The sequence below is a fragment of the Nonomuraea sp. NPDC049486 genome, assembly GCF_040676925.1.
Taxonomy (GTDB): Bacteria; Actinomycetota; Actinomycetes; order Streptosporangiales; family Streptosporangiaceae; genus Nonomuraea; species Nonomuraea ferruginea.
Genome location: NZ_JBFAPV010000003.1, coordinates 620280 through 677169 on the forward strand (window position 1 = coordinate 620280; position 56890 = coordinate 677169).

The 56890-nt window shown below is 72.5% G+C and carries 49 protein-coding genes (2 of these 49 only partly in view); 23 read left to right on the forward strand and 26 right to left on the reverse strand.

All coding sequences use genetic code 11. The annotated features are described in order from the left end of the window. A protein-coding gene (locus AB0K05_RS11710) for a helix-turn-helix domain-containing protein (protein ID WP_364228645.1) crosses the window boundary here: on the forward strand, window positions 1-376 show its 3' portion. It extends 188 nt beyond the left edge of the window; the window shows 376 of its 564 coding nt (coding positions 189-564); the start codon falls outside the window, past its left edge; the stop codon is at window positions 374-376. 145 nt (window positions 377-521) lie between these two features. On the opposite strand, the gene AB0K05_RS11715 is transcribed toward AB0K05_RS11710, so the two are convergent. The 4 genes from AB0K05_RS11715 to AB0K05_RS11730 form a co-directional block, all read right to left on the reverse strand. Further along, entirely contained in the window at window positions 522-1379 is an 858-nt protein-coding gene (locus AB0K05_RS11715) for a DUF1731 domain-containing protein (protein ID WP_364228647.1), read from the reverse strand. A 385-nt stretch (window positions 1380-1764) separates the two neighbouring features. Further along, a complete protein-coding gene (locus AB0K05_RS11720) occupies window positions 1765-2136 on the reverse strand; it encodes a hypothetical protein (RefSeq protein ID WP_364228649.1) in 372 nt (123 codons plus the stop codon). Window positions 2137-2464: 328 nt separating this feature from the next. Continuing rightward, a complete protein-coding gene (locus tag AB0K05_RS11725) occupies window positions 2465-2827 on the reverse strand; it encodes a nuclear transport factor 2 family protein (RefSeq protein ID WP_364228651.1) in 363 nt (120 codons plus the stop codon). A gap of 323 nt (window positions 2828-3150) precedes the next feature. After that, window positions 3151-4194 (reverse strand): DUF5937 family protein, encoded by a 1044-nt coding sequence (locus AB0K05_RS11730; protein WP_364228653.1) that lies wholly within the window; start codon window positions 4192-4194, stop codon window positions 3151-3153. A 60-nt stretch (window positions 4195-4254) separates the two neighbouring features. Here AB0K05_RS11730 and AB0K05_RS11735 point away from each other — a divergent pair, with 60 nt between their 5' ends. Beyond that, window positions 4255-5472 carry an MFS transporter gene (locus tag AB0K05_RS11735; RefSeq protein WP_148033227.1) on the forward strand — a complete coding sequence of 406 codons (1218 nt, stop codon included), beginning with the start codon at window positions 4255-4257 and terminating at the stop codon, window positions 5470-5472. 261 nt (window positions 5473-5733) lie between these two features. Here AB0K05_RS11735 and AB0K05_RS11740 read toward each other — a convergent pair whose 3' ends face one another. The 7 genes from AB0K05_RS11740 to AB0K05_RS11770 all read right to left on the reverse strand — a co-directional run bounded on the left by AB0K05_RS11740 (window position 5734) and on the right by AB0K05_RS11770 (window position 14330). Beyond that, complete coding sequence (locus tag AB0K05_RS11740; RefSeq protein WP_364228821.1) at window positions 5734-6765, reverse strand: aldo/keto reductase; 1032 nt, start codon at window positions 6763-6765, stop codon at window positions 5734-5736. Between the two features lie 12 nt (window positions 6766-6777). Beyond that, the gene (locus AB0K05_RS11745) at window positions 6778-7920 is read right to left on the reverse strand and encodes a serine hydrolase domain-containing protein (RefSeq protein WP_148033225.1); all 1143 of its coding nucleotides are present in this window, start codon (window positions 7918-7920) and stop codon (window positions 6778-6780) included. Beyond that, window positions 7917-10643: a branched-chain amino acid ABC transporter permease/ATP-binding protein gene (locus AB0K05_RS11750; RefSeq protein WP_364228656.1), complete on the reverse strand. Its 2727-nt coding sequence runs from the start codon at window positions 10641-10643 to the stop codon at window positions 7917-7919. The genes AB0K05_RS11745 and AB0K05_RS11750 overlap by 4 nt, the downstream gene beginning before the upstream one ends. Continuing rightward, window positions 10640-11392, reverse strand: a complete 753-nt coding sequence (locus AB0K05_RS11755) for an ATP-binding cassette domain-containing protein (RefSeq protein ID WP_364228658.1) — start codon at window positions 11390-11392, stop codon at window positions 10640-10642. Before AB0K05_RS11755 ends, AB0K05_RS11750 begins: the two co-directional genes overlap by 4 nt. Then, complete coding sequence (locus tag AB0K05_RS11760; RefSeq protein WP_364228660.1) at window positions 11389-12633, reverse strand: ABC transporter substrate-binding protein; 1245 nt, start codon at window positions 12631-12633, stop codon at window positions 11389-11391. Before AB0K05_RS11760 ends, AB0K05_RS11755 begins: the two co-directional genes overlap by 4 nt. A 459-nt stretch (window positions 12634-13092) precedes the next feature. Beyond that, window positions 13093-13836 carry a hypothetical protein gene (locus AB0K05_RS11765; RefSeq protein WP_364228662.1) on the reverse strand — a complete coding sequence of 248 codons (744 nt, stop codon included), beginning with the start codon at window positions 13834-13836 and terminating at the stop codon, window positions 13093-13095. Next, a complete protein-coding gene (locus tag AB0K05_RS11770) occupies window positions 13833-14330 on the reverse strand; it encodes a sigma-70 family RNA polymerase sigma factor (RefSeq protein WP_364228664.1) in 498 nt (165 codons plus the stop codon). Before AB0K05_RS11770 ends, AB0K05_RS11765 begins: the two co-directional genes overlap by 4 nt. 87 nt (window positions 14331-14417) lie before the next feature. On the opposite strand from AB0K05_RS11770, the gene AB0K05_RS11775 reads away from it, so the two are divergent. The 6 genes from AB0K05_RS11775 to AB0K05_RS11800 are packed head-to-tail and all read left to right on the forward strand — an operon-like array spanning window position 14418 to window position 20146. Then, window positions 14418-15356: an LD-carboxypeptidase gene (locus AB0K05_RS11775; protein ID WP_364228666.1), complete on the forward strand. Its 939-nt coding sequence runs from the start codon at window positions 14418-14420 to the stop codon at window positions 15354-15356. A 57-nt stretch (window positions 15357-15413) separates the two neighbouring features. Then, entirely contained in the window at window positions 15414-16133 is a 720-nt protein-coding gene (locus AB0K05_RS11780; RefSeq protein ID WP_271276989.1) for an ABC transporter ATP-binding protein, read from the forward strand. Beyond that, a complete protein-coding gene (locus AB0K05_RS11785) occupies window positions 16130-16855 on the forward strand; it encodes an ABC transporter permease (protein ID WP_271276990.1) in 726 nt (241 codons plus the stop codon). The genes AB0K05_RS11780 and AB0K05_RS11785 overlap by 4 nt, the downstream gene beginning before the upstream one ends. Further along, window positions 16849-18063 (forward strand): sensor histidine kinase, encoded by a 1215-nt coding sequence (locus AB0K05_RS11790; protein ID WP_364228668.1) that lies wholly within the window; start codon window positions 16849-16851, stop codon window positions 18061-18063. The genes AB0K05_RS11785 and AB0K05_RS11790 overlap by 7 nt, the downstream gene beginning before the upstream one ends. Before the next feature lie 4 nt (window positions 18064-18067). Then, window positions 18068-18712, forward strand: coding sequence for a response regulator transcription factor (locus AB0K05_RS11795; protein WP_148033211.1), 645 nt, complete (start codon window positions 18068-18070; stop codon window positions 18710-18712). Between the two features lie 54 nt (window positions 18713-18766). Further along, window positions 18767-20146, forward strand: coding sequence for a N,N-dimethylformamidase beta subunit family domain-containing protein (locus AB0K05_RS11800; protein WP_364228671.1), 1380 nt, complete (start codon window positions 18767-18769; stop codon window positions 20144-20146). Between the two features lie 12 nt (window positions 20147-20158). Here AB0K05_RS11800 and AB0K05_RS11805 read toward each other — a convergent pair whose 3' ends face one another. Continuing rightward, window positions 20159-20566 (reverse strand): PPOX class F420-dependent oxidoreductase, encoded by a 408-nt coding sequence (locus AB0K05_RS11805; RefSeq protein ID WP_148033210.1) that lies wholly within the window; start codon window positions 20564-20566, stop codon window positions 20159-20161. Between the two features lie 52 nt (window positions 20567-20618). Between AB0K05_RS11805 and AB0K05_RS11810 the strand changes: the two genes are divergently transcribed. After that, on the forward strand, window positions 20619-23075 hold the full coding sequence (locus AB0K05_RS11810) for a glycoside hydrolase family 95 protein (protein WP_364228673.1): 2457 nt from the start codon (window positions 20619-20621) through the stop codon (window positions 23073-23075). On the opposite strand, the gene AB0K05_RS11815 is transcribed toward AB0K05_RS11810, so the two are convergent. The 3 genes from AB0K05_RS11815 to AB0K05_RS11825 form a co-directional block, all read right to left on the reverse strand. After that, entirely contained in the window at window positions 23062-24228 is a 1167-nt protein-coding gene (locus AB0K05_RS11815) for a cytochrome P450 (RefSeq protein ID WP_271277006.1), read from the reverse strand. The two genes, AB0K05_RS11810 and AB0K05_RS11815, sit on opposite strands and share 14 nt — an antisense overlap. A gap of 103 nt (window positions 24229-24331) precedes the next feature. After that, a complete protein-coding gene (locus tag AB0K05_RS11820) occupies window positions 24332-25378 on the reverse strand; it encodes an NAD(P)-dependent alcohol dehydrogenase (RefSeq protein WP_364228675.1) in 1047 nt (348 codons plus the stop codon). Window positions 25379-25448: 70 nt separating this feature from the next. After that, a complete protein-coding gene (locus AB0K05_RS11825; RefSeq protein WP_364228677.1) occupies window positions 25449-25622 on the reverse strand; it encodes a hypothetical protein in 174 nt (57 codons plus the stop codon). 211 nt (window positions 25623-25833) lie between these two features. Between AB0K05_RS11825 and AB0K05_RS11830 the strand changes: the two genes are divergently transcribed. Continuing rightward, the gene (locus AB0K05_RS11830) at window positions 25834-26826 is read left to right on the forward strand and encodes a LacI family DNA-binding transcriptional regulator (protein WP_364228679.1); all 993 of its coding nucleotides are present in this window, start codon (window positions 25834-25836) and stop codon (window positions 26824-26826) included. Window positions 26827-26843: 17 nt separating this feature from the next. On the opposite strand, the gene AB0K05_RS11835 is transcribed toward AB0K05_RS11830, so the two are convergent. Beyond that, window positions 26844-27956 (reverse strand): SDR family oxidoreductase, encoded by a 1113-nt coding sequence (locus AB0K05_RS11835; protein ID WP_364228681.1) that lies wholly within the window; start codon window positions 27954-27956, stop codon window positions 26844-26846. Window positions 27957-28020: 64 nt separating this feature from the next. On the opposite strand from AB0K05_RS11835, the gene AB0K05_RS11840 reads away from it, so the two are divergent. After that, on the forward strand, window positions 28021-28578 hold the full coding sequence (locus tag AB0K05_RS11840; protein WP_219545244.1) for a TetR/AcrR family transcriptional regulator: 558 nt from the start codon (window positions 28021-28023) through the stop codon (window positions 28576-28578). A 3-nt stretch (window positions 28579-28581) separates the two neighbouring features. Here the strand turns inward: AB0K05_RS11840 and AB0K05_RS11845 are convergent, their stop codons facing one another. After that, a complete protein-coding gene (locus tag AB0K05_RS11845; protein ID WP_364228683.1) occupies window positions 28582-30210 on the reverse strand; it encodes an FAD-dependent oxidoreductase in 1629 nt (542 codons plus the stop codon). A 150-nt stretch (window positions 30211-30360) separates the two neighbouring features. Between AB0K05_RS11845 and AB0K05_RS11850 the strand changes: the two genes are divergently transcribed. Together AB0K05_RS11850 and AB0K05_RS11855 are read left to right on the forward strand one after the other, a co-directional pair. Then, window positions 30361-31497, forward strand: a complete 1137-nt coding sequence (locus AB0K05_RS11850; protein WP_364228685.1) for an SGNH/GDSL hydrolase family protein — start codon at window positions 30361-30363, stop codon at window positions 31495-31497. Window positions 31498-31677: 180 nt separating this feature from the next. After that, window positions 31678-32946, forward strand: a complete 1269-nt coding sequence (locus tag AB0K05_RS11855; protein WP_364228687.1) for an HEXXH motif-containing putative peptide modification protein — start codon at window positions 31678-31680, stop codon at window positions 32944-32946. A gap of 9 nt (window positions 32947-32955) precedes the next feature. Here the strand turns inward: AB0K05_RS11855 and fxsT are convergent, their stop codons facing one another. After that, window positions 32956-35460: an FxSxx-COOH system tetratricopeptide repeat protein gene (gene fxsT, locus AB0K05_RS11860; RefSeq protein WP_148033203.1), complete on the reverse strand. Its 2505-nt coding sequence runs from the start codon at window positions 35458-35460 to the stop codon at window positions 32956-32958. 135 nt (window positions 35461-35595) lie between these two features. On the opposite strand from fxsT, the gene AB0K05_RS11865 reads away from it, so the two are divergent. Together AB0K05_RS11865 and AB0K05_RS11870 are read left to right on the forward strand one after the other, a co-directional pair. Next, complete coding sequence (locus AB0K05_RS11865; protein ID WP_148033202.1) at window positions 35596-35784, forward strand: hypothetical protein; 189 nt, start codon at window positions 35596-35598, stop codon at window positions 35782-35784. 165 nt (window positions 35785-35949) lie between these two features. Beyond that, entirely contained in the window at window positions 35950-37563 is a 1614-nt protein-coding gene (locus tag AB0K05_RS11870) for a tetratricopeptide repeat protein (protein WP_364228690.1), read from the forward strand. A gap of 71 nt (window positions 37564-37634) precedes the next feature. Here AB0K05_RS11870 and AB0K05_RS11875 read toward each other — a convergent pair whose 3' ends face one another. Next, the gene (locus tag AB0K05_RS11875) at window positions 37635-38975 is read right to left on the reverse strand and encodes a pentapeptide repeat-containing protein (RefSeq protein WP_364228692.1); all 1341 of its coding nucleotides are present in this window, start codon (window positions 38973-38975) and stop codon (window positions 37635-37637) included. A 55-nt stretch (window positions 38976-39030) separates the two neighbouring features. After that, a complete protein-coding gene (locus tag AB0K05_RS11880; RefSeq protein ID WP_364228694.1) occupies window positions 39031-39879 on the reverse strand; it encodes an aldo/keto reductase in 849 nt (282 codons plus the stop codon). A gap of 127 nt (window positions 39880-40006) precedes the next feature. Here AB0K05_RS11880 and AB0K05_RS11885 point away from each other — a divergent pair, with 127 nt between their 5' ends. Then, window positions 40007-41074, forward strand: a complete 1068-nt coding sequence (locus tag AB0K05_RS11885; protein ID WP_364228696.1) for a C45 family peptidase — start codon at window positions 40007-40009, stop codon at window positions 41072-41074. A 6-nt stretch (window positions 41075-41080) separates the two neighbouring features. Here AB0K05_RS11885 and AB0K05_RS11890 read toward each other — a convergent pair whose 3' ends face one another. Further along, window positions 41081-42244, reverse strand: coding sequence for an acyl-CoA dehydrogenase family protein (locus AB0K05_RS11890; protein WP_364228698.1), 1164 nt, complete (start codon window positions 42242-42244; stop codon window positions 41081-41083). 69 nt (window positions 42245-42313) lie between these two features. On the opposite strand from AB0K05_RS11890, the gene AB0K05_RS11895 reads away from it, so the two are divergent. The 6 genes from AB0K05_RS11895 (at window position 42314) to AB0K05_RS11920 (ending at window position 50779) form a co-directional block, all read left to right on the forward strand. Continuing rightward, window positions 42314-43747, forward strand: coding sequence for an aldehyde dehydrogenase family protein (locus tag AB0K05_RS11895; protein ID WP_364228700.1), 1434 nt, complete (start codon window positions 42314-42316; stop codon window positions 43745-43747). Continuing rightward, window positions 43744-44931 (forward strand): CoA transferase, encoded by a 1188-nt coding sequence (locus AB0K05_RS11900; protein WP_364228702.1) that lies wholly within the window; start codon window positions 43744-43746, stop codon window positions 44929-44931. Before AB0K05_RS11895 ends, AB0K05_RS11900 begins: the two co-directional genes overlap by 4 nt. Before the next feature lie 28 nt (window positions 44932-44959). Beyond that, a complete protein-coding gene (locus AB0K05_RS11905; protein WP_219545256.1) occupies window positions 44960-45619 on the forward strand; it encodes a GntR family transcriptional regulator in 660 nt (219 codons plus the stop codon). 79 nt (window positions 45620-45698) lie between these two features. After that, window positions 45699-47285: a serine/threonine-protein kinase gene (locus AB0K05_RS11910; protein WP_364228704.1), complete on the forward strand. Its 1587-nt coding sequence runs from the start codon at window positions 45699-45701 to the stop codon at window positions 47283-47285. Window positions 47286-47397: 112 nt separating this feature from the next. After that, window positions 47398-48105 (forward strand): thermonuclease family protein, encoded by a 708-nt coding sequence (locus tag AB0K05_RS11915; RefSeq protein ID WP_271275036.1) that lies wholly within the window; start codon window positions 47398-47400, stop codon window positions 48103-48105. Window positions 48106-48169: 64 nt separating this feature from the next. Then, entirely contained in the window at window positions 48170-50779 is a 2610-nt protein-coding gene (locus AB0K05_RS11920) for a hypothetical protein (protein ID WP_271275035.1), read from the forward strand. A 154-nt stretch (window positions 50780-50933) separates the two neighbouring features. Here AB0K05_RS11920 and AB0K05_RS11925 read toward each other — a convergent pair whose 3' ends face one another. The 5 genes from AB0K05_RS11925 to AB0K05_RS11945 all read right to left on the reverse strand — a co-directional run bounded on the left by AB0K05_RS11925 (window position 50934) and on the right by AB0K05_RS11945 (window position 56310). Then, window positions 50934-52118: a PAS domain-containing sensor histidine kinase gene (locus AB0K05_RS11925; protein WP_364228707.1), complete on the reverse strand. Its 1185-nt coding sequence runs from the start codon at window positions 52116-52118 to the stop codon at window positions 50934-50936. A gap of 64 nt (window positions 52119-52182) precedes the next feature. After that, window positions 52183-53379: a cytochrome P450 gene (locus AB0K05_RS11930; protein WP_364228709.1), complete on the reverse strand. Its 1197-nt coding sequence runs from the start codon at window positions 53377-53379 to the stop codon at window positions 52183-52185. Window positions 53380-53544: 165 nt separating this feature from the next. Beyond that, window positions 53545-53742 carry a ferredoxin gene (locus AB0K05_RS11935; protein WP_148033191.1) on the reverse strand — a complete coding sequence of 66 codons (198 nt, stop codon included), beginning with the start codon at window positions 53740-53742 and terminating at the stop codon, window positions 53545-53547. A gap of 24 nt (window positions 53743-53766) precedes the next feature. Next, window positions 53767-54972 (reverse strand): cytochrome P450, encoded by a 1206-nt coding sequence (locus AB0K05_RS11940; protein WP_364228711.1) that lies wholly within the window; start codon window positions 54970-54972, stop codon window positions 53767-53769. Window positions 54973-55017: 45 nt separating this feature from the next. Further along, window positions 55018-56310, reverse strand: a complete 1293-nt coding sequence (locus AB0K05_RS11945) for an FAD-dependent oxidoreductase (protein ID WP_364228713.1) — start codon at window positions 56308-56310, stop codon at window positions 55018-55020. A 95-nt stretch (window positions 56311-56405) separates the two neighbouring features. On the opposite strand from AB0K05_RS11945, the gene AB0K05_RS11950 reads away from it, so the two are divergent. Next, window positions 56406-56890: the 5' portion of a TetR/AcrR family transcriptional regulator gene (locus AB0K05_RS11950; RefSeq protein WP_364228715.1), read on the forward strand. 199 nt of this gene lie beyond the right edge of the window; the window shows 485 of its 684 coding nt (coding positions 1-485); the start codon lies at window positions 56406-56408; its stop codon lies beyond the right edge, outside the window.

A 56890-nucleotide genomic window follows, 5' to 3' on the forward strand; every position in this document is an offset into this window, starting at 1 on the left:
CGTCGGTCAAAGCCTGGACAGCCTCGCCGCGCTGGCCATCGAACTGCTCGACGAGCCGGAATCGCGAGACATCCTGCGTGAGTGGGTCTCCGCCCTCGTGCGGCACATCACCCGGTACCGCGGGATCGCCACCAGTTACGCGCGGGCAACGCGCACGGGGGAGGGCCCGCTGGGCGCCCGCTGCCTGGCCGTCGAACAGGCCGCCACCGAGTTGCTGCGCCACGCACAAGCCCGCAGCCAGGCACGAACCGACCTGACCGGCTCCGAACTCATCGAGATGGCTACGGCCGTCGCCTGGGTCAACGAGACGACCGCCCCGCCAGACACCGCCGAACGCCTCCTCGACCTGCTCTTCGAGGGCCTGCGTCCACGCTGAATCGCATTCGACGAGGCCGCCGGGTGCAGCGGCGCGCCTGGTGACGGTTACAGCGGCTCAGCGCCAAGCCCCGGTTCGACTCGGGAGATGATGACGCCCTGGCCCGGCGGTCGGCGGCCACGAAGTCGCTGGAGAAGCCGAAGGCTCACATGGTGGATCCAGGCCCGCCGCGCAGGCGGCGCACGAGGTCGTCGGCGGCCTCAGGCCACTGCGGGTAGTCGAAGGCGAAGCCCGCTTCGAGTAGGCGGCCGGGAACGACGCGGCGGCTCTTCAAGAGGAGTTCAGTGTCCGAGCGCAGTGCGAACGCGCCGAGTTCGGCCATCCGCTTTGTTGCGGGCAGGCCTACCGGGACGCCCCGCGCGGCGCGCAGCACGCGCATGAACGTGCGTTGCGGCAAAGGAACGGGAGCGGCGAGGTTCACCGGCCCGGCGAGGTCGTCCCGGTCGATCAGGAACTCGACGGCGCGGACGAAGTCGCGGTCATGGATCCAGGACACGTACTGCGCGCCGCCGGCGACCGGGCCGCCAAGTCCGAGGCGCGCGAGCCGCAGCAAGACGTCGAAGACGCCGCCAACGCTGTAAGCCCAGTATCCTGGCACGCCCGGTTCGGTGCCGCCGAGCACGCCGGTCACCTCATCGTTGGGGGCGTCGAAGCGGTGGGCGTAAATGGTGGCGGTGCTCATCTGCAACCAGACTTGGGGAGGCCGTGAGGCGGCCGCGACCGCCTCACCCATCACCCGGGCGGAATGCACCCGCGAATCCATCATCGCCCGCAGATTGTCCGGTGTGTAGCGACAGTTGACACTGCGTCCAGCCAGGTTGATCACGACGTCGCTGCCGTCGAGTTCCTTCGCCCATGGGCCAAGGGTCTCGGCATCCCACCGGACGTCGCGATCGCGCACGGGCCGCCTGGTCAGGATCACCACGTCATGGCCTGCGGCGGTCAGCGCACGACTGAGAATGGTGCCTACTTGCCCGGTCCCCCCGGATGTCACGACTTTCATCCGGCTTCCCCCAAGGTGAGTGGGACGAGCCTAGCGCGGCTGGCTGAACACGTTCATAGGGGCTCATTGCCGCGACCCGGGGAACCACCGTTGCCTGTGACACACCGTGGTCTCACATCACCACGTGCCCCATCGTGAGCGCCGCCTGGTCGGCTCGTCCACGCTTCGGTCAGGCTGCAGCAGACACCATCGCCGCGTCCAGACAGCGTTTTCTGGCGGCCTTGAAGATGACAGTCCGTCACGCCATCTGGAAGTGGACATGACAGCGGGCCATCGGAGTTGAGTGGAACGGACGCCCGCCGTGGACGATGGTCGCCCGCCTGCCGCAGGTGGAGCCGCTGCCGGACGCCGGCCCCGCCGAGCCGCCGACGCTGTCCTGACCCGCTCAGCGGCCGTGGAGGAAGTATCGAGCCGGGACGAACAACTCGTGCCCGCTCATGAAGCGTACCCGTACCCCCTCCGGCGTCCACGCCGTCTCCGCGATCTCCTTGCCGGCGTCGATGACGGACGTGTGGACGTTCACCCAGTGGCCGTATCCGAAGCCGGGGTCGCGGCCGACGACCAGCAGGTGTGTCGCGTCCCCGAACAGCGTGTCCCTGCGGATCAGGCCCAGCTGGTGCGCCGAGTCGTCCTCGTACGTCACTGTGGAGGGCTGCTCGCTCCGGTACACCACCTCCGCCCTCGGCCACTGACCGGCAAGCATGATCGCGACACCGGCGAGAAGTCCAGCCAGGAGCAGGGAGAGGTTCTTGACCATGCCCTCATGTCTACCGTCGGTCGCATGGATGGGCCCAGGGCCGCTACAGCCAGGATGCCACTTCCCCAGCGCGATGATCAACGGACCCGGACGCTGCGGCAAAAAGTGCCTGAAGATGCACGTCGACTTCCGGAAGTGCTATGGAGGAGGGTGTCTCTGATCCCTCTTGCTTTGATCCTTTCGTGCACGGGCCGGAGCCGGGATACCAAGATCTAGTCCTTGATCTTGCCGGGATGGCCTGGTTTCCAGCGTCGGCCCGCCCCCGGGGCGGTCGAACCTCGCCGGCGACCATCCGGCTGGCCGGTCGTCGGACAACGTGTCGGTGATGTCAATCGGTCGTGCCGGCGTGCACGGCGATGATTCGCCAGCCGTGCGTCTCGTCGTACAGCCACGTACGGGTGTAGCGCATCCTGGCCGCGAACGGCGCACCGGAGACGGTCCCTTCGACGGTGCCGAGAAACCACGTCACCCCGGTGTGCCCATCGGCGAGCACGGTCAACTCCTCCTCGGCCACCTTCGTCAGCACCTGCGTCCGAGTGCGGTGCAGCTCCAGGTCGTCCGCCTTGGTCGCGACGTTCGCACCGGAGGTGAAGATCAGCCGATCATCCAGCAGCCGATCCAGCGCCTCGACATCTCCAGCGAGCTGCGCGGCCTGGAGTCGGCGCTCGGCGTCCCGCAAGTCCTCCATCATGAGGTCCACCCTCCCAGCCGGCGCCGTATCCGCGCCGGGACGTTCACGCTCGGCTGATCTTCGCAGTCCGACCCAGGGACTCCGATCGTCGGTGAGCGGGTGGCGGGTTCGAACCCCGGCAGGACTTCACCCCTCGCCACACGGCTCGCGGGACACCCGCTTCCGGCCAGCCGCTGGAGCCGAGATGCCCCGGCTTGCACGGCCGGGGCATCAAACCTTCGATTCGCTGCTTCCAGACAGTTGTCTGACGGCCTTGCAGATGTCAGTACGGCACCAGAGATGTCAGTAGGCACGTGTATCGCAGGAGGTTCGGGGCCTGGTCGTCAGTGGGCGCGGGGTGGGTCAAGGACTTCGGCGATTCCCGCCCGTTCGTACTCGTGACCGCTCGGTATGGGACTCGCGTCGCCGGCGAGTAGCGTCTCGGCGACGGCCGTACGGGCATAGAGCACATATCTCCCCGTGCGGTGCGCGCTGGCCAATCCGGCCCTGCGGAGAGCGGTGAGGTGCTGGTTCGCGCCTGGTTCCGACAGGTCGAGGCGGGCGGCCAGTTCCCTGGTCGAGGCGGGCTGGTCGAGTTCGGCCAGCAGTCGGGTGCGGGTCCGGCCGAGCACGGCGGCCAGCGCCTGTGGCGGGTCGCTCTCGCGGTGCTCCCAGAGCGTCGCGACGCCGCGCGGGGGGTAGCGGATCGTGGGCTGCCAGGGCGGGGTCGTGATGGAGAAGACGCGCGGCCAGGTGAACACCGATGGCACAAGCAACAGTCCCAGGCCGCCTAGCGGGCGCACACCTTCGCAGACCGTCTTGGGCAGGCGCAGTGTCTCTCCCTCCCAGGTCACGGCGGGGTCAAGGTCGCTGAGCATGCGCCGCAGGCCGCCCTCGGCCAGCAACCTGGCGCGGTAGAGCACATCGCCTTCGAGCAGGGCCCGTACGCGCGGCCAGTAGGGCGCGATGGCCGCTTCCCAGTAGCTGCGGATCTCCTCGGCCAGTCGTTCGAGGCCGCCCACGGGGTCGGCGTAGAGCTCTTGGAGTGCTCGGGTGCGCGGACCGTCCCAGACGTCGAGACCCTCCTGAACCAGGGGTGCCATCGCCGCCATCCCGGCCAGCTCGACCTCCAGGTCGGGCACGGAGGTTGAGGGCGGCGGGCAGACGAAGCCGACGATCGAGATCGTCGGCACCGGCACCAGGTCGGACAGCAACCGCCAGTCGACATCGGCGAGCCGCCGCCGCACCCGTTCGGCCCAGGGCTTCAGTACGGCATGCGCGGCCGGATCCTTCACCACCCGCACGCTGGCGACGACCTCCCACAGAGGAGAAGCCGCGAAACGGACATTGGCCGCATCCTGTGCGGTGAACGTCAGCTCAAGGCCCATCCGATTCGTCCTCTGCTTAATCAATAGCGCTCGGACTGACGATTCCATCATCTAGGTGGTATGACAACTGTTGCCGAGCCTCCGCTCCTGCATGACCCCTCCTTCAGAAATTTCTACCTGGCGTCGGCGGTCAGCCAGTTCGGCACCCAGGTCGGCTACGTGGCGATGCCCCTGCTCGCGGTGATCGCCCTCAACGCGGGGCCCGGTGAAGTGGGACTGCTCAGCGCCCTCACCACCATCACCGTGCTCGTGCTCGGCTTGCCCGCCGGAGCATGGGTGGACCGGGTCAGGCGCCGCCCGGTGATGATCGCGACGGACCTGGTTCGCGCCGTGCTTCTGGTGTCGGTAACGGTCACGTGGTGGCTGGACGCTCTCACGATGACCCAGCTGTACGGCGTCGCCATCGCGACGGGAATCGGCACGCTCTTCTTCGACGTCGCCTCGCAGAGCACGGTCCCGCACCTGGTCGGCCGCGACCGGCTCACCGCCGCGAACTCAGTGCTCGTCGGTACGAACGCGGCGATGGATGTGGGCGGCAGAAGCTCCGCCGGAGTGTTGGTGGCTCTCGCGGGCGCGCCGGTGGCGATCCTGCTCGACGCGCTCACCTACCTGTGGTCGGCCGTGTGGCTACGCCGGATCAGTAAGCCCGAACCCGCGCCCGCCCCCGTACCCGGCGAGCGACTCGGACGGCAGATCGGCGAGGGGGTGCGATTCCTCTTCGGCAACCGGGTCCTCATCGCCATCGCGACACAAGGCGGCATGACGAACCTCGCCTTCCCGCTCTGCTCGACGCTGCTTCCCGTGCTACTCGTCAACGAGCTCGGGCATCCCGCCTGGGTGCTCGGGGCTTACCTTGCCATCGGCGGGCTCGGTGTGCTGGCCGGTTCCTCGACGGCTCACCTGATCGGCCGGCGGTTCGGCCGCGGGCGTGCCGTGTGGATCGTCGGCATGACCACTGCGCCGTTCGCGCTTCTGGTGCCGTTCGTCGGCTGGAGCGTCTGGATCTCGGCGGCCGCATGGAGCATCTTGTGCTTCCGGACAGGGATGAACAACGTGCTGCTCGTCAGCTTCAGGCAGAAGGTTACACCCGACCCGATGCTCGGCCGGATGAACGCCACCATGCGCCTGATCCTTATCGGTGCGGTCGGCGTCGGTGGTCTGCTGGCGGGCCTTCTTGGCGAGGTCTGGGGCATCGGGACGGCAATGTGGACAGGCGCAGCGATCATGGCGCTTAGCTGGATACCGATCTGGTTCAGCCCACTCCGCCACGAGGTCTGATGCAGGCAGCCCACCCAAGCCTTGACACTTGATCTTCGGCCGGATACTGCCGACTTCGATGACGCGAGCACTGGTAATTCGACACCATCGAAGTGCCAGTGCCCAGGTCGTAAGCAGGTCCTACTGTCATCTTCGCCGCGTCCAGACAGTTGTCGGGAGACACCCGAACCGATAGTCCGTCATTGACCGGCGTCCGCCCGTGCCCCGGAGCGGGGCACGGGCGGTCCGGCGGGCCCTCTGACGAGCGGCTCTGGGGTCCGGTCAGACTCTGTCCGGGTGTGGCCGGAAGCGCGGGCCGCCTAGCGCTTCGTACCAACCGGCGACCTTGTCACCGGGCGGCGCGACCGCGTCGATCGCGGCCAGATCCTCGGCGGTCCACTCGATCGCCAGGGAATCCGCGCACGAGTCGAGGTCGGCCAGCCGCTCCGGCCCGCACAGCGCGCTCGTCACGCCGGGCTGCCGTGCCACCCAGGAGTAGGCCAATTGGGCGACGGTCATGCCTTGCCGCGCCGCGATCTCCTCCAGCACGTCGAGCACGTCGAACACGGCGTCGCTGAACCGGTCACCGGCGAACCCGGCGAGCACGCCGCCCGCGCCGTACCTGCTGCCCTCGGGCGGCGGCTCGCCGCGCCGGTACTGTCCCGTGAGCACCCCTCCGCCGAGCGGCGCCCACGGGTTGACCGCGAGCCCGAACGTCGCGGCCATCGGCAGCAGCTCACGCTCGACCCGCCGGTCGAGGATGTTGTACGGCGGCGTCTCGGCCACGATCCGGTTGAGCCCGAACTCCTTGGCCACCCACAGCGACTCGACGACCTCCCACGCGGCGGACGTGCTCACTCCCAGGTAACGGACCTTGCCCGCGCGCACCAGGTCGTCCAGGGCGCGCAACGGCTCGTCGACCGGCGTGCCGGGGTCGAACCGGTGCAGCGTGAACACGTCGACGTGGTCCGTCCCCAGTCGCCGCAGGCTCTCCTCGCACTGGCGGATCAGATGGCGGCGGCTCACGCCCCGCCCGTTGGGGTCGTCGGGGTCGACCGGCATGTACGCCTTGGTGTTGATCACCACCCGGTCGCGCCGGGACGACCTGGCCAGGTTGGCCCCCACGATCGACTCACTGCGCCCGGGTGCTCCGCCGTAGTTGTTCGCCGTGTCGAAGAAGTTGACGCCGAGGTCGAGCGCCCTGTCGATGATCCGGGCCGACTCGGCCTCGTCGGCCCGGTCACCGAACATCCAGCACCCGAGGCCCAGGGCGCTCACCCGTACGCCGGTCCGCCCGAACGGCCGGTACTCCATGGCGGTCACTCCCTACTCCACGCCCGCGACCGCGCGCACGGCGTCGGCCAGGGGGACGAACGGTTCGGCGCCCGGCGCGGCACCCAGGAACATCCGGTTGTGGGTGATGACGACGGCCAGGCCGCTCGCGAGGTCGGCCCAGCCCATCGACCCGCCTATCCCGGCGTGCGCGAGCACCTGGACCGACCGGCCGAGCAGCGGGTCGGCGGGCGGAGACTCGCCGCCCAGCCAGAAGCCGCCGGTGCCGATCCAGGTCGTGCCCTGGTAGACCTCGTCGAACTCGCCGGCGCCCGGCCGCGGCCGGGTCAGGGCGAGCAGGCGGCCGGCTGAGAGGTACCGGCGGCCGCCGAGCTCACCGCGGTTGGCGAGCAGGCTGAAGAACCGCGCACCGGCGCGGGCCGTCATCACCGCGCCCGCCGCCGGGACCGACGACGACCGGAACCGGGGGTCGTTCCAGCGGTCGGCGTCCGGACGGATCTCCGGGGGCATCGACAGCAGCGGCACCCCGGTCATCGGCGCCCGCTTCGGCGGGTTCGGCCCCCAGGTCAGCCGGGCGACCCGATGCTCGTGCTCCGCCGGGAGCACATCCCAGACGTCATCGGCGCCGATCGGCAGGCACAGCTCCTCGCGCAGGAACCGGTCGTACGGGCGGTGCTCCGGGTCGGTGCGGCGGACGACCTCGCCGAGGATGTGCCCGAAACTCATCGAGTGGTACATGGAGCGTTCGCCCGGCGGGTGCAGCGGTTCGACGCCCGCGAGCCAGGAGGTGATGGCGTCCCAGTCCGCCAGTCCGGCGGCGTCCAGGTCCGGCGGCATGTGCGGGACGCCGGCCCGGTGCGTGAGCACGTGACCGACGGTGATGCGCTCCTTGCCGCGCTGCCCGTACTCCGGCCAGTACGTCGCGACCGGCTCGTCCATGTCCACCAGCCCTCGTTCGCACTGGAGCTGGATCGCCGTCGCGAGCAACGCCTTGCTCACCGAGAAGACGGGGAACAGGGTGTCGCCGTCGACCGGCCGGCGGTGGCGCGGGTCGGCGACGCCGGTCCACGCGTCGACGATGAGCTCGTCACCGAGGTAGGCGGCGACCTGCACGCCGACCTCGCCCAGCTCGACGGCGCGGGCGAGCGCCTTCTCGATCCGATCGTCGGACCTCATTGCTCGGCTTCCTCTCTCTTACGGGCCGTCTCGTTCCGTGCTTCGACGGGTTCCGGAGGTTCCGCTTCCGTCGGCTCGTCGCCGAGGTACGCCGCGATGACCCGGGGGTCACGGCGCACGTCGCCCGGTGTCCCGTCGGCGATGATCCGCCCGCGTTCCATCACGATCACCCGGTCGCACACCCGCATGACCAGCTCCATGTCGTGCTCGACGACCAGCACTCCCATGCCGCGCTCGTCGGCGAGCCGCCGCAGCAGCACGCCCAGCTCGGCCGACTCGGTCGAGCTCAGCCCGGCCGCCGGCTCGTCGAGGCAGAGGATGGACGGCTCGGCGGCCACCGCGCGGGCGATGCCGACCAGCCGGCGCCGGCCGTACGGCAGCTCGGTGGGCAGCCGGTCGAGGTCGGGACCGAGCTCGAACAGCTCGACGGCGGCGAGCGCCCCCGCGGTGAAGGCCGTCGGGCGCGGCCAGACCAGGTCGGTCAGGTAGGCGCTGCCGGACCGCGCGTCGACCGACGCCTTGAGGTTGTCGGCCACGGTCATGTCGTCGAAGAGTTCGAGACTCTGGAACGATCGGCCGATCCCCTCCCTGACCCGGCGGTGCATCCTCATGGACCCGATCGGCTTGTCCCCGAGCGTGACCGTGCCGGCCTTCGGTCTGGTCGCGCCGGTGACCGCGTCGATCAGGGTCGTCTTGCCCGCGCCGTTCGGCCCGATGAGGCCGACGATCTCGCCCGGCCCGACGTCCAGCGAGGCGTCGTCGACCGCGACCACCCCGCCGAAGGCGACCGTCAGCCCCTGGCCCCGCAGCGTCCGTTCCGGCACGCGGCCGGGCGGGGCCGCGGTCGTGGCGGTCACCGGCGCCGGACGGGACCGGCGGGGCAGGTGGATATGCCGCCCGAGGCCCTCCGCGGCCCCGTCTGGCCGCGCCTGCAAGTACCAGATGGACAGGATGCCGCCCACGAGCGCGATCCACAGCGGCGTCGTCGCGCTGTCCGAGTCGAGCAGCGTGGAGATGAAACCGCCGGGATGCCCGAGCACGCCGAGGAGCGGGCCGGCGATGTAACCGATGCCGCCCAGGACGACCTGGGAGATCCCCAGGATCGAGTCGAAGGCCGCGAAGCCCCGCTCGAACACCATGGTCGGCTGCCGGAACACCACGAGGATCCCGCCCAGCGCGGCGATGGCCGCCGAGAGGGCGAACGCGTAGAGGCGGACCCGCCACGGGTTCAGCCCGACGGACTCGGCCGCCCGCTCGTTGGTGCGTACCGCGATCATGCGGCGTCCGACCCGCCCGCGCCGCACGTTGGCGACCACGAGACCGGCGAGGACGAACGCGATCAGGCACACGACCGCCCACCGCTCGGGATGGACGAGCGAGTCCACCTGCCAGCCGAACACCGTCAGCGGCCCTGTCAGGGGCGTGTAGGCGCCCGAGTACGTCGGGTTCTGCAACAGCACGCCCTGGATCGCCACGGCGGAGCCGAGCGTCGCCACCGCGAAGTTCACCCCGCGGGTGCGCAGCAGCGGCACGCCGAGCAGCGCGCCGACGACGAACGTCGCGACCAGGCTGAGCGCGATCGCCGGCAGGAACGGCATTCCGGTACGGGTCAGCAGCAGTCCGGTGATGACCGCGCCGATGCCGGCGAAACTGAACTGGCTGAGCGACAACTGCCCGGTGTAACCGGTGATGACGACGCTGGACAGCAGGATGATCCCGTACGTGCAGGTGATCGTCATCGCCGTCACGTACGAGAGATCGAACACCAGCGTGAGCAGCAGGATCGAGCCGCCGACGAGCGTGAGGAGGATGAACGGCCGGATGTGGCCGTCGCCGACCTTCGGCCGCCGCTCGACGATGGCCGTACGGATCCCGCCGCCCGTGCCGCGCCACACCATCACGAGCACGATCAGCAGGAACGGCACCGCGTCCGCCCAGCCGGGCGTGGCAACGTAGCGGGTCACCTCGGCCTGCGTCACCCCGATGAGCAGGGCGCCCAGGTACGTGAGCGGGAACGAGCGCAGCCCGCCGATCAGCGCGGCGGCGAGCGCCGGGACGATCAGGTGGGTCAGCGTGACGATCTGCACCCCGACGATCGGGGCGAGCAGGACCCCGGCGACGCCGGCGAACACCGAGCCGATCACCCAGTTGCTGGTGGCGATCCGGACCGGGGAGATGCCCAGCGCAGCCGACGCGATCGGGTTCTCCACCTGCGCCGCGGTGGCCAGCCCGAACCGGGTGCGGCCGTAGCAGGCGGTGAGCAGGGCGACGAGCACGGTGGCGATGAAGAAGGTGATGATCCGGTCCTTGCCCAGGTGGATCCCGAACAGCGACACCGGATCCGTGGGGAAGATGGGCTGGACGATGCGTTCGTCCGCGCCGTACCTCAAGGTCAGCGCCGACTGCACGACGACGAGCACGATCAGCGAGACGCTGGTGCGGCTCAGTGTCGACATGCGCGCCATGCGCTGGATCGCGAGCCGGTAGGTCAGGTAGCCGCACAGCGCGGCGGCGAGCAGCGCGCCGGGCACCGCGAGCACGGGCGAGAGCCCCTGGCCCGCGTTGAGCTCCCAGTAGGCGAACGCCGCCACGGTCCCGACGATGCCGTGGGAGAAGTTGATGATCCCGGACCCGCGATAGGCGATCACGATGCCGAGCGCGGTCAACGCCAGGAGAGATCCCGACGACATCCCGACCAGCGCGAGCTGGATGGCGCCGTTCATGACCCGTGGCCTCCGATCGTGGCGCCGGGTTCGTCGGCCGCGGCCGACAGATAGCTGGCCTCGATCTCGGCCAGCCGCGATCCCATCTCGGCCGCCGTACCCTCGATCACGATCTCTCCCCGGCGCAGCACGCAGACGCGATCGGCGATCTGGAGAGCGCGCTGGACCCGCTCCTCGACGATGAGCACGCCGACGCCCCGGTCGGCGGCGGCGCGCAGACCGGTGAGCAGCCGGGCCACGATCAGCGGGGCGAGGCCGAGGGTCAGCTCGTCGGCGAGCAGCACCTTCGGCGAGCCGGCCAGCGCGCGGGCCAGGGTGAGCATCTGCTGCTCGCCGCCCGACATCAGCCCCACCTTCCGGTCCAGCAGCGGCTCCAGTTCGGGCATCAGAGCCAGGCTCTCCTGGACGCCGCCGCGGCCGAGCCGGAGGTTCTCCCGGCAGGTGAGGCCCATGAAGACCGAGCGGTCCTCGCAGATCAGCGCCACGCCGGCGTCGGCCCTGCGATGCAGCCCCTCCGGCGCGGGCCGGCCGTCGAGCCGGACCGAGCCGGAGATCGGTGTCAGGACTCCGGACAGGGCCATGAGGGTCGTGGTCTTGCCGGCTCCGTTCGCGCCCAGCAGCGCGACGATCTCGCCGGGACGGACCGCGACCGACAGCCCTTTCAGTACGGGGAGGTGGCCGTAGCCGACCTCGAGGTCGGACGCCTCGAGGATCGGCTCCGCCACTGTCCGGTCCCCGGTCTGGGTCACCCGTTCGCCTTGACGGCGTCGAGCACGCTGAACGGCTCGGCGGCCGGGCCGTAGGTGCCGTCCTTGACCGTGTACGTGACGACGATCGTGTTCAGGATCCGGCTGAAGTCCTTGATGCCGATCGGCGTGGTGAGGTCGATGGCCGGTCCGACACCCGTCTCGACGGCGTCGAGTGTGCCGAGCGCCTGCTGCATCGCCTTGCCGTCGATCGGGCCCTGGATGGACTCGGCGGCCGCCTTCACCACGGCCAGGGCAGACCACACGACCACGCCCGCCGACGTCGGCTTCGCGTCCGGCTGGTACTTCTTCATGGCGTCGCGGAAGGCGACCATGCCGGCCTCGTCACTGTTCACCGGCAGGAACGAGTCGGACAGCAGCACGCCCTCGGCGGGCTTGCCCACCTGGTCGATGAGCGCCTGGGTGAGCGACGCGGCGGCGAGCCCGGCCTTCACGCCCGGCGCGCCGGCGCCCAGGGCCGTGATCGCCTTGCCGGCCTCGCCCGGCGGGAGCGCGATCACCACGCAGTCCGCGCCGTTCGACACGACCTGGGCGACCGGGGCTCCGTAGTCGGCGTTGGTGGTCGGCACCGCGATCTTCGCGTTCAGCTTCATGCCGAGCGACTTCAGCCCGGCGTCGGCGAAGTCGGCGGAGGCGATCGAGGACGGCAGCGACTGTGTGATCGCGTCCACCTTCTTGCAGCCGTAGGTCTTGACCAGCCCGATCGCGGCCCCGCTGAACGACACCGGCGTGCCGCCGGGGATCGGCCAGGAAGCCGGGCTGGTGAACTCGAGCGGGTTGATCGGGTGGCTGAGCAGCGGGATACCGGCCTGTTCGAGCACCGGCACCATGCCGCTGCCGCCGACCGACAGGCCGCCGATCACGGCGATGGCGCCCTGGGCGACCGCATCCTGGGCGCACTTCGCGCTCACGTTGGGGTCGGCCTGGTCGTTGCAGACCGTCAGCTCGACCTTGCGGCCGGCGATGCCGCCGCTGTCGTTCGCCGCGGACACGGCGGCCTCGATCGCCGCCGCCTGGTCCGGGAACCCGACAGACGGCGCGGACACGGTGAGGATGCCGACGAGCTTGAGCGGGGCCGCCTCGGAGGAAGCGGCAGCGGCGGGCGCCGCGTCGGGGGCGACGTCGTCCGAGGACGAGCACGCCGTGGTCAATGTCAGTGAAGCCGCCGCGGCGACGGCTGCGAGCCGCCGACGACGGCCGGCGAGGGAAGTTCTGTTGGTCATTACGGCGATCCCATCAGCTGGTCATGAACTCGTCCCCCGACGCGATAGGGGGCAGCGTGATCGCACTCTGTTACTGCTGGCATTACCGGCCGCGGCAGCGGGATCGGTAACAGAACCCCGTGCCGGGCACGGCCTCCCGACAGGGGAGGGGAGACTGCCGATGCTGGGTCGTGTCAGGACGCAGCTTCACCGGCACCCTGCTGGACACGCTGCGCCACCTCATGGGCCAACGCCGCGGCTCCGTACTGTCAACTTCGATGACGCGGTCGCTGCGGCGGTTCCTTCGCCAAGTACGTCGGAGCGAGTGAGAACGGCGACTCCGACCGCTCCGCTCTGCTTCGGCGGGCTCATCTGTACCTGACTGATCGGGCAAGAGGGTCGACGAAGATCAAGACGAGAAGTCCCGGATGTGCCAGGGAACGAGCCATCCCCTGGCCGGCCTTCGTTGTAGCAGTGGGCTTATTCGTCGGGCGTATGGAGCTGGAAGTGACGGACTCCGCCGGGGACAGCCGACCCGTGGCTGTCCAGCAAAGTGATCGTCGCCTGCGTGACGGAGGCGGGCATGGTGAGCGCAGCGTAGCGGGGCCCGTCCGGGTCATCGGTGCGAGGGAGGGTGGTGACAGTACGTGTCGCCGCATCCCGTGCGGTCACGCGAACGGTGTGGACGGAAGGATGAAAGGCGCCGAAGACGATCCAACCGGTGGTGTGGTCATCACCGGGCCCCAGTCGCGTCACCGCGATGTCGGCCTGGTCGGGAGAGGCGGACTGAGGGCTGGCGGTGAAACAGCCCTTGGCGTCCTCGTTCGCCTTGCTGTACGTGACGATGACTGTGTCCCACTCGGCGCCGATGATGTTCCGGCGTTTGGAGACCAACTCCACACCGGGCATCGGCTTGCCGCAGCCATCTTGGTGGAAGGACGGCACGAGCCAGTACTGGTCCGGTCCGCTTCTGCCCTGAAACAGCGCGTTCTCGGTCGGCAGCCGGTCGACGTACTCCGCGCCGATCTGGACGTAGGTGAATCCGAGCAGCGGCGCGCTGATCATCACAGTGCCCAACGCCCACGCGAAGCGCCGTCTGCGCGGCAAGGGAACCGCCTGTGGCTCGTCGATGTCGCCGATTGTCATGGCGACCTCGGACAGGGTCCGCCGCAAGCGGGAGTCGAGTTCGGGCTCGATCGCCAGTTCTGTTTCGCGGTTGTTCATTTCATTGCCTTCCTGAGTCGGGCGAGAGCACGCTTGAGATCGGACCGGATGGTGGCCGCGGGCCGGGAGAGGATGCCGGCGATCTCGACCAGAGGGAGGTCTTCGTAGCAATGCAGCACCACGACGATTCGCTGCCTCCCCGACAGCTGCTTGACGAGGGTCCAGGTCTCGTCGATGTCTGGCATCTCCGTTGTCCGCTCCACAACGTGTCGCCCGCGCTCGCGCGCCCATCGCCGATGCGTGCTGTTCGCGCGGTTCACCACCGCCCGCTTCAGGTACGCCAGGGGTTGCTGGATTCGGTCCCAGCGCGCGCACGCCGTCACGAAGGCTGTTTGGACGAGGTCTTCGGCCTGTTCCCGCGAGCCTGTCAGCAAGAACGCCAGGCGTAGCAGCGTCGTCCGCTGGTCGCGATAGACCTGCTCAAGATCGGGCGGGTCCGCGGTTCTCAGTTCCGTCATGCCCTTCTGTCCCGTCAGGCCGCTGCGGCGTTGCACCAATCTTGTTCGGTACGGGACCTCGGCCTCACCCAGGACCACGGCATGGCGGTTGAGACGCCCGGAGAAGAGGGATATAGGGCTTCGATGACGACTCCATCGCATGAGCCCCCCGAGTCCTCTTGGCCGCGGCTGCGGACCGGCGACCAGGTCGCCCTCGTCTCGCCGGCCAGCTTTCCCGACGCCACCGCGGTCGAGGACCTCACCCGGCTTCTGCGCAGCTGGGGGCTGCGGGTCAAGATCGGAGAACATGTCTTCGACCAGCGCGGTTACCTGGCCGGGCACGACGCGGACCGGCTCTCCGACCTCAACGCCGCCTTCGCGGACCCGGAGATCCGAGCGGTCATCACCACCCGAGGCGGGGCGGGGGCCTACCGGATCCTCGACGGGCTCGACGTCGACGCCATCCGCGCGGACCCGAAACCGCTGGTGGGATTCAGCGACATCACCTACCTGCACCTGACCATCTGGCGTCAGGCCCGGGTCCCCGGCATCCACGGCTGCCTCGTCGGCCCCCACGCCACCGCGACCGTCCGCCATCTGCTGACGAGCACCGAACCCGTGACGCACCATCGCCATCCTCAGCTGATGTCGGCCGCCGCCGAGGTGCCGGGCCACGCCCGCGGCCACCTGCTGGGCGGATGGCTGAGCGCGCTGGCCGGCCTGGCCGGCGCCGGACTGCCCGATCTGACGGGGGCGATCCTGCTGATCGAAGCCGAACGGACGATCGGGCTAGGACAGGTCGACCGGCAACTCACCCAGCTGATCCGCTCGGGCGCCCTGGACGGCTTGCGGGGAATCGTCCTGGGACGGTTCCCCGGTTTCGAGGACTACACCGACCGCGGCTGGAACCTCGTCGACGTTCTCCGCGACCGGCTCACCCCGCTCGGCGTCCCCGTGCTCGGTGGGCTCGAATTCGGGCACGGCCCGGATCCGCACGCCGTCGCCCTCGGCACCATGGCCGAACTCGACACCGGCAGCGGCACCCTCACGCTCCGCCCGCCGGCGCACGACCGGTACGGCTGACCCCCATCAACCGATCGGTGGATGTCGGCGGCGGCGCCCGGCGGCGAGGCTCGAAGCATGACAGCGATCATCGAGATCAACGAGCTGAGCAAGAGCTACAAGGCGGGCAAGGCGGTCGACGGCGTCACCCTGACCGTGCGGCGCGGCGAGATCTTCGGCATCGCCGGCCCCAACGGCGCGGGCAAGACCACGCTCGTGGAGTGCGCCTCCGGGCTGCGCCGGCCGGACGGCGGCACCCTGCGCGTGCTCGGCCTGGACCCGTACGACGACCGCCGCGCGCTCCTCCAGCGCATCGGCGCCCAGCTGCAGGAGGCGGCCCTCCCCGACGCCATCAAGGTAGGCGAGGCGTTGAGGATGTACGCCTCCTTCTACGACAAGCCGGCCGACTGGCGGGCGGTCATGGACGAATGGGGGCTCGCGGACCGGAGACGGGCCCGCTTCGGGAACCTGTCCGGCGGCTGGAAGCAGCGCCTGTTCATCGCGCTGGCCCTGGTCGGCAACCCCGAGGTCGTCTTCCTCGACGAGCTCACCACCGGCCTTGACCCCGCCGCCCGCCGCACCACGTGGGGCCTCATCCGCGAGATGCGCGGGCGCGGCGTCACCGTCGTGCTGGTCACCCACTTCATGGACGAGGCCGAGGCGCTGTGCGACCGCCTCGCCATCGTCGACCGCGGCCGCGTCGTCGCCGAGGGCAGCCCGCGGGAGCTGATCGCCGAGGCGGGAGCCGACTCCCTGGAGAACGCGTACTTCGCCCTGACCGAAAGGGAAATGGCATGAAAGGCCTCGCGAACGTCGTCGCCGTCGAGCTCAAGCTGATCGTCCGTGACCCGATGTCGGCCTTTTTCGCGCTCGTCTTCCCAGCGATCATGCTCTGGGTCAAGCTGCGGGGCGGCAACAAGCCCTTGCGGGGCGGGACGCCGCTGATCGACGCCACCGTGCCGATGCTGACCGTGTTCGTCATCGGCCTGGCCGCGCTGGTCGTGCTCCCCGCCACGCTGGCCCACTACCGGGAGCGCCGGGTCCTGAAGCGGCTGCGCGCGACCCCCGCCTCCCGCGCCATGCTGTTCGGGGCACAGTGGGCGGCGCACATGCTGCTGGCGGTGCTCGGCTCGGCGCTGCTGATCGTCATCGGCCTGGTCGCGTTCGGGCTGACCGCGCCGGCGAACGTCGTGGGCGTCCTGGTGGCGTGGCTGCTGGGCGCGCTCAGCCTGGGCTCCATAGGGCTCCTCCTCGGCGCGCTCGTCCCCACCGGCCGCGCCGCGACCGTGATCGGGCTGGCCGTGTTCTTCCCGATGGTGTTCCTGTCCGGCGCCATGATCCCCCGGGAGACCATGTCCGGCTCGATGCGCGCGATCGGCGATCTCCTCCCCATGGCTCCGGCGGTCCAGGCGGTCCGCGACGGCTGGGCGGGCGGTGCCACCTCACCGCTTACGCTGGGCGTCATGGTCGCGATCTCGATCGTCGCGGGCGGCCTCGCCCTCAGGACGTTCCGATGGTGACGACCGACCCGGGCCTGACGCGCTGGGACCGGGTCCAGGCCGCGCTGCCCTACCTGCTGGTCCTGCTTCCCGCGCTCTTCGCCCTGCTGCGGGAGTGGCGGCTGGAGGTGCTGGTCCTGGCGCTGTTCGCGGTGGCCTGGCACTGGCTGATGGTGACCTCCCACCCTGGCTGGATCGCCCGCCCCGTGGTGCTGATCGCCTACTTCGCCGTCCTGCTCGCCGTCATCGGGGTCCTGGTCAGGATCGACAACGTGTTCACGGTGACGGGACTGGGGGCGTTCGTCCAGTGTTTCGCCCTGCTGCCGGGGTTGTGGGCGTACGGCGGGGTGGCCGTGACGGTCGGCGTGCTGATCGCCGCCCGCCCGCAGCTCGGGCGCACCCCGGTCGAGCTGCTCGGCTCCTTCGTCGTCGGGGTGCTGGCCGCCTCCACCGTCGGCCTGGTCATCAAGGCCATCTCCGACCAGAACGACCAGCGCAAGGTGATGATCGCGGAGTTGCGGGAGACGAGCGCCAAACTGGTCGCGCTCGCCGACGACAACGCGAACCTCCAGGCCCAGCTGCTGACCCGGGCCCGCGAGGCCGGCGTGCTGGAGGAGCGGCAGCGGATGGCCCGGGAGATCCACGACACCGTCGCGCAGGGCCTGACCGCCATCCTCACCCAGCTGGAGGCCGTCGGGGACGTGCCGCCTCCGGCCCGTGCCCGCCTGGACACGGTTCAGGCCATGGCCAGGGAGAGCCTGACCGAGGCCCGCCGCTCGGTGCAGGCGCTGCGCCCGGCGTCGCTCCAGCACGAGGGCGAGCTGGCGACCGTTCTGGAGAGGCTCGCGGCGACCTGGTCGCGGAACACCGGCGTGCCCGCCGCCGTGTCGATCACCGGCGACCCCCGGCCGCTGCACGCGGAGGTGGAGACGGCCCTGCTGCGGGTGGCGCAGGAGGCGCTGGCCAACGTGGCCAAGCACGCCTCGGCCGGGCGGGTCGGCCTCACGCTCTCGTACATGGACGACGTGGTGGCGCTGGACGTCCGCGACGACGGCGCCGGCTTCGCCCCGGCGGCCGCGTCCCACGGCGAGGGCTTCGGCCTCGTCGCGATGCGCCAGCGCGTCACCCGCCTGGCCGGGAGCTTCGCGATCGAGTCCGCCCCCGGCCAGGGCACCGGCGTCTCCGCCACCGTCCCGGCCATCCCCGCCGACCCCGACCCGGGACCGTGAGGCCATGCCGCCGATCCGTTTGATCATCGTGGACGACCACCCGATCGTCCGCGACGGCCTGCGCGGCATCTTCGCCGCCGACGCCGGCTTCGAGGTCGTCGGCGAGGCGGCCGACGGTCCCGAGGCCCTCGCGGTGGCCCTGCGTACGGACCCCGACGTCGTGCTCCTGGACCTGCGCATGCCGAGGATGAGCGGCGTGGAGGTCATCCGCCGGCTCCGCGAGCAGACGCCCGGCATCCACGTGCTGGTCCTGACCACGTTCGACGACGACGCCGACGTCCTGCCGGCGATCGAGCAGGGCGCCACCGGCTATCTCCTCAAGGACACGCCCCGCGCCGACCTGCGCCGTGCCGTGCTGGCGGCCTCCCGAGGCGAAACCGTGCTGTCTCCGACGGTGGCCGGTGTGCTGACGGCGAAGGACCGCGCGCCGGAGGCGCCGCGCACGCTGAGCCGCCGCGAACTCGAGGTGCTCAAGCTGATCGCCCGGGGCGCGACCAATCGCGACATCGCCGGGAAGCTCTTCATCACCGAGGCGACGGTCAAGACGCATCTGCTCCACGTCTTCGCCAAGCTCCAGGTGAAGGACCGGGCGGCGGCGGTGGCGGCGGCGTACGAGATCGGCCTGCTCAGACCGGCCGCCGACGGCTGAGGGTAAGTACTTCGCCAAAGGCGGGCGCCCGCCCGGGGGCGGGCGTGAGCATGGGTGACCGTGCGTCATGTCCTCGCCGTCCTGGTCCTGCTCACCGCCGGCTGCGCCGCCACCGCGCCGGTCGCCCCCGGGCCCGCCTCGGTGTCCGCCGGAGCCTCCGAACGCGCCGCGCCCGCGCAGGCGCCGCCCGCGCCGTGGCGCATCACCGAACGCGGCGGCGAGCACGAGATCGAGGGGTACGCCGACCGGGTCAGCGTGCTGCCGGGGGAGCGGTTCCGGCTGCTCGTCTCCACGACCGCGCCGCGTTTCACCGCGTCGGCGTTCCGGATGGGCGCCCGGCCGGTGAGGGTCTGGCGCTCCACGCCGGTCGCCGGGACCCGGCAGCCGCCGCCGCGGACCGTCGAGGGCATGGTGACCGCCGCTCACTGGAAGCCCTCGCTCACCGTCGACACCACCGGCTGGGCCGAGGGCGCCTATTTGGTGCGGCTGGACGCCTCGACGGGCGGCCAGCGCTACGTGCCGATCACCGTGCGGTCGGCCTCGGCCGAGGGCCGGGTCGTGATCGTCAACGCCGTGACCACCTGGCAGGCGTACAACCTGTGGGGAGGACGCAGCCTCTACAGCGGCCCCGGCGGATTCGACGACCGGTCACGCAAGGTCACCTTCGATCGTCCGTACGACGGCTCGGGTGCCCGGCTCTTCCTGGACTTCGAGTGGAACGCCATCCGGCTGGCCGAGCGGAGCGGAGTGCCGCTGGCCTATCTGACCAGCCTCGACCTGCGGCCCGGCGCGTTGGGCGGCGCGCGGGCCGTGGTGTCGCTGGGGCACGACGAGTACTGGTCGCCGACGATGCGGAAGGTCGTCACGCGGGCCCGTGACGCGGGCGCGAACCTGGCCTTCCTCGGGGCCAACGCCGTCTACTGGCGGATCGGGCTGCACGGCAGGACGGTCATGTGCGACAAGGAGACCCGGTGCCCGCTCTGGCGGGGGTCGGAGCCGGAGAGCGGGCTGGTCGGGCAGATGTACGACTGTTTCCCGGCCGAGGCGACCTACCGGGTGAGCAAGCCGGGCCACTGGATCTTCGAGGGGACCCGGGGCAGGAGCTTCCCCGGGCTGGCCGGCGTGGAGACCGACAAGGTGTCGCCAGGCTCACCGGACGACATCGAGGTGCTGGCCGAGTCGCCCGTCGACTGCGGCGGCCGGGCCACGGTGAGCCACACCACCTACTACGTCGCCCCCAGCGGCGCCGGGGTGTTCGCCTCCGGCACGATGCGCTGGGTGTGCGGCATGAAGGGCGCGGCCTGCGGCCACGGCGTGACCCGGGCGGCCTCCGCCTTCACCCGCCGCGCCACGCTCAACCTGCTGACCAGGTTCGCCAAGGGGCCGGCGGGGGACTGCTCGAACCCGTCGTCCGGGTGCTCCGGCCGGGCGTGAGACGCCGGCGCGTCACGCCGCGTTCCCCACCACCCGCCGCGGCGTGATGCGGATCGTCACGCGCACCTTTTCCGGGGGCAGCCGGAGGTACTCCTCGCCGGCTCCTTCGCCCTCGTACTCCTCCGCCAGCCGCACCGCCAGCCGCCTTCCCTCGTCCTCGGTGACCGTCGCGACCCCTCGCACCTCGACGTACCTGTCGGGGTCCGCAAGGTCGAACACGCTGAGGCTGACCCGTGGGTCCCGCTCCAGGTTCACCACCTTGCGCCTGCCGGCCTGGGAGGAGATGACCACGTCGTCGCCGTCGGTGCCGACCCAGACGACCGAGGTCTGCGGACTGCCATCGGGGTTGAGGGTGGCGAGAACGCCGAGGTTGGGGGCGCTGAGGATGCTCCGGGCAGCGTCGCTGAGAGAGATGCTCATGATCGGCAGCATAGAGGGCCATATCCGGTGAGATCGCGGGACAATGGCCGCCATGCCCGACGAACTGACGCTCTGGTACGAGGAGCCCGCCGTCGACTGGGAGACCCAGGCACTGCCCATCGGCAACGGGCCGCTGGGCGCCATGGTCTTCGGCGGCGTGGTCACCGAGCGGATCCAGTTCAACGAGAAGACGCTGTGGACCGGGGGTCCCGGCCACGACGGCTACGACTTCGGCGACTGGAGGACGCCGCGTCCGGACGCCTTGGCGGAGGTCCGGCGGCGGATCGACCGGGAGGGCAGGGTGCCGGCCGAGGACGTGGCTGCCCTGCTGGGGCAGCCCAAGACCGGGTTCGGGGCGTACCAGACCTTCGGCGACCTCCACCTGGACTTCGGCGCGCCCGGCGGCGCCGGAGGTTACCGCCGTGAGCTCAGCCTCAGTGAGGCCGTGGCGCGGGTGCGCTACACCGCCGGGGGCGTCACGCACACCCGCGAGTACTTCGCCGCCAACCCCGGCAACGTGATCGCCGGGCGCGTCTCCGCCGACCGGGGTGGCGCGGTCTCGTTCACGCTGCGCCACACCTCGCCCCGGGACGACAAGACCGTCACCGCCGAGGGCGGCCGGCTCACCGTCCGGGGACGGCTCGCGGACAACGGGCTGGTCTTCGAGGCCCAGGTCCAGGTCATCGTCGCGGGCGGCACCCGTACGGACACGGGGGAGACGATCACGGTCACCGGGGCCGACAGCGCGGTCTTCGTCCTGTCGGCGGGGACCGACTACGCCGACACCTACCCGCGCTACCGGGGCGAGGACCCGCATGCCCGGGTCACCGCCGCCGTGGACGCGGCCGCCGCGCTGGGCTACGACGCGCTCAGGGCCGCCCACGTGGCCGACCACCGCGCGCTGTTCGACCGGGTGCGGCTCGACCTCGGGCAGTCCGCGCCGGAGAGCGGTCCCGGAAAGGGTGAGACCGGCGGGTCCGCTGGTCTGGAACGGGGTGGTCCCGGAAGGGGGCCCGCAGGTCCGGTGCGGTCCGGGTTCGGGGGGCCGGTGCCCACTGCCCGGTTGTTGCGGGGTTACACGGGCGGCGACGGTCCGGACGAGCGCGCGGTGGAGGCGCTGATGTTCGCCTACGGCCGCTATCTGCTGATCGCGTGCTCGCGGGAGAACGACATCCTGCCCGCGAACCTGCAGGGCGTGTGGAACGCGTCGACCAGCCCGCCCTGGTCGGGCGACTACCACGTCAACATCAACCTGCAGATGAACTACTGGCCCGCGGAACCGGCCAACCTGCACGAGACGGCCGTCCCGTACGACAGGTTCGTCCGGGCCCTGGTGGAGCCGGGGCGCAGGACGGCGAGGGATATGTACGGCGCCCGCGGCTGGGTGGTGGGCAACGAGACGAACCCGTTCGGCTTCACCGGCGTGCACGACTGGCCGACCGCCTTCTGGTTCCCCGAGGCGGCGGCGTGGACGGCGCGGCACCTCTACGACGGCTACCGGTTCACCGGGGACCTGGAGTATCTGCGGGAGACCGCCTATCCGGTGATCAAGGGGGCGGCCGAGTTCTGGCTGGACTTCCTGCACACCGACCCGCACGACGGCCTGCTCGTCGTCTCGCCCAGCTACTCACCCGAGCACGGCGACTTCTCCGCCGGGGCCGCGATGTCGCAGCAGATCGTACGGGAGGTGCTCGAAAGCGCGCTGGCCGCGGCGGCGGCGCTCGGCGTGGACGAGGAGTTCCGGGCGGCGGCGGAGGCGGCGCTCGGCAGGCTCGACCCGGGGATCCGGATCGGGTCCTGGGGGCAGTTGCAGGAGTGGAAGGAGGACCTGGACTCCAGGACCGACACCCACCGGCACGTCTCCCACCTGTACGCGCTGCACCCCGGCGACCGGATCGCGGCCGGCACGCCGGAGGCGGAGGCGGCGGCAGTGTCGCTGGAGGCGCGCGGCGACGGCGGCACCGGCTGGAGCAAGGCCTGGAAGATCAGCTTCTGGGCGCGGCTGCTGGACGGCGACCGTGCCCACCGGATGCTCGCCGAGCAGCTGAGGACCTCGACGCTGGACAACCTGTGGGACACCCATCCGCCGTTCCAGATCGACGGCAACTTCGGCGCGACCGCCGGCATCGCCGAGATGCTGGTGCAGAGCCACCGCGGCGAGGTGCACGTGCTGCCCGCGCTGCCCGCCGTGTGGAAGGACGGCTCGGTGTCGGGGCTGCGCGCCCGGGGCGACGTGACCGTGGACGTCTCGTGGCGTGACGGCGTCGCCGAGACCATCACCGTACGCCCGGGCCGCACCGGCCCCCTCACGGTCAGGACATCCATCGCGAACCACTGCCACGTCCACGAAGGTGAGGCCGCGCATCGGCTCCGCGACGACGGAGACCGGGAGACCGCGTCGCATCGGCTCCGCGACGATCGGGGCGGAGGGATCGCGCCGCGCCGCGCCGGAGACACCCTGACCTGGGAGGCTGTCGGGGGCCGGAGCTACGTGATCAGCCGGTGGTGACGGTGAGGCCGCGGATCTCGTAGCCGCCGATCTCGTCCTTGAAGCCGACCCTGGGCGCCGTCGCCATCCGGATGCCCGGCAGCGCGAAGAGCCGGGTGAGGAACATGTCGGTCTCCAGGATGGCGATGCCCGCGCCGGGACACCGGTGCGGGCCGTCGCCGAAGGAGAGCACCGCCGGCCCGGCGCCCGCGTCGAGGGCCCGGCCTGGGCACGCGGACAGAGGCTGGGAGCCCACCGCCCGGGGGTCCGCGTTCACCTCGTCGACGAGCAGCTCGACCACCTCGCCCGCGGGAACGGTGACCTGCCCGGGGAGTTCGAGGTCCGCCGTGGTGCGCCGCCGCAGCCGCGCCACCGCGGGGTCGAGCCGCAGCAGCTCGTGCAGCACGGCCAGCCGCTCCGGCTCCTCGGCCTTGAGGTACCGGTCGAGCAGCGCCTCGTCGGTGAACAACTGCCACGCGGCGACGCAGATGAACTCCCGCGTCGTCACCATCCCCGCCGCGGCGAACGTCAGGCACTCGCCGAGGATCTCGGCGTCGGTGCACCCTTCGGCGATCAGGTGGGAGATGAGGTCGTCGCGCGGCTCCCGGCGGCGCGGCCGGACCGCGGGGCGGACGTCGGCCAGGTAGATGCTGCCCCAGCTGTAGATCTGCCGTCCCATCCAGTAGATCCCGCTCAGGCTGGTGAAGCCGGGCCTGCCGAACTTCTCCGGGAAGAAGCGCTCCAGCCTGCGGCGGATGCCCGGCCTGCTCTCGGTGAGGCCGATGACCGCGCTGGCCACGCCGATCGCCATGCCGAAGCTCAGGTCGGACAACTGCGCCGAGCCGTCCGTACGCAACCGGGCGAGCGCGCGGTCGGCCATGTCCGCGATCAGCTCGCGGTAGTGCTCGTCCACGCGACGCGGCGTGAAGTAGCGCGCGGTCTGCCGCCGGTGCTCGCGGTGTTCGGGGCCGTCGCGGTAGAGGACGGGCCGGCGGATCCCGGCCGGGGCCTTGTCCACCGTCTCGACGCCCAGCCCGGCCTGCACGGTGGCGTCGGCGCGCAGCACGGCCCGCGCCTCGGCGTATCCGCGCACCTGCCAGGTGCCGTCGGCGGCCCGGGTGACCGGGCAGGTCCCGGAGGCGTCGGTGCGCCTGATCTTGCGGGCGTCGTCCATCACCTGACTCGGCTCCTGTCTCGGCGTCTGAGCACACGGATATCACCGCACCGGGATCGTGAGCAAGGGTCATCTCACCCACGGCGGCGGCCGGCCGTGACGCTCAGGCGGGGGTGATGACGGCGCGGCCGGAGATCTCGCCGTTCTCCAGCCGGTGATACGCCTCCACGGCCCGCTCCAGCGGGAACGTGGTCACCTCCGCGGTGATCAGCCCGCGGGCCGCGAGGTCCAGCACCTCGATCAGCTCCGGCCTGGTGCCCCAGTACGTCGACTGCACCGACACCTCGTACGGCGGCGAGCCGAACGTCACCGGCAGCGCGCCCCCGGCGATGCCGACGATGGTCACATCACCGAGCATCCGCGCGACCGCGCCCGCCAGGGCCAGCGTCTCCTGCGCGCCCACGCAGTCGACGACCACGTCCGCGCCCCGGCCGCCGGTGGCCTCGCGGATCTCCGCCGCCGCCCGCTCACCCGGCGCGACCGCCTGGTCGGCGCCGTGCCGCAGCGCGCTGGCGCGGGCCTGCTCGCGGGTGTCGACGGCGATCACCCGGGCGGCCGTCGTCGCCTTGAGGATCTGCACCGCCATGTGGCCGAGGCCGCCGACCCCGATCACCACGGCCGTGCTGCCCGGCGGCAGCTTCGCCCACGACCGGCGCACCGCGTGGTACGGCGTCAGCGCGGCGTCGGTCAGCGGGGCCGCCGCCACCGGGTCGAGCCCGTCGGGCAGCGGCACCAGGAGCCGGGCGTCGGGCACGAGCAACAGGTCGGCCATGCCGCCGTCGAGCCCGAGCCCGCCGCCGCCCCCGGGCACCGGCGCGCCCGCCGGGTTCTCGCAGTAGTTCTCGACGCCGAGCCGGCAGCGGTCGCAGACCCCGCAGCCCCACGGCCCGTAGACGGCCACCGGCAGTCCCGGCTCCACGCCGGTGACGCCCGCGCCGACCGCGTGCACCCAGCCCGCGTTCTCGTGGCCGAGAGTGAAGGGCGGCTCCCAGGGCAGGCCGCCCGTGAAGTCGCGCATCAGGTGCAGGTCGGAGTGGCAGGCGCCGGCTCCGCCCACCTTGACCACCACCTGCCCCGGCCCCGGCACGGGATCGGGCACCTCCACCAGTTCGGGCTCGGACTTCCAGGCCGGCAACCGCAACGCGCGCATCCACGCCACCTCCCGGCCCTGTCGTACCCATGACAGAGCCGGGCATCTCACCCGTATGCCATCGAAAGCGTCAGCGGCGTTCGCTGTACGGGGCGATGGTGATCTTGTCGATGATCGGGGCGTGGCGGGAGCGCAGCAGGACCCCGGGGAAGGTGTCCGACGCGTACGTCTCGCCGTCGAAGTTCGGCAGCTCCTGCGCCGCGAACCGCACCGTGTTCGTCCCCTTCCTCAGCTCCACCGGCACCGTCAGCTCCCAGAAGTTGTTCGCGTGGAAGCTCCGGGAGTAACCCGGCCCTCATGAGGGCCGGCACAGGGGTCCTTATTTGTGTGAGCGCTGACATCTCAAGTCGGGAATCGTTCGCCGGGCGACGGAAGTTTCGCGTAGATTACGTAGCCGCGCGCTGCGCGTCAATGGGTCGGCAGAGAATCGAACCGGTTCGATTATGGAGACGAGAATGGCGACGATCGGTGACGTGGCGGCCGCGGCCGGAGTCAGCCGCAGCACGGCCTCCTACGCCCTGTCCGGCAAGCGGTCCATCTCCGAAGGGGCGCGCAGGCGGGTGCTGGAGGCCGCCGAGGCGCTCGGCTACACGCCCAACGCCGGCGCCCGCGCGCTCGCCACCTCCCAGACGATGGTGCTCGGCCTGCTCGCCCGGTTCCACGCCGACGAGTTCGCGCCCGCGATGACGCAGTACATCCTCGGCGTCACCGACACCGCCCGCGACCTCGGCTACGACACCCTGCTGGTCACCGAGCCCGACGGGGCCGGGGCGCTGCGGCGGATCACCGAGTCGCGGATGGTCGACGGCGTGGTGCTGCTGAACGTCGCGCACGACGACCCCCGGCTCCCGGTCCTGCGGGCCGCGCCGCAGCCCGGCGCGCTGGTCGGGCTGCCCGGCGACTGTTCCGGCGTGGACGTGTTCGACCTGGACTTCGAGCAGGCCGGACGGGTCATGGTCGACCGTCTGCACGGCCTCGGGCACCGCGAGCTGATCCTGGTCTCGCAGCCGGAGCACGTGGTCGAGCGCGGCGGCGCCTACGTGTGGCGGCTGCGCGACGCCGCGCTGGAGCGGGCACGCCGGCTCGGCGTCCGGCTGCACGCGGTGTACGGGGAGTCGCGCAGGCCCGCCGCGGAGCGGATGCTCGGCGCCCTGCTCGACGCCCGTCCCGGGGCGACCGGGCTGCTGCTCGACAACGAGGCGGCCGCCGCCGCGCTGCCCTCCGTCACGCGGGCGCGCGGGCTGGAGGGCCTGTCGGTCGTCGGGCGCTACTCCGCGGAGTTCGCCGAGACCTTCGCGCTGCCGTACGCGTACGTCGAGAGCGCGCCGGACCGGCTCGGCGAGATGGCGGTCCGGCAGCTGGTGCGCCGGATCGAATCCGCGCGGGCCCGGGCGGAGCCGTTCGTGGTGCGGCTCGTCCCCGCCGAGCTGACGTCCCCGCCGAGCTGACGTCGCCGGGCGCCTGATCAGCCGGCGGACCAGCCGCCGTCCACCGGCACGATCGCGCCGTTGACGAACGAGGCCGCGTCCGAGGCGAGGAAGAGCGCGGCGTCGGCCATCTGCTCCGGCCGGGCGAGCTGGTCGCCGAGCGCGAGCACGGGGCTCAGGCGGGCGGCGCCGGTCGGGTCGAAGGTGGCGCCGTCGGCGATGCCCGCCAGGGTGGCGCCGGGCAGGATGGCGTTGCAGCGGATGCCGTCCTTGGCGTACGCCCAGGCCACGCTGCGGGTCATGCCGACGACGCCGTGCTTGGACGCGGTGTAGGCGGCACCCGCCGCGCCGCCGCGCACGCCGGCCTCCGACGCGGTGTTGACGATCGCGCCGCGGCCCGCGCGCAGCATGTGCGGCAGCACCGCGCGGGTCACCAGGAAGGTGCCGGTCAGGTTGACCCGCAGCACCCGGTCCCACAGCTCCGGTGAGATGTCGGCGGGCAGCGCCATGTCGTCGATGATCCCGGCATTGTTGAAGAGCGCGTCGATCCGCCCGTACGCGCTGATCGCGCTCTCCACGAGCGCGGCGACCGCCCTCTCGTCACCAACATCGGCCGCCACCGCCACCGCGACCCCACCGCCGCCCCCGCCGTTCGCCCCGCCGACCGCTCCACCGTCCGGCCCGCCGACCGCTCCACCGTTCGGCCCGCCGACCGCTCCACGGTTCGGCCCGCCGACCGCTCCACGGTTCGGCCCGCCGACCGCTCCACGGTTCGGCCCGCCGACCGCTCCACCGTTCGGCCCGCCGACCGCTCCACCGTTCGGCCCGCCGACCGGCCCGCTGACCGCCCCGCCGTTCGGCTCGCCGACCCCGCCGTTCGGCCCGGCGACCGCCCCACCGACCGCCTCGCCGTTCGCCCCGTTGTCGGGTGTCGCGTCCGGTGCGCCGGTCTTTCCGGACGGGTGGTCGCCGGTTTTCGAGGGGGCGCCGCTCGCGGCGTGGATCTCCGCGGCCGTCCGGGCGGCGCGGTCCTCGTCGATGTCGCAGACGACGACGCGGCCTCCGGCGGCGGCGAAGGCCAGGGCCATGGCCTTGCCGATTCCTGAGCCCGCGCCGGTGACGAGGGCGACGCGGTCGTCGAAGGTGGTCACAGAGGTCGTCCTCTCGCTGGGCGGCCAGACCGGACAATATTGTCCGGTTGCTACGATAGCCGCCATGCCTGCCGAGCGTCGACCGAATCGCGGACCGAGCGCCGCGGCGGAGAACCGCGCGGCGCTCATCGCGGCGGCCCGCGAGGTCTTCGCCGGGGCCGGCTACGACGCGCCGCTGAGCATGGTCGCCCGCGCGGCCGGTGTCGGGCAGGGCAGCCTCTACCGCCACTTCCCCGACCGGGTCAGCCTCGCTCTGGCCGTGTTCGAAGACAGCGTGGCCGAGCTCGAAGCGCTCGCCGCCCGCCCCGGCGCCACGCTCGACGACCTGCTCGCCCTGATCACCGAGCAGGCCATCGCCTCCACCGCGTTCGTCGCCATGGTGACCGTGCCGCCGCAGCCCGACGAGCGCATCCTGGAGCTGCGCGAGCGCGTCGCCGAGCTGCTGGCGGCCCGGCTCCCGGCGGCGCGGGAGGCCGGCCGGGTCCGCGACGGCGTGACGGCCGGCGACCTCATCCTGGCCGTCGGCATGCTCGCCCTGCTGCTCTCCAAGGTCCCGGCGCCGGAGCGGCCCGCGACGGCCGAGCGGATGTGGGCCCTGCTGCGCCGGGGCGTCGAGCCCTGAGCGTCACCGCGTGGCGGCGTGCCGCGACGCGAGATAGCCGAAGACGACGGCAGGCCCGATGGTCGAGCCGGGCCCCGGATACGTGCGCCCCATGACCGACGCCGTCGTGTTGCCCGCCGCGTACAGGCCCGTGACGACCGAGCCGTCCTCGCGCAGCACGCGCGCGTGCTCGTCGGTGAGCAGCCCGCCCTTGGTGCCCAGGTCGCCGGGATGCACCCGGACGGCCCGGAACGGCCCCTTCTCCAGCGGCCCCAGGTTCGGGTTCGGCTTGACCCGGGGGTCGCCGTAGTAGTTGTCGTAGACGGTCCGGCCGCGCCCGAAGTCCTCGTCCACGCCGGTGCGGGCGAAGCCGTTGAACCGCTCGACGGTCGCGAGCAGCCGCTCCGGCGCCACGTCGATCTTCCTGGCCAGCGTCTCCAGCGACGCGGCTTCGAAGAGGATGCCGGCCCGCGTCCACTCCTTCTTGTGGCCGAGCAGGGAGGTGTTCAGGTAGCGCCGCGCGTGGCGGGCCTCGGTGATCAGCCACATCGGCCCAGGCACGTCGTGCCGGAGCATGTGGTGCCCCAGGTCGACGTACGACTCCGACTCGTTGGCGAAGCGGTCACCGCGCGCGTCCACCATGAGCCCGAAGGGCATGGACCGCTCGGCGACCATGAAGTGGGCGTCGCCCCCGGTGCCGAGCACGCTCGCGCCCCACCAGGCGTCGTCCATGAGCGCCAGCGCGCCGCCCGCCCGCGCGCCCGCGTCGATGGCGGTGCCCAGGTCGCCCTCCGGCGATGAGGAGTAGCCGGGCAGGCCGTGGTGCTTCTCCCGCCACTCCCGGTTCCGCGCGAAGCCGCCGCCGCCCAGCACCACGCCGCGCCGGGCGCGCACCCTGCGCCGCCGGCCGTCCTTCTCGACGACGGCGCCGGTCACCTCGCCGTCCTCCACGACCAGCTCGACGACCGGGGCCGAGAGCCAGACCGGCGTCTGCTGCGTACGGACGATGTGCATGAGCGAGCACACCAGCGCGCCGCCGAGGCCGACCGGCCGCTTACCGCTCGCGTACGCGCCGAGCGACCGGAACACGAACCGCGCGCCGCGCACGAACCCGCTGACGGTGGACCAGGCGCGCGTCAGCAGCCACACGTCGTCCGTCATGAGGGGGAGCGGGACGCCGTCCCGGGCGCGGGAGGAGGCGTACCAGTCGCCGAGCAGCCTGGTGTCGAAGGCGGCGACCTCCAGCGAGCGGCCCACCTTGCCGCCCGGCCGGTCCGGGTAGTAGTCGGGGTAGTCGGGCGACCTGCGCCAGCGGACCCCCTTGCGGCCGAGGAACCGCACGACCTCGGGGCCGGTGCGGAGGAACGCCATCCTGCGCTCCGGCGACGAGGCCGGTCCCGCGTCCCCGATGACGTCGTCCATGTACTCCAGGGCCTCCTTGGTGGAGTCCCGGACGCCGTCCCGGATCATCAGCGGGTTCGCCGGCATCCACAGCCCGCCCCCGGAAATGGACGTGGTGCCGCCCCACTTCGCGGTGCTCTCCACCACCAGCACGTCCAGGCCCTGGTCGGCGGCGGTGACGGCGGCGGTCAGCCCGGCCGCGCCCGTGCCCGCGACGAGGACGTCCACGAGGTAGTCCCACTGGTCGCTCATCCAGCTCTCCTCCGGATCCGCAATACCGGACAATACTGTCCGGTACGGGCCAGTCTGCGTGATCGCCGAGCGTGGAGTCAAACGCCTGCCGTAGGCTGAAAAATCATCATTCGGCGGGCGAAACTTTCGGGGGAGCGCGTGGGGCGCTGGGTGCACACGTGGACGTCGGCGCCGCAGCTCACCGAACCGGAGAACCTCCCGCCCGCCCCGTACGCCGGGCGCGGGCCGGTCATGGCCCGCAGCACCCTGCGGCAGACCGTGCGGGTGTCGATCGGCGGCGAGCGGCTGCGGCTGCGGTTCTCCAACGCGTTCGGCGGGACGCCGCTGCCCCTCACCCGGGTCACGGTCGCGCTGCCCGCGGGCGGGCGGGCAGGGGAGAGCGCGGTCGTGCCAGAGACCATCCGGGCGGTGACGTTCCACGGCCGGCCCTCGGCGGTCGTGCCCGCCGGCGCGCAGGTGGTGTCCGATCCGGTGGACCTCCCCCTGGCCGCGGGCGCGGTGCTGACGGTGAGCCTCCACCTCGCCGACGGGCGGGTGCCGGAGGACGTCACCTCGCATCCCGGCTCCCGTACCACCTCCCACCTGGCCGGAGGCGACCAGACCGGGAGCGCGGACCTGGCCGGCGCGACGCCGGTGGAGCACTGGTACTTCCTGAGCGGCGTCGAGGCGGAGGCGCCGGCGCCGCTGCTCGCCCTCCTCGGCGACTCGCTCACCGACGGCAGAGGATCGACGACCGACCACAACGACCGCTGGCCCGACCAGCTCTTCGACCGGCTGGGCGGCTTCGCGATCGCCAACCAGGCGGCCGGGGGCAACCGGGTGCTCAACGACGGACTCGGCCCGAGCGCGCTGGCCCGGCTGGACCGCGACGTGCTCGCGCTGGGCGGGGTCAGGTGGCTGATCGTGTTCGAGGGGGTCAACGACCTCGGGACCGCCGACGTCGACGCCCAGGAGAGCGTCGCCGCCGACCTGGTCGCCGCCTACGAGCAGATCGCCGTGCGCGCGCACGCGCACGACATCCTCGTGTACGGCGCCACGCTCACGCCTCTGGGCGGCCATCCCTACGACGATTCGCGGGGCCGCCGCGAGGCCGTCAGGCAGGCGGTCAACGCGTGGATCCGCACCGGTGACGTGTTCGACGCGGTGATCGACTTCGACCGGGCGGTGCGCGACCCGGCCCACCCGCGCAGGCTGCTCCGGGCCTGCGACGCCGGCGACCACCTGCACCTCTCCCCGGCGGGCTACCGGACCCTGGCCCACGCCGTGCCCGCGAGCCTGCTGGCCTGAGACCCGGATCCGCGCGCGCTTTTCCCGCCACAGTCGTGACTGTTGAGATCATTGTTAGGCGTGGTTCCGATTTCCGGCGGCCGCCTCATGAATGGCGCTCTTTCCCATGGCATAGTTGTCCACGGACAGTTTCCGGGGCGATCCTTTTTCCACGCGCACGATCGAACGGGGCAGATATTCGTGAATCGTCTCGTGATTCCGCACCACATGTTCGAGGCCCTCGCCGCCGGTCACGGGGGTGCCGCGGCCGGCCGGTTTCTGGCCGACGCGGCCCGCGACCGCAATCTCGTGCTCGTCAAGGCAGCGGCCGGCGCCGAGGCGATCGGCGACGCTTTCGAAGCGCTGGCCCGCATGCACGAGACGGCTCCCCGGCAGGTCGATCGCCTTCTGCGTTACCCCGCCGTCGGCGCGTGGGCGCTGGCCGCATCCCGCGCCTTACGCGACCGCGACCCCATTCCGCAGCCCAGCCGGCCGGCCGTTCTGGCGGCCGTCGCGGCGCTCCGGGCGCGGGTGCCCTTCGAGACCCGCGTGACCGCGCGCCCGGGCGAGCTCATGTTCCCCTCGCTGGGCCGCGCCTCGATCGGCGGCGCGGATTGCTCGATCGAGATCACCCCGGAGGGCGGCGCGATCACCTCCTCCCGGTCCCGGGTCGAGATCCCCGCCGACCCCGCCCGCGACGGCGGGGGATGGCTCGGGCTGCGGCGCCTCACCGCGCGTCACCCGCTGGGCGACCTCCATCTCGTGCTGGACGACCTCGACCCCTACCGGTTTCCGCGGGAGGGCCGGCTGGCCGGGCGGCTCACCGCGGCCGAGGTCGCCGCCTGGCGCGAGGTGCTCCAGGAGGCCTGGGAGATCCTGCGGGCGGGCCACGCGCGGTCCGCCGACGAGATCGGCACGATGATCTCGGTCATGGCGCCGATCGCGGGAGGGGGATGGCCGGCCAGCGGCACGTCGCGCACGACCTTCGGCTGCGTCGCGCTGGCCCGTCCGTCGAGCGCGCCCAACCTGGCCGCGACACTGGTGCACGAGGTGCAGCACGCCAAGCTCACCATGCTTCTCCATCTGGTCGACCTGATCGCGGTGGATCCCGGCGCGCGCTACTACGCGCCGTGGCGCCACGACCCGCGGCCGATCAGCGGTCTGCTGCACGGCACGTACGCCCACCTCGGCGTCGCGGGCTTCTGGCGGCGGCAGCGGCAGGTGGACGACAGCCTCACCGCGCACGCCGAGTTCGCCCGCTGGCGCGCGGCCGCCGCCTCGACCGCGCGGGTGATCTACGACAGCTCGGCGCTGACCCCGGTCGGGCGCCGGTTCATGGAAGGCATGATGGCGACCCTCCGCGCCTTCGACGACGAGGAGGTGCCCGCCCGCGCCGCCGAGCTCGCGCGCCAGGCCGCCGACCAGCACCGGCGGGACTTCGGCCGGGCCGGCGGCGAGGCGCGGGTCTGACCCCGTCCGCTAGATCGGCGGCGGGTCGAAGTCGAAGTCGAGCCGTCCGCCGTTCACGACCGCCTGGTGCGCGGGGTGCCCGTCGCCCAGCCGTCGCCGGATCCCCTCCAGCGCCTCGGCGCGCATGGCTCGCGCGTCGTCGGCCCTGCCGAGGTCCGACAGGTCGAGCGCGAGGTTGGCCATGCAGCCCAGCGTCATCGGGTGGTCCGGGCCGAGCAACCGCCGCAGTTCGTCGAGCGCCCGCTCTCCGGTGTCCACGGCCCGGTCCAGCTTGCCCAGCGCCGCGCGGTCGCCGGCCAGGCCGAGCACGGCGGTCAGCGTGTAGTGGTGGGTGGGGCCGAGCAGCTCGCTCAGCCGGGTGACGATGAACTCGTGCAGGTCGTGGGCCTTGGCATGCTCGCCCGCCAGCCGCATCAGCAGCGCCAGGTTGCCCCGGCAGCCGTGGGCGTAGGGATGGTCGGTGCCGTAGACGTGCGCGTAGGCCAGCGTGGTCAGCTCGGCGATCGGCATGGCCTCGTCGATTCGCCTGGCCTCACGGTAGGCGTTGACGAGGGCCATCTCGGCGGCGAGCTTGTCGGGATGGCGGTCGCCCATGAGACGCCGGTAGCGATGGACCAGATCCTCGGCGTAGTGCAGGACCTCGGGACTGCCCGACTCCGCCTTGCGCATGGCCACGGCGAGGTCGCTGGCGGCCCGCAGCGTCGTCGGGTGGTCGGCGCCCAGGGTGCTCACGCCCACCGCGTAGACGTCCTCGCCGAGCTCGCGCGCCTCGGCGTAGTCGCCGCGGAGCCTGATGACGCGTACGAGGTTGTTCATGACGATCTGGGCGGTCGGGTGGTTGGGCGTGCCGTAGAGGTCGCGCAGCGCGCCGTAGACATGCTTGAGCAGGCGCTCGGCCTCTTCGTACTGGCTGGTGAGCGTCAGGTCGAGGGCCAGGCTGGTGTGCATCCTGAGGGTGCGTTCGTTGTCGTCGCCGAACACGTCGCGGTGGCGCTGCGCGGCGGAGGTGGCGAGCGCGAACGACTCCGAGAAGCGCCCCATGGCGCGCAGGTCCGTGCAGTGGTTGTTGGTCAGCCGCAGCGTCTCCTCGTCGTCGGCGCCGAGGGCGGTCTCGGCGTCCTGGAGCGCCTGCGAGCCCACCCTGAAGGCCTCTTCGTACTCGCCCACGAAGCGGAGCGAGACACTCAGGTGCCGCTTCATCGTGCACAGGTCGCGCGCGTCGGACGAGGGGTCGGCCTCCCACGCCTCCAGGCACGCCTTGGCCAGGGAGAGCGCGCCGGGGGCGTTTCCCGACTGGTAGAGGTAGCGGACCATGTCGTGCATCGGCCGCCGGACGGCCGGATCGGCGGACCGGGCGATCTCCGACGGCTCCAGGTGGGGCATCAGCCGCGCGAAGGTCGGCCAGGTGGCGGTGTCGTCAGGCGGGCCGGGCACCGCCGCCGCCAGGAGCCGCTGGACGTTCAGCCTGAACCGGTCGCGCTCGCTCTCGCTGACGTCCTCCCTGAGCAGTGCCTGCACGAGGCGGTGCACCAGCAGGGTCTGGTTCTCCCTGTCGATCTGCACGAGCGCGTAGCGGCCCAGCGCACCCACGCCCCTGCTGAACCTGAGCGGGTCGTCGAGAATGCCGGACAGCGGGGGTTCGACGGTGCCGCGGCTGGTGCTGAAGACGTCTCGCGGGATCGGGTCGGAGCCGAAGAAGGCCAGCAGGTGGAGCAACTCCACCGCGTCCGGCTGCTCCTCGCGCAGGGTGGTCACCGACAGGGCCCACGTCGCCGTCAGCGGGACGTCGTACTCCATCGGCCTGCCCTCGGCGAGCAGCTTGCCGGTCTGGTCGCGCAGCAGCGTCAGGTATTCGCGCACCGGCATGCCCGTCTCGGACTGCATGGCGCCCGCCTGGTCGAGCGCGAGCGGCAGGTCGCCGAGCGCCTCGGCCAGTGCGTCCGCCTCGGTGCCGCCGATGCCGGGCACGCGCCGGTCGAGGAACCGCCGGCTCTCCTCGCGGGAGAACACGTCGACGGTGAGGGTGCTGACGACGCCGTCCCAGGCGAAGTTGCGCGAGGTGATCAGGATGCCCCCGGGCCCGTCGGGGACGTACTGCATGATCGACTCCGGCGCGTGGGCGTTGTCGAAGATGAGCAGCCACCGGTCGTAGGGCTCGCCCCTGCGCAGCGCCTCGACGACCGCCTCGGCCGACTCGGCGACGCCGATCTCGTTGGCCTTGGGCAGGTCGAGGTGGGGCGCGAGCCGGGCGATCGAGGAGGCGATCAGCATCGGCTGGTCGGACGGCACCCACCAGACGAGGTCATAGTCCGATTTATACCTATGCGCATATTCTGCGGCGATTTGCGTCTTCCCTACCCCACCGAGCCCGTGGAGCGCGGTCGGCAGCACCGCCGTGACGCTGCCGCTGACGCCCTGGCGTAGCCGCTCAAGAAGATCCTCGCGGCCGGTGAAGTCCTTGTTGCGGGGAGGAATCCGGCCCCACACCTGAGGTCTGCGCCGCATCTCGGTCATGACCGCTCCATAAAACTCAGCACACGGCCATCGTAGACATGAAAGCCAAGGTTTTTGAGCAGGGAAGAGAGTAGCCACGGCTGCGGTCGTCGGTGATGATGTTCGACGGGTCGAACGGAAGGGGAAAGGGCCGCGATGGCGCAATTTTCGCGCGACGTCGAGACCGAAATCATCGATCTGACCGATGCCAGTTTGTCCAATACCGATGCACTTGACCCTTCTTGTCTCAATCAGATGGTGGCGCGCATCCTCGCGGCGGACGCCGATCCCGCGGAGCCCCTCTTCGGAGGCGACCCTCCCCGGCCTGGGGATGAGTCACCGTGAGACGCGGAAGACGGCGGGCGCGCCTCGCGGGCGAGGCGATCACCTGGATGTGCGCGCCATGCCGATGGGGTCCTCTATCGTTGCTGCAGTGTCCCTCCTCGCAAGGCGCTGACCATGGCCGCGAATAGCGTCACGGCATTTAGCGAACTATGTCCGTTTCCTGGCATGCGTCCTTACCGGCCGGCCGAAGAGTTGCTGTTCACGGGGCGCGACCAGGAGTCGGCGCGCGTCTCCGAACTGTGGCGCAGTAGAAACTTGACAATTCTGTACGGACCAGCAGGTATAGGAAAAACTTCACTTCTCCACGGTGGAGTTATGCCCTATTTGTGGAGACTCGGGGCGAATGTCCTACCGGTGGGTCGAGTTTCGGGTGGGCCGATTTTCCCGGAGGCCGCGGTCCCGTCGCCCAACTCGCTGGTGCGCACCCTGCTGCGCACCTGGGTGCCCGAAACCTCCCTGCCACCGACCGGCATCCGGCGCATCCTGCGCCTCGCCGAACGCGGGCCGAAGCCCCTGCTCGTCGCCGTCGACCAGATCGAGGACATGTACCTCGGCGACCACGACGACGAGCGGCGCGAGCTCCTCGCCGCGCTGGCCGCCGCCCGCAACGTCCACCTGCTGCTGTGCGTCCGCGACGACCGGCTCGACGCGCTGCTCGACGAGGCCGGCGACGGCTTCCCCGACGTCGCCCTGTTCGGGCTCGGCGGGCTGACGCCCCGTGCGGCGGCCGAGGCGATCGGGCAGCCCGTGCGGGAGGCCACCGGCCGCGCCGTGCCCCCCGCCGTGGCCGAGGCTCTGGTGGAAGAGCTTCTGACCGTACGGATCGTCGACGACTCCGGGACCCAGCGCGCACGGGAGCGCGCCCCGGCCGTCAATCCGCTGCATCTGCAGGCCGTGTGCCGGTGGATGTGGCGGACCTGGCCGGAAGGTGAGAGTTCGCTGTCCGGCGACTGGCCGGTCAGCGTGGACGAAGCACTCCGGGACGCGCTGTGGACGGCCATCGGCGAGGTGGCGGCGGCCTTCGAGCGCGACCCGGTCCGCCTGTGCTCCTGGGCGGCTACGCGGTTCGTGGCGCCCAACGGCGAGGCGCAGGTCCAGCCGCAGGGCCCGGCCGAGACGGCCGGGCTGCCGAACGCGGTGCTCAGGGCGCTGAGCGGCCGCGGCGTCCTGCGGGTGCTGCGGGCCGGCGACGGGCCGGCCTACCAGGTGGCCGACCGGCGCCTGCTCGAACCCCTCGGACAACTGGCCCATCGGGCCGGCTCGCTCACCCCTCCGGTCACCCGGCCCGCCGACCGGCTGCGGGCCGCCGCCGACGCCCTGGCGGACGGCGACCCGGCCAGGGCCGAGCGGCAGGCACGCCTGGCCGCCTCCGCGGCGGCGCATGACATCCGCGTGCAGATCGACGCGCACACCGTCCTGGGCAACCTCGCCTTCGCCCGCCGCGACCTGGAGCAGGCCCAGGAGGCCTACCGGCGGGTGCTCGTCCTGCTGGAGACCCAGCAGGACGAGGCGGCCGTGGGGGTGATGCTCGCGGCCATCGGCCGGCTCTCGCTCGCGCGCGGCGACGTCGCGGCGGCTCAGGGGCTGCTGCGTGCCGCCGCCGGGCGGCTGCCGGCGGACCCGTTCATCAGGATCGAGCTGGCGCGGGCGCTGGCGGAGGCCGGCCAGCGGGCCGCGGCCGTCGCCATCCTGCGCTCGGTGATGACCGCGGCCGAGGACGACGAGGCACGCATCCTGCACGGCCGCCTCATGGCCGAGATGAGCGGCCGCCCGGCCTGAGACGGCGTCAGGCGAGGCGGGGCGAGGCCGCGAGGCCGCGTCAGGCGAGGCGACGGTCAGGAGAGGCGGCGTCAGGCGAGGCGGCGGATCAGCCTGCCGTCCGCCTCGCGCCGCCAGCCGGACGGCAGCCGTGCTCCGTCGGCCGCCAGGGCGCCGGTGAGATCCAGCCCGACGAGCTTCACCACGGTCAGGTCCACCCCGTCCAGCCGGGCGCCGGCGAGCCGGGCTCCCGACAGGTTGGCGTCGGTGAGCCGACACCCGGTCAGGTCCGCCCGGCACAGGGAGGCGTCGCTGGCGACGGCGTCACTGAGCACGGCCCCCGACATGACGGCCCCGTCGGCGCGGGCCCCGGGCAGAGCCGCTCGCGCCAGCACGGCGCCCGTCAGGTCGGCGTCCTCCATGACCGCGCCGCTGAGGTCGGCCCCGGTGAGATCGGCGCCGGTCAGGTCGGCTCCCGACAGATCCGCGGCCGCCAGGCACGCCCCACGGGCGACGGCCTGCGCGCAGCGGGCCCGGCGCAGGCGAGCGCTGCCCAGGTCGGCATCCACGAGCTCGGCGTGCGGCAGCCCGGCGTCGGTGAGGTCGGCCGTACGCAGCGACGCGCGCGCCAGCTTCGCCCCGTCGAGGCGCGCTCCGCCGAGCCTGGCCCCGCCCAGGTCGGCGCCGGCCAGGTCCGCGCCCGCCAGATCGGCTCGCCGGAGGTCGGCTCCGGTGAGGGTGACGCCGGTCAGATCGGCCCCCGCCAGGTTCGCGTCCGCGAGGTCCAGACGGTCGAGCCGCGCGCCGGACAGCTTCACAGGCCCTCTGTCGGCGTCGGCCTTCCTGCGCACCAGGACCGTCACCGCCGCCTGCAGGTCCAGGGGCGGCTCGCCGGAACACGCCTGTGAGGCGCGCCGGACGAAGGCCGCCAGCGCCTCCATGACGGCCGGGTGGTCACGGGCGGAGTCCTGGGCGATGCGCTCCAGTGAGTGGATGCCACCGAGGCGGATGTCGACGGCGTCGCTGCCGAGCTGGTCGATCGCGCGCATGAACCGATCGGTCATCTGCGCGCTCTCGCTCTGTTCGAGCGTCCGCCTGGTGGTCTCCGTCTGCTCCCGGGCCTGCAGGGTGGCCAGTTCCAGGGTGCGCCGGTTGAGCTCGCTCTGCTGCCGGGCCAGGGTGAAGTTGCGGGCGGTGTAGACGAAGCCGCCGACGGCCAGAAGGCCGAGCACGACCTGGATGATCCGGCCCCTGGCCGCGTCTCTGGCCAGGCGTAACTCCTTGGCCCGGTCCGCCTCCGCGACGCCCTGCACGTCATGCTCGGCGATCATGTCGGTGAGCGGCCAGAACAGGAACACCGACACGGCGATGACGGCCGAGCATCCGAGCACGATCGCGATGCCACCCCATACGGCGCGCTTCCGATTGTCCACGATCTGTACGGTAGATGCTCGCCCCCGCGCAGCGCGGGAACCGGCCGCCGCGGGTTCAGCCGAGGCGGGCGAGTTCCTCCTCGGTGAGCTCCAGCGTCGCGGCGGCGGCGGAGTCGCGGATGGACTCCGGACGGCTCGCGCCGGGGATCGGGATGACGACCGGGCTGCGGGCCAGTTCCCAGGCGAGGCAGACCCGCTGCGGGGAGACGCCGCGTGCCTCTCCGATCTCCGCGAAGGCGTCGCGCAGCTCGCCGGTGCGGCCGATGCCGCCGAGCGGCGACCAGGGCAGGAAGGCGAGGCCGAGCTCGGCGCACACGTCGATCTCCGGCTCGCTGGAGCGGAAGCGCGGCGAGTACTGGTTCTGCACGCTCGCCAGGCGGTCGCCCAGGATGGCGTGGGCGAGCCTGATCTGCTCCGGGTTCGCGTTCGAGATCCCGGCCAGCTCGATCTTGCCGGCGTCGTGCAGGTCCTTCAGCGCGCCGATCGTGTCCTCGTACGGGACCTTCGGGTCGGGCCGGTGGTGCTGGTAGAGCCCGATGCTCTCCACGCCCAGGGCCTTCAGCGACCGGTCGCAGGCCCGCTTGAGGTGCTCGGGGCGGCCGTCGACGTCCCAGCCGCCGCCGGGCGTGCGCACGTGGCCGCCCTTGGTCGCCACCAGCACGTCGCCGGTGTCGCCGGACCACAGCGACAGGGCGCGGGCGACCAGCCGCTCGTTGTGGCCGGGGTCGTCGTGCGAGGGCGTGTAGGCGTCGGCCGTGTCGATCAGCGTCAGCCCGGCGTCCAGCGCGGCGAGCAGCGTGCGGACCGACTGGTCCTCGTCGGGCATGTGCCCGGCCACCGACATGGGCATCGCGCCGAGCCCGATGGCGCTCACCCGGCGGTTTCCGATGGTACGTGTCTGCATGGGACCAGCTTGTCGCCTGGAGCGCGCTCCAGGTCAACCGGGGGGTGGCCCCGGGTGGTGGCCTTCCGTGCGCGGGTGCGTACGGTACAGACATGTGCAAGCCGAGCCAGGGCGCGACGGACCGGTCATGACCTTTCCCTCCTTCACCTCCACCGAGACCGAGCCGCGCGCCCGTGGCGCGGAGCTCGGCGCCCGCCTGCGCGGCGCCGTCGCCGCCAACCTCGCCGGCTACAACGCCCTGTTCGCGGCCGCCGGGGCCACCGACGAGCAGGTGCGCGCCTGGGGCGAGCGGGCGCTGGAGCGCGCCGCCGGCTGGGCGCCCCACCTGGCCGACGAGATCGCCGGCGTCGCGGCCGGCGCGGGGCTGGAGCCGTGGCAGGTCGCCGTGGTCAACGCCCGCACCGAGATCCTGGCCGCGCTCGACGTGGCGGGCCGGGGGGAGTGCTCGACCTCGGTCGTGCTGCCCGGCGGCGGCCTGCCCCCGCGCACGGTGCAGACCTGGGACTGGCTCGGCCACCTGCGCGACGCGCCCGTGCTGTGGGCGTACGAGGCCCGCCCCGGGCACGGCGTGCGCACGTTCACCGAGGCGGGGGCGCTGGCCAAGATCGGGGTGAACACGGCGGGCCTGGGCGTCCACTTCAACATCCTGCGCCACGGCGCCGACGGGGCCGATCCCGGCGTGCCCGTCCACCTGATCGCCCGCCGCATCCTGGACGAGGCCGCCACCGTCGAGGAGGCCGCCGACCTCGCCCGCTCCGCCACGGTCTCGGCCTCGACCGTCATCACGGCCGTGACCGCCGGCGGGGCCGGGGCGATCGAGATCTCCCCGGCGGGCGTGGCCGTGGTGCCGCCCGGCCCCGGCGGGGTGCTGCTGCACTGCAACCACTTCCTCGATCCCGCGCTGGCGGAGGGGGAACGGCTCGGCGCCGAGGAGCCCGGCACGTACGCCCGTCTGCGTCATCTGCGCGACCACGCCGCGGAGCTGGGCGGCGAGGACGTCACCGGGCGGGCGCTGGCCATGCTGAGCCACGCGCCCGGCGGGGCGCCCGTGTGCGCCCACCCGGACCCGGCGCTGCCGCTCGGCGAGCGGTGGGAGACGCTCGCGACCATCGGGCTGGACGTGACCGCCGGGCGGCTGCTGGTGCACCAGGGCGGGCCCTGCCAGGTCACCGGGACGACCTGGCAGGTCTTCTGACGGTTGTCAGGCGAACGCGGCGATCCCGGTGAGCGCCTTGCCCAGCACCAGCGTGTGGATCTCCGAGGTGCCCTCGTAGGTCAGCACCGACTCCAGGTTCACCGAGTGCCTGATCACCGGGTACTCCAGGGTGACGCCGCTGGCGCCGAGCAGCGTGCGGCACTTCCTGGCGATGTCGATGGCCTCGCGGACGTTGTTCAGCTTGCCGGCGCTCACCTGCTCGGGGGTGAGCGTGCCGGCCTCCTTCAGCCGCCCGAGATGCACCGCGAGGAGCAGGCCCTTGCCCAGCTCCAGCGCCATGTCGGCGAGCTTCTCCTGGGTGAGCTGGAACGACGAGAGCGGCCTGGCGAACACCTCGCGTTCGGCCGCGTACGCGATCGCCGTCTCCAGGCAGTCGAGCGCCGCGCCCATCGAGCCGAAGATGATCCCGAAGCGCGCCTCGTTCAGGCAGCCGAGCGGCCCGCGCAGCCCTCTGGCCTCGGGGAGCATCGCGTCGGCGGGCAGCCGGACGCCGTCGAGCACCAGCTCGCTGGTCACGCTGGCGCGCAGCGAGATCTTGTGCTTGACGTCGTTGACCGTGAAGCCGGGCGTGCCCGCCGGGACCAGGAAGCCGCGGATGCCGTCGTCCGTCTGGGCCCAGACGACCGCCACGTCGGCGACCGATCCGTTGGTGATCCACAGCTTGGTGCCGTTCAGCACCCAGTCGCCGCCGTCGCGCTTGGCGTTGGTGCGCATCCGCGCCGGGTCGGAGCCGAAGTCCGGCTCGGTGAGGCCGAAGCAGCCGATGAGCTCGCCGGCCGCCATGCCGGGCAGCCACCGCTGCTTCTGCTCCTCGCTGCCGTACTTCCAGATCGCGTACATGGCCAGCGAGCCCTGCACCGACACCAGGCTGCGCAACCCGGAGTCGGCTCCTTCCAGCTCCAGACAGGCCAGCCCGTACGAGACCGCGCCCATGCCCGCGCAGCCGTAGCCGTCGAGGTGCATGCCGAGGACGCCGGTCCCGCCGAGCGTGCGGGCCACCTCCCTGACGGGCAGCTCCCCGGCCTCGAACCAGTCCGCGACGTGCGGCCGGATCTCCCGGTCGCACACGCGCCTGACCGTGTTCCTGATCTCGCGCTCCTCCTCGGTCAGCAGCGTGTCGAGGGCGAACAGGGCGGTGGGGGAGATCATCCTTCGAGTCCTCCGTATTTTGGATCCAATATTGAAAATCCAATATGCCACAGTTAGGGTGCTTTGCCTATGGACGTTCTGAATCTCATCGGCGGCCGCTGGGTCGAGGGGGACGGCGCGGAGTTCGCCTCCGCCAACCCCGCCAGGCCCGCCGAAGTGGTGGCGCGCGGGCGGTTCGCCTTGCCCGCCGAGGTGGAGCGGGCGGTGGCCGCCGCCCGCGAGGCCGCGCCCGGCTGGGCCGCCACCCCGCACCACGCCCGCGCCGCCGTGCTCACCGCCGCCGCCGGCCTCATCGACGACAGCGCCGACGCGTGGGGCGCCGAGCTGGCCCGCGAGGAGGGCAAGACGCTGCCCGAGGCCGTCGCCGAGGTACGGGGCGCGGCCCGCATCCTGCGCTACTACGCGGGCGAGGCCGACCGGGAGAGCGGCGAGGTCTACGCCTCCCCGCGGCCGGGCGAGAACGTGCTCGTCGTCCGCAAGCCGATCGGCGTCGCCGGGATGATCACCCCGTTCAACTTCCCGATCGCCATCCCGGCCTGGAAGATCGCCCCCGCGCTCAGCTACGGCAACACCGTCGTGTGGAAGCCGTCCTCGCTGGTGCCGCTGCTGGCCTACCGGCTGGCGCGGGCGCTGACCGACGCCGGGCTGCCCGGCGGCGTGCTCAACCTCGTCCACGGCGAGGGCGACGCCGGCTCGGCCATCGTGGACCACCCCGGCGTGGACGCGGTGTCGTTCACCGGCTCCACCGCGGTCGGCCGCGCCGTCATCGCCCGCTGCGGCGAGCTGGGCAAGCCCGTGCAGACCGAGATGGGCGGCAAGAACGCCTCGATCGTGCTCGCCGACGCCGACCTCGACCACGCCGCCGAGCAGGTGTGCCTGGGCGCGTTCCGGTCCACCGGCCAGAAGTGCACGGCCACCTCGCGGCTCATCGTGGCCGACCAGGTCGCCGACGAGCTGCTCGAACGGGTCGCCGACCGCGCCGGGCGCCTCGTCGTCGGCGACCCGCTCGAACCGGGCGTCGAGATGGGCCCCCTGGTCAGCTCGGCCGCCCGCGACCGGGTGACGGCCGGCGTGGCGCGCGCCGTGGCCGAGGGCGCCGAGCCGCTGGCCGGCGGCGAGCCGCTGGACCGCGACGGCTGGTTCACGCCGCCGACCGTGCTCGGCCTGCCGGGCACCGGGGTCGACTTCTGGCGCACCGAGCTGTTCGGGCCGGTCGTCGGCGCGGTGCGGGCGTCCGGCGCCGAGGAGGCGCTCGCGCTGGCCGATCTCAGCGACCACGGCCTGTCCGCCGCCGTCTTCACCAGGGACCTCGGCGTCGCGCTGTCGGCCGTCGACCGGCTGGAGGTCGGCGTCCTGCACGTCAACTCCGAGTCGGCGGGCACCTTCCCGCACGTGCCGTTCGGCGGGGCCAAGCAGAGCGGCTTCGGGCCCAAGGAGCAGGGCCGGGCGGCCAGGGAGTTCTACACCCGGACGGTGACGGTCTACCTGGGAGCGCCGGCATGACCGCGCTGGACGGGCTGCTCGTCGCCGACTTCAGCCGGGTGCTGGCCGGGCCGTACGCCACCATGCTGCTCGCCGACCTCGGGGCCGAGGTGGTCAAGGTGGAACGGCCCGGCGCGGGCGACGACACCCGCCACTGGGGCCCGCCCTACGCCCCCGGCGGCGAGGCCACGTACTATCTCGCGGTCAACCGCAACAAGCGGTCGATCGCGCTCGACCTGCGCGACGAGGCGGACCTGGAGGTCGCGCGGGCGCTGGCGGCCCGCGCCGACGTGGTCGTGGACAACTTCAAGCCGGGCACCATGGAGCGGCTCGGCCTCGGCCACGAGACGCTGCGGGCGCTCAACCCCGGGCTGGTCTCCTGCTCGGTCACCGGGTTCGGGTCGGGCGAGGGGGCCGCGCTGCCCGGCTACGACCTGATCGCGCAGGCCGTCGGCGGGCTGATGAGCGTCACCGGCGAGCCCGGCGGCGAGGGCACGAAGGCGGGCGTGGCCGTGGTCGACGTGATCACCGGCCTGCACGCCGCGCTCGGCATCCTCGCGGCCCTGCGCCACCGCGACCGCACCGGCGAGGGCCAGCACGTCGAGGTCTCGCTGCTGTCCTCGGTGCTGTCGGCGCTGGCCAACCACTCCTCCGCGTACGCCGCCGCCGGGGTCGTGCCGCGGGCCATGGGCAACCGGCATCCGAGCGTCGTCCCGTACGAGGTGTTCCAGGCCGCCGACCGGCCGATCGTCATCGCGGCCGGGAACGACCGGCAGTTCGTGGCGCTCTGTGAGGTGCTGGAGCGGCCCGACCTCGCCGGGGACGCCGGATACGCCACCAACGCCGGCCGGGTCGCCGCCCGCGACCGGCTCGTGGACGAGCTGAACAAGGCGCTCGCGGCGCGCACCGCCGACGAGTGGTTCGAGCTGCTGACCGCCGCCGGGGTGCCGTGCGGGCCGATCAACGACCTGGCCGCCGCGTTCGCCCTCGCCGGCGAACTCGGCCTGGAGCCCAAGGTGGAGATCGACGGCGTGGGCCAGGTCGCCAACCCCATCCGCCTCGGCGCCACCCCGCCCGCCTACCGCCTGCCGCCCCCTGCGCTCGGACAGGACGGGGATTGGGTTCGTGGGATACTAATGGGAAACCTGCTAAATGGACTGCCGCTGCGGTCTGAAGCCGGGGACGACCATGGGGCGGCAGGCTGATGAGCAGGTTTCCCATTAGCCTGGAGGGATGAGTGCGGATGAGGCGCGGCGCAGGCCGCCGACGGCCCAGCAGTTCGTGCTGGGCGAGCTGCGCCGTGCCATCACCACCGGCCGCCTGCGACCCGGCGCCCCGATCAGGCAGGACGCGCTGGCCGAGGAGCTCCAGGTCAGCCGCGTCCCGCTGCGCGAGGCGCTGAAGACGCTCCAGGGCGAGGGCCTGGTCCGCTACGAGGCCCACCGGGGCTACTCGGTCGAGACGCTCTCGCTCGACGACCTGCGCGAGGTCTACCGCATCCGCGAGCTGCTGGAGGAGGAGGCCGTGCGCCGCGCGGTGGCCCGGCTCGCCGACGCCGACCTCGACCGGCTGCGGGCCGCGCAGGACGACGTCGAGCGGGCCGCCGACGCGGGCGACGTGCTCGCCATGGCCACCGCCAACCGGCTCTTCCACATGACGCTGTTCGACTGCGCGGGCATGCCCCGGCTGTCCCGCCTGATCAGGACGTTGTGGGACACCACCGACGCCTACCGGTCGATGTACTACGGCGGCCCGGCCAACCGCGAGCGGGTCGTCAAGGAGCACCGCGCCACCCTCGACGCGCTCCGCCGCCGCGACGCCGACGAGGCCGTGGCCACCCTGACGGTCCACCGCGCGCACGCGGTCGCCGAGCTGGAGTCCCTGCTGTCCTGACCTGCGAAGGGACGCGCGCGCACCGTTCTTCGCTTACTGTGCATCTCGGACAGCTCGACACGGAGGATGACGTCGGTCAATGAGCACGCAGGCGCAGGAGCAACTCGGCCCGTACCGGGTGATCGAGAAGATCGGCGAGGGCGGCATGGGCGTCGTGCACCTCGGCCTCGACGGGGCGGGCCACAAGGTCGCGATCAAGGTGCTGCACCCGCACGTGGCCGCCGATCTCAAGGCCCGCGACCGGCTCTTCCGCGAGGTCGACGCGATGCGGCGGGTGCGCAGCCGGTACGTCGCCGAGGTGGTCGGCGCGGAGCTCACGAGCGGGCAGCCGTTCGTGGTGACCCGGTTCGTCCCCGGCCGCACGCTGGAAGAGACCGTGCTGACCCAGGGGCCGCTGGAGGCCCGCGAGGTCATCAGGCTCGCCCTCGGGCTGTGCCGGGCGCTGGTCGACATCCACGCGGCCGGCGTGATCCACCGCGACCTCAAGCCCTCCAACGTCATGCTGTCCGGCGGCGAGCCGCTGGTCATCGACTTCGGCATCGCGCACCTGGTGGACGCGGTCAGGCTGACGCGGACGGGCATGTTCGTCGGCACGCCCGGCTACCTGGCCCCGGAGATCATCCGCGGCACGCAGATCACCCAGGCGGCCGACGTGCACGCGCTGGCCTCGACGGTGTTCTTCGCCGCCACGGGGCTGCCGCCGTTCGGGACGGGGACGTTCGAGGCGGTCTGCTACAACACGATGGAAGGGCGGGCGCAGCTCGACCGGGCCCCGGCCTGGCTGCGCGGCTGGCTGAGCCGGGCGCTGGAGATCGACCCGGTGGCCCGGCCCCGCGCGGGAGAGCTGCTGCGGATGGCCGAGGCGCTCGATCCGGCGGGCGGCACGGACCGCACCCGAGTCATGGACCCCGCCTCCGCGTCGGGTCACTCCTCCTCTGCGGCCTCCGCGGCCCCCGCCTCCACTGCCAGGCTCGCCTCTTCGTCGGGCCCCGTCTCCTCGTCCGGCCCCGTCTCCTCGTCCGGCCCCGTCTCCTCGTCCGGCCCCGCCGCCCGGGCGGGCATCGGTCCGTACGGGAAGACCGTGTCCGACCTGCTGCCGCCTGTCGAGTACGCGGCGAGCGCGCCGGAGGAGGGCGGTCCACGGAAATGGCCGCGTCTCCGGTCTGCGGAGCGCCGCCCGTCGCCGTCCCCGTCTCAGCCGTTCGACCTCCGGAGGTTCCTGGCCGGCAGCGACTTCGTCGGCGTGCTCATCCTCGTGACGCTGGTGTCGATGACCGTCATCATGCCGGTCGCCGTGGGCCTGGCGATGGCGGCGCTCGCGCTGGCGCTGCGCGCCGGCGACCACTTCCTCGACGAGCACCGGCAGCCGCTGGTCAGGGCCGCGCTCGTGGCGCTCGGCCACACGCTCCTGGCGCTGGCGTTCGGCATGGCCGCCGCGGTCTTCCTGCACTGGGCCGGCCCGCTGAGCGCCGGCCACGTGGACTCCCTGGCCGCGGGCGCGTTCACGCTGGGCCTGTTCGTGCTGCCGGGCGCGGGCGCGGTGCGGCGGGCCGCCTCGCGGATCCTCGCCCGCCTGCTGCCCGGTCACCGCGCGACCGTGATGTCGGCGGCCGTGATGGGACCGATCGCGCTGATCTCGCTGATCGCCCTCGTGATCCCGGGGTAGCGACCGCTGACCGGCCAGGTCAATGTGAGTCAAGCGCACATTTCTGTACACCCTCCGCTTTCCATATGCGTCTATATCCCGTTCAGTCCTGCTGTTCACGGGAGACGCATCGATGCACATCCGTTCCCTGGCCGGGGCCGTCACCGCCGTGGCCGCGATCCTGTCCGTGGGCGTCGCCGCACCGGCGACCGCCGCGGACCGGCCGTCAGGCCTGCCCAAGGGCGCCATCGCCACGAAGGTGGTCAAGATCGTCGACGGGGACACGATCGACGTCATGCGCAAGGGGAAGAAGATCCGGGTCCGGCTCCTGGAGGTCGACACCCCCGAACGGGGCCAGTGCTGGTTCCAGACGGCGACCGACCGGACCGCCGCGCTGCTGCCGCTCGGCAAGACCGCCTACCTCGTACGGGACAAGGACCCGAAGGACCGGTACGGCCGCTGGCTCTACTACGTGTGGAACGCCAAGGGCGTGCACGTCAACCGCAACCTGGTCCGCTACGGCTACGGCAAGGCGGTGCTGTACAAGCCGAACGACCGCTACATCAAAATCATGCGCGCCGAGCAGCGCAAGGCCCAGAAGCAGCGGCTGCGCATCTGGTCGGGCAAGTGCGACAAGGGCGCCGCGCCCACGTCCACGCCGGCCCCCAAGGCCACCAAGACCCCGAAGCCGACGAAGACCCCGAAGCCCGGCACCGACCCGCGCTTCCGCACCTGCGGCGACGCGAACGCCGCCGGCTACGGCCCGTACCAGCGTGGCCGCGACCCCGAGTACGCCTGGTACCAGGACCGCGACGGCGACGGCCTCGTCTGCGAGCGCTGACCCCGCGGGCGAGCCGACCCGGGGCCACCGGGTTCTGTCGGAGACGATCTCTACGGTGTGCGGCATGACGACACACCTCCCCGGCGACGGGGCGTGGCCCCGCGTGCGCAGGGCCATCACCACCGGCGACCCCGCCCTGGTCGCGGACGCCGTGCTGTCCCTCGACGAGGCCGGGCGCCGCGAGGTGGCCGACGGGCTGCCCGGCCACATCGGCGTCGCCAGGAAGGCGGTGACCGAACGCGACCGGCGCCGGGGCGTGTGGACCGACGGCGAGGAATGGATCGAGCCCATGCGGGTCGCCGGCGCGGGCGTGCTCGGCGGTGCGGCGGCCGTCGCGACCTGGCTCTACCGCCGCGACTTCACCCGCTGGCGGCGCCCGCTCGACTCCGGGCCGCTGCTGCGGGTGATCGCCGCACGGCCGCCGCGCTGGCAGGCCGATCTCGCCGCGCGGCTGGCTCTGCGGCTGCGCGGCAGCCGCGCCCAGGCTCGCGACGACAGCGTGCCGCTGGCCCTGGAGCTGCTGCGCCGCTCCGGCGCCGTGCCGCCCGACCACGACCCCCTCACGGTCGCCTGGGTGTCCCAGCCCCCGGACCTGGAGCACGACCCGCTGGCCGGCCACCTCGTGCCCCGGTTGTTCGAGGCCGAGGGCGTGGGCCGGGCGCTGCGCGAGGACAACGTCGACCCGCCCTCCTGGGATGCCAGCCGCCGCACCTGGCTCGGCGCGCTGCGCGACGCGGTCGCGGCCGGCCGGCTCGACCCGGAGCCGCTGGTCGACGGCTGCTTGAGCCGGTTCCTGCGCGGCGGTGACGCCACCGACCTGCGGTTCTTCGCCCGTCTGCACGAGATGTTGGCCCCTGAGCCGAGCGAGCGGCGCGTCCCCGACTACCTGCGGCTGCTGCCCGCCTCGCCGGGCGCGGTGGCGGAGCTGGCGCTGCGGCAGCTCCGCGGCGCCGGCGGGCTGAGCGGCGCGGATCTCGGCGAGGCGGTGGCGGCGCTAATGTTCCGCCCCGAGGGCAAGTTCGTGCGCGCCGGCCTGACCCTGCTCGACCGGGCCGCCCGAGACGCGGCCGGCGACCTCGACGACCTCGCCCCCGCGCTCGCCTCGGCGTTCCTGTGCGAGTCGTACGAGGTACGCGAGCGGGCGGTGCGCCTGGCCGTCAAGCACGCGGCGCGGTTCACGCCCGCCGGGGCCGAGGCCGTGCGCGAGGCCGCGGGCGTGCTGCCCGCGGAGCTGGCGGCGCGGCTGCCGGAGGCGTACGGCGCGGTGGCGGCCGAGCCGGAGCCGGCCGACGACTTCGAGCTCGTGCCGCTGCCGCCGTTCGAGCCGGCGGCCCGTGAGCCGTTCCCGCCGCCGCTCGGCGACCTGACCGCCGCCTACGACAAGGTCGGCGACGGCATCGTCTTCGAACGGTGGCTCGACGGCTTCGTCCGCGACCCGTCCAAGCGGCCCCGCCCCGGCCAGGGCCGGATCTACGAGCGGCCCCACTGGTGCCACTTGGCCGAGTGGACCGAGGCGCTGCTGCGCGAGGCCGCCGACCCCGGGGCGGAACCCCCGGTGCGCCCTCGTGCCGGCCACGCCGCCGAGTGCGACACGGACACCGGCTTCGACCGGCTGCCGGCCCCCGGTCACGTCTCGGCACCCCACTACGCCATGCTGCTGCGCTGCGCCGAGATCCACGCGGCGCTGAAGGCCGGCACGCTGCCGCCGTACCTGCTGGCCACCCCCACCCTGACCTCCGGCCACCTCGACCCCGCCGAGCTGGTGGCGCGTGTCGAGGGGTACGAACGGGCCGGTGCCGAGGCCCTTCCCGCCGACCTGGGGCAGGCGCTCCTGCGGCTGCCGCGCGAGGTGGACCCGGAGGTGATCGACCGCGCCGGGAAGCTCACCTCGGAAGCGGGCGCGACGCTGGCGCGCCGGCTGGCCGCCCGCCCGGAGCCGGAGCTGCGCGTGGACTGGTCCCACGCCAACGGTGACTACACGCACGACCGGCAGCGGGGTGAGCACAGCCCGCGGCTGCGCCCGCGCATCCGGGTCGAGCCGACCGGGCTGGCGCTGGTCGACACGCTGCTGTCCGATCCGCGCCCCTGGACGTTCGAGGACCACGGCCGCTACATGGAGTCCTGGCGGCTGACGCTGCCCTCGGACCGGGAGGCGGTGGCCATGCACCTTCTGCCGCACCTGCTCAACATCTGGGAGCGGCCCGGCTACTTCCACCGCTACGTGGCCGCGCTGTTCTCCCAGGACGGGCCGGTGGGCGAGGCGACCGCGCTGCTGATCGCCGCCCAGGTGGCCGAGCGCGGCCGGGACCTGCTGCTGAGCGCCGCCGCCGCCGGGCTCCTGCCCGCCGTGGAGTGCGGCCGGCAGCTCGGGCTGTGCCTGCGCAGGGACGTGGCCAGAATGAGCGACGTGCGCGCGATCCTGGAGGAGTGCGCCGAACGGGGCGCCCACCGGGAGGTGTGGCAGATCATGACCGGACTGCTGGCGGTCTATCTGCCGGGGCCGGACGAGCGGCCGCACGCCTCACACACCCAGGCGCTCTCGTTCGCGATCGACGCCGCCCGCCGGGCGGGGGCGCGCGGCCCGCTCCCCGCCGCCGAGGAGGCGGCGGCGCGCAAGGGGGCGAGCCGCTTCGTACGGACCGCCCGCGCCCTGCACGCCCAACTCGGCGGATGATCGGCTCAGCCCCGGGCCTGTGCCAGCGGGAGGCGAGGTGACCTGATCGGCTCACTCCTGGGTCTAGGCCAGGAGGAGGTTGAGCACCAGGGCAGTGATCTGATCGGCTCAGCCCCGGGCCTGGGCCGGGGGGAGGCGAGGTGATCTGATCGGCTCAGCTCTGGGCTTGGGCCAGGGGGAGGCGTAGCACCAGGCGGGCGCCGCCGGGGTGGTCGGCGACGTAGAGGTCGCCGCCGTAGGCCTGGGCGATCTCGCGGCCGATCGCCAGGCCGAAGCCGGACCCGCGCGGGTCCTTCGCGCGCGCGTCGGCGCGGCGGTACATGCGGTGGAACACCTTCTCGCGATCCGCCGGCGGGATGCCGGGACCGTCGTCGATGACCTCCAGGAAGGCGGACGGCGGGTCGGCGGTCACGACGATCTCGATCTTGCTCGTGGTGTGCCGCTCGGCATTGGCGACCAGGTTGGACAGGACCCTGGCCAGCCGGACCCGCGAGGCCCGGACCACCACGCCCGGGTCGAGCCGGGTGATCACCTCGCCGCTCGGCGGGTGCTCCTCCAGCTCCTGCACGACCAGCCGGCCCAGGTCGACGCGGTCGGTCGCGGGCGGCGTCGCCGTGTAGAGGCGGGCCAGGGCCAGCAGGTCGCCGACGATGGCGTCGAGCCGCTCGACGTCCCGGTGCAGTTTGCGCAGGGTCGGGTGCATGCCGGCGTCCGACTCGGTGAGCGCGACCTCCAGCTCGGTCATCAGCCCGGTGATCGGGTTGCGCAGGTCGTGGGTGGCGTCGAACAGGAACCGCTGCTGGTGCTCGATGGCCTCGTGCAGCGCCGACACGGTCTGCTGCTCCTGCCGGTACGCCTGTTTCAGCCGGGAGCTGAGCTCCACCAGGTCGCGGGCGCGGCGGTGGATGTGCGGCTCCAGCTCGTCGCCGTCGTCGCGGGCGTCCGGCGCGGCCCTCAGCAGGGGCGTGATGTCCTCGGCCCAGCACATGATCCAGCTCAGCCGCCTCTCCCGGTCGAAGACCGGCACGTGCACCAGGTTCCAGTGGTGCTCCTCCAGCTCGCCCCGCCGCTCGGCGTCGACGTCGTGCCGGACCAGGGGGATGACGTCCACTTCTCCCGTGCTCGCCACCTGCTCCAGCGAGGCGCGCAGGGCTTCCACGAACTTCGGAGGGCTGGCGAACGCGGTCAGGATGGACCGCCCGACGACCTCCTCCCGGGTGCGGCGGGTCGCCCTCAGGCAGGCGTCGTTGACGGCCACGACGACCAGATCCGGCGTCACCACCGTGCACGGCGTCGGAATCGCGTCGAACACCGCCGCGTAGTCGAGCTTGGCCCCCATCGCACATCCCCCTCGACCCCTCCTACCCCGAAAAGGCCGTTGAGGTGCGAAAACGGGGCAACCATCACCAGCGGACCGGCACCCGCTCCAGCCCGCCGACGATCAGGCCCTCACGGCGCTCCAGCTCCCCGGGCGGCACGGCGAGCGCCAGCGACGGCAGCCGCTCCAGCAGCACCTTGAGCACGGTCTGCAGCTCGACGCGGGCCAGCGCCTGGCCCAGGCAGGAATGCGGGCCGACGCCGAAGGTGACGTGCGCGTTCGGCGCGCGGTCCAGCCGCATCTCGCCGGCCTGTTCGAAGCGCCGCTCGTCGCGGTTGGCCGCGGCCAGGCTGCACACCACGGTGGTGCCCTTCGGCAGGGTCTCGCCCGCGACCTCGACCTCCTCGCTGAGGTAGCGCGGCATCCCGAAGCCCGGATTGGCGTCGAAGCGCAGGACCTCCTCCACGGCCGGCGGGATCAGCGACGGGTCGGCCAGCAGCGCCTCCCAGCGGGAGCGGTCGGCCAGCAGCATCGACGCCATCTTGCCGATCATGTTGGCGGTGGTCTCGTGCCCGGCGACCAGCAGGCCCTTGGCCGTGCTCAGCATGAGCCGCTCGGTCAGGCGGCCGTCCAGCCCTTCGACCATCGCGAGCAGCTCGCTGATCAGGTCGTCGCCCGGCCCCGCCCGCTTGGCCTCGACGAGCGCGACGAGATAGGCGTCGAACTCGGCCTGGGCGGCGTCGATCTCGGCGGCGCCGTACCGGGTCATGCTGAGCAGGGTGTCGGACCAGTACGAGAACCGGTCGCGGTCGGTGTCGGGCACGCCGAGCAGGTCGCAGATCGCCCAGACCGGCAGCGGGAACCCGACGCCCGAGACGAGGTCGGCCGGCTGCCCCCGCGCGGCCATCTCCTCGACCAGGTGCCCGGCCATGGCCTCGATCCTGGGCCGCATCGCGGTCACCCGCCTGGCGGTGAACGCCCGGCCGACGAACTGCCGCCAGGCCCGGTGCTCGTCACCGGTCATGGAGCGGCCGAGCGAGCCGAACACGCCCCCGGACTCCTGGGCGGTGGCCCGGGCGGCGTCGGGCGCGTCGAGCTGCCGGGTGAAGCGCGGGTCGGACAGGACCTGCCTGACGTCGTCGTACCGGGTCAGCAGCAGCGCCCGGTCACCGCTCGCCAGCCTGATGGGCGCCACCGGGCAGCTCCGCCGCAGCTCGGCCCACTCCGGCGGCGGCTCCAGCGCGCTGGGATTGCGGAACGGGTAAGCGGGTGGCTCATTCACGTCGATCTCCCTCGGACGACGACTCACCACCCAGGGTCTACCCCGAACACGGGTCAGCCGACGCCCAGCAGGGCGTGGTGCGGCCGTCCGAGTCGGTGGGGGGAGCCGTGCCGGTGACCGCACTCTACAGATCACTGTGCCAACGTCAATAGTTTGTAGCCCTTCCTAGCCCTCCTCGACCTCGATCGCGGCCCCCGGGCACACGGCCGCGGCCTCGCGCACCGCGGCGTGCCGCTCCTCGCCCGGCTCGGAGTCCAGCAGGACGACGATGCCGTCCTCGTCACGCTGGTCGAACACCTCCGGCGCGAGCAGCACGCACTGACCGGCGCCGCAGCAGCTGTCCTCGTCGACGACGACCTTCATGGGATTCCCCTCTCGATTCTCGGATCACCAGCGGACCGGGACCGTGCGCAGGCCGCCGACGGCCAGCCCTTCCACCCGCTCCAGCTCCGCCGCGGGCACGGCCAGCTCCAGCGACGGCAGCTTGCGCAGCAGCACCTGCAGCACGACCTGCAGCTCGGTGCGGGCCAGCGCCTGGCCCAGGCAGGAGTGCGCGCCGGCGCCGAACGCCAGGTGGGGGTTCGGCGTGCGGCCCAGGTCCATCTCGCCTGCCGCGTCGAAGGCGCTCTCGTCGCGGTTGGCCGCCGCCATGCTGCACACCACGGTGGTCCCCTTGGGCAGGTGGACGCCGCTGACCTCGGTCTCGTCGCGCAGGTAGCGCGGCAGGCCGAAGCCGGAGTTGGCGTCCATCCGCAGCGTCTCCTCCACCGCGGTACGGATCAGCGACGGGTCGGCCAGCAGCCGCTCCCACCGCGTCCGGTCGTCCAGCAGCATGGCGACCATCTTGCCGATCATGTTGGCGGTGGTCTCGTGCCCGGCGACCAGCAGCCCCATCCCGGTGACCAGCACCTGGAGATCGGTCAGCCCGCCCTCCTCAGGGCCGCCCGCCGCGAGCAGCTCGCTCAGCACGTCGTCGCCCGGCTCGGCCCGCTTCGCCGCGAGATGGTCGGACATGTACTGGAAGAACTCGCCCTGGGCGGCGTCGATCTCGGCCTTGTCGTAACGGGTCAGGTTGAGCAGCGTGTCGGACCAGTACGCGAACCGCTCCCGGTCCTCCGCTGGCACGCCCAGGATGTCGCAGATCACGTACACCGGCAGCGGGAACCCCAGCGCGGCCCGCAGGTCGCCGGGCGCGCCGCGCTTCACCATGTCGTCGATGAGCTCCTCGGCCATCGCCGCCATCGACGGCCGCAGGGCGGCCATCCGCTTGGCGGTGAACCACCGGCCGACCAGGCGCCGCCAGTGCAGGTGCTCCTCGCCGCCGTCGGGGATGATCTGCGCCATCTCGCTGTTGAACAGCCCGCCGTCGTCGGTGGCCGACAGCCGGGCCGCGTCGGGCGCGGTGAGCAGGCGGGTGAAACGCGGGTCGGCGAGCACCTGCTTGACGTCCGCGTACCTGGTCAGCAGCGTCGCCTGGTCGCCGCTGGGCAGCTTCACGTGGGCCACCGGGCACTCGCCGCGCAGCTCGGCCCACTCCGCGGGCGGCTCCAGCGCCGCCTCGCTGGGGATGGGGTAGCTCAGGTCCTGCTTCATTCGTCATCTCCTCCGTACGGATGATTCATCAGGACGAGCCGGTCGTCAGGCGAGCGCGCGCTGCCTCAGCAGACGCGCCTGCTTGGCCATGTTCCAGCCGAGCACCCCCGTGACCCGCCCGCCCTCGCGGTAGAGGGCGGCGAAGCGGCGCTCCGACGGGTCGCCTTCGGCGACGCTCAGCTCGGCCTCCGGCGACGGCAGCCCGTGCGTCTGGATCTTGACGTCGTACTGGTCGGTCCAGAAGTACGGGATCGGCACGTACGGGCGATCGGCGCCGAGCAGGTTGGCCGCGACGACCTGGGCCTGCTCGGTGGCGTTCGTCCGGTTCTCCAGCCGCAGCCTCCTGTGGAGCCCTTCGTGCCAGAAGGAGGCCACGTCGCCCACGGCGTAGACCCCGTCGGCGGCGCGGCAGCGCGCGTCGCACGCCACCCCGTCACCCAGCACCAGCCCACTGCCCTCCAGCCAGCCGGTGGCGGGCCGGCACCCGACGGCCACCACGACCGCCTCTGCGGGCAGCAACTCCCCGGTCATCAGCCGCACCCCGCTGACCCGCCCGCCGTCCACCGGCCCGCCGGTCGTCGGCCCGCCGTCCATCGGCCCGCTGGTTGTCGGCCCGCCGTCCGCCGGCCTGCCACGTACCGGCCCGCCAGTCGCCGGCTTGTCGTTCACCGGCCCGCTGGTCGCTGGTTTGTCGCTCACGAAGCCGGAGACCTCGGCGCCGAGTCGCAGGCGGACGCCGCGTTCGGCGTGCAGCCGGGTGAGCATGCCGCCGACCTCGGCGCCGACCTGCTCGCCCAGCAGGGTGTGCCCCATCCCGGCGAGGGTGACGTCCAGGCCCAGGCCGCGGGCGGTGGCGGCGACCTCGGCCCCCAGCACCCCTTCGCCCACGACCACCAGCCGAGGGCCTTCCGCCAGGTGCGCGCGCAGGGCGACGGCGTCGTCCATGCCGCGCAGTACATGCACACCCGAGAGCCCGTCCTGGCCAGGCAACCGGGCGGGGGCCAGGCCGGTGGCGATCACCACGGCGTCCGCGCGACGCACACGCCCGGACCCGTCGGTGACGGCCCGCGCCTCCGCGTCGAACGCGGCGGCGGGCTCGCCCAGGATCAGCTCGGCGTCCAGGGCCTCCAGCTTCGCCACGTCACGCAACTGGGCCCGGGACGGCTCCCACTCGCCGGCCAGGACCTGCTTCGACAGCGGCGGCCGGTCGTAGGGGAGCCGGGCCTCGGCGTCCAGCAGCGTCAGCCGTCCTCCGTAGCCGAGCCGCCGCAGGGCCTCCGCCGTGCTCAGCCCGGCAGCCGACGCGCCGACGATCAGGATGCTCCGGGGGGTGGTCACGGGACACACGTCCGCATATGGCGATCCTTCCGCTCGTCCTGCTTCGACGTTACCCTACACATGTAGGAAATCGTGCACCTTGTAAAGTGATGGGCGTGGCAATACCCCTGAGCAGCGCCTCCGGCGACCGGCGCGTGCGCCGGACCCAGGCCGCCCTCGCCCGTGCCCTGATCCAGCTCGTCGCGGAGCGCGACCTGCCCCGCGTCACCGTCGCCGACGTGGCCGTGCGCGCCGGAGTGAGCCGCTCGACCTTCTACGACCATTACCGGGACGTGCACGAGCTGGCCGAGGCCGCCTGCACCGCGATGATCGACACTCTGATCGAGTCCCTGCCCAGCCCGCACCCCGGCACGGCCGACCCCGGGCCGGAGGCGATCCGGTCACTGGAGGAGTTCTTCACCAGCCTCGCCGAGCACGCCGGCCTCTACCGCGCCCTGCTCGGCCCGCAGGGCAGCGCCCGCGTCTGCGACCACATCCGCCGCCGCATCATCACGGCCATCCAGAGGCACCTCCACCCGCCCGCGCCACCGGGTGAGGACCGCACTCAAGACCGCGCCGAGTCGCGCGCCGACGGCTGGGC

Coding starts and splice junctions, on each gene's coding strand:
- AB0K05_RS11715 (WP_364228647.1), bottom strand. CDS start 1,379: ATGAAAGTCGTGACATCCGGGGGGACCGGGCAAGTAGGCACCATTCTC.
- AB0K05_RS11720 (WP_364228649.1), bottom strand. CDS start 2,136: ATGGTCAAGAACCTCTCCCTGCTCCTGGCTGGACTTCTCGCCGGTGTC.
- AB0K05_RS11725 (WP_364228651.1), bottom strand. CDS start 2,827: ATGATGGAGGACTTGCGGGACGCCGAGCGCCGACTCCAGGCCGCGCAG.
- AB0K05_RS11730 (WP_364228653.1), bottom strand. CDS start 4,194: ATGGGCCTTGAGCTGACGTTCACCGCACAGGATGCGGCCAATGTCCGT.
- AB0K05_RS11735 (WP_148033227.1), top strand. CDS start 4,255: ATGACAACTGTTGCCGAGCCTCCGCTCCTGCATGACCCCTCCTTCAGA.
- AB0K05_RS11740 (WP_364228821.1), bottom strand. CDS start 6,765: ATGGAGTACCGGCCGTTCGGGCGGACCGGCGTACGGGTGAGCGCCCTG.
- AB0K05_RS11745 (WP_148033225.1), bottom strand. CDS start 7,920: ATGAGGTCCGACGATCGGATCGAGAAGGCGCTCGCCCGCGCCGTCGAG.
- AB0K05_RS11750 (WP_364228656.1), bottom strand. CDS start 10,643: ATGAACGGCGCCATCCAGCTCGCGCTGGTCGGGATGTCGTCGGGATCT.
- AB0K05_RS11760 (WP_364228660.1), bottom strand. CDS start 12,633: ATGACCAACAGAACTTCCCTCGCCGGCCGTCGTCGGCGGCTCGCAGCC.
- AB0K05_RS11765 (WP_364228662.1), bottom strand. CDS start 13,836: ATGAACAACCGCGAAACAGAACTGGCGATCGAGCCCGAACTCGACTCC.
- AB0K05_RS11775 (WP_364228666.1), top strand. CDS start 14,418: ATGACGACTCCATCGCATGAGCCCCCCGAGTCCTCTTGGCCGCGGCTG.
- AB0K05_RS11780 (WP_271276989.1), top strand. CDS start 15,414: ATGACAGCGATCATCGAGATCAACGAGCTGAGCAAGAGCTACAAGGCG.
- AB0K05_RS11785 (WP_271276990.1), top strand. CDS start 16,130: ATGAAAGGCCTCGCGAACGTCGTCGCCGTCGAGCTCAAGCTGATCGTC.
- AB0K05_RS11790 (WP_364228668.1), top strand. CDS start 16,849: ATGGTGACGACCGACCCGGGCCTGACGCGCTGGGACCGGGTCCAGGCC.
- AB0K05_RS11795 (WP_148033211.1), top strand. CDS start 18,068: ATGCCGCCGATCCGTTTGATCATCGTGGACGACCACCCGATCGTCCGC.
- AB0K05_RS11805 (WP_148033210.1), bottom strand. CDS start 20,566: ATGAGCATCTCTCTCAGCGACGCTGCCCGGAGCATCCTCAGCGCCCCC.
- AB0K05_RS11810 (WP_364228673.1), top strand. CDS start 20,619: ATGCCCGACGAACTGACGCTCTGGTACGAGGAGCCCGCCGTCGACTGG.
- AB0K05_RS11815 (WP_271277006.1), bottom strand. CDS start 24,228: ATGGACGACGCCCGCAAGATCAGGCGCACCGACGCCTCCGGGACCTGC.
- AB0K05_RS11820 (WP_364228675.1), bottom strand. CDS start 25,378: ATGCGCGCGTTGCGGTTGCCGGCCTGGAAGTCCGAGCCCGAACTGGTG.
- AB0K05_RS11830 (WP_364228679.1), top strand. CDS start 25,834: ATGGCGACGATCGGTGACGTGGCGGCCGCGGCCGGAGTCAGCCGCAGC.
- AB0K05_RS11840 (WP_219545244.1), top strand. CDS start 28,021: ATGCCTGCCGAGCGTCGACCGAATCGCGGACCGAGCGCCGCGGCGGAG.
- AB0K05_RS11845 (WP_364228683.1), bottom strand. CDS start 30,210: ATGAGCGACCAGTGGGACTACCTCGTGGACGTCCTCGTCGCGGGCACG.
- fxsT (WP_148033203.1), bottom strand. CDS start 35,460: ATGACCGAGATGCGGCGCAGACCTCAGGTGTGGGGCCGGATTCCTCCC.
- AB0K05_RS11865 (WP_148033202.1), top strand. CDS start 35,596: ATGGCGCAATTTTCGCGCGACGTCGAGACCGAAATCATCGATCTGACC.
- AB0K05_RS11870 (WP_364228690.1), top strand. CDS start 35,950: ATGCGTCCTTACCGGCCGGCCGAAGAGTTGCTGTTCACGGGGCGCGAC.
- AB0K05_RS11880 (WP_364228694.1), bottom strand. CDS start 39,879: ATGCAGACACGTACCATCGGAAACCGCCGGGTGAGCGCCATCGGGCTC.
- AB0K05_RS11885 (WP_364228696.1), top strand. CDS start 40,007: ATGACCTTTCCCTCCTTCACCTCCACCGAGACCGAGCCGCGCGCCCGT.
- AB0K05_RS11890 (WP_364228698.1), bottom strand. CDS start 42,244: ATGATCTCCCCCACCGCCCTGTTCGCCCTCGACACGCTGCTGACCGAG.
- AB0K05_RS11895 (WP_364228700.1), top strand. CDS start 42,314: ATGGACGTTCTGAATCTCATCGGCGGCCGCTGGGTCGAGGGGGACGGC.
- AB0K05_RS11900 (WP_364228702.1), top strand. CDS start 43,744: ATGACCGCGCTGGACGGGCTGCTCGTCGCCGACTTCAGCCGGGTGCTG.
- AB0K05_RS11905 (WP_219545256.1), top strand. CDS start 44,960: ATGAGTGCGGATGAGGCGCGGCGCAGGCCGCCGACGGCCCAGCAGTTC.
- AB0K05_RS11910 (WP_364228704.1), top strand. CDS start 45,699: ATGAGCACGCAGGCGCAGGAGCAACTCGGCCCGTACCGGGTGATCGAG.
- AB0K05_RS11915 (WP_271275036.1), top strand. CDS start 47,398: ATGCACATCCGTTCCCTGGCCGGGGCCGTCACCGCCGTGGCCGCGATC.
- AB0K05_RS11920 (WP_271275035.1), top strand. CDS start 48,170: ATGACGACACACCTCCCCGGCGACGGGGCGTGGCCCCGCGTGCGCAGG.
- AB0K05_RS11925 (WP_364228707.1), bottom strand. CDS start 52,118: ATGGGGGCCAAGCTCGACTACGCGGCGGTGTTCGACGCGATTCCGACG.
- AB0K05_RS11935 (WP_148033191.1), bottom strand. CDS start 53,742: ATGAAGGTCGTCGTCGACGAGGACAGCTGCTGCGGCGCCGGTCAGTGC.
- AB0K05_RS11940 (WP_364228711.1), bottom strand. CDS start 54,972: ATGAAGCAGGACCTGAGCTACCCCATCCCCAGCGAGGCGGCGCTGGAG.